At 74.7% G+C, this 57,671-nt stretch carries 42 protein-coding genes and 1 pseudogene (2 of these 43 running past the window's edge); 28 read left to right on the forward strand and 15 right to left on the reverse strand.

Going from position 1 to position 57,671, the window contains the following annotated elements; translation table 11 throughout:
* Window positions 1–21: the end of a methyl-accepting chemotaxis protein gene (locus tag HWY08_RS14200; RefSeq protein ID WP_176066281.1), read on the forward strand. The gene continues 2,067 nt to the left of window position 1, outside the view; the window shows 21 of its 2,088 coding nt (coding positions 2,068–2,088); the start codon falls outside the window, past its left edge; it ends in the stop codon at window positions 19–21.
* A 14-nt stretch (window positions 22–35) separates the two neighbouring features.
* Here the strand turns inward: HWY08_RS14200 and HWY08_RS14205 are convergent, their stop codons facing one another.
* Together HWY08_RS14205 and HWY08_RS14210 are read right to left on the reverse strand one after the other, a co-directional pair.
* Complete coding sequence (locus HWY08_RS14205) at window positions 36–1,307, reverse strand: sensor histidine kinase (protein WP_176066283.1); 1,272 nt, start codon at window positions 1,305–1,307, stop codon at window positions 36–38.
* Between the two features lie 137 nt (window positions 1,308–1,444).
* Window positions 1,445–2,632 carry a pyridoxal phosphate-dependent aminotransferase gene (locus tag HWY08_RS14210; RefSeq protein ID WP_176066285.1) on the reverse strand — a complete coding sequence of 396 codons (1,188 nt, stop codon included), beginning with the start codon at window positions 2,630–2,632 and terminating at the stop codon, window positions 1,445–1,447.
* Window positions 2,633–2,804: 172 nt separating this feature from the next.
* On the opposite strand from HWY08_RS14210, the gene HWY08_RS14215 reads away from it, so the two are divergent.
* The 7 genes from HWY08_RS14215 to HWY08_RS14245 all read left to right on the forward strand — a co-directional run bounded on the left by HWY08_RS14215 (window position 2,805) and on the right by HWY08_RS14245 (window position 12,012).
* Window positions 2,805–3,785 carry a YeiH family protein gene (locus HWY08_RS14215; RefSeq protein ID WP_176066287.1) on the forward strand — a complete coding sequence of 327 codons (981 nt, stop codon included), beginning with the start codon at window positions 2,805–2,807 and terminating at the stop codon, window positions 3,783–3,785.
* A 291-nt stretch (window positions 3,786–4,076) separates the two neighbouring features.
* A complete protein-coding gene (locus HWY08_RS14220) occupies window positions 4,077–5,417 on the forward strand; it encodes a YeiH family protein (protein WP_176066289.1) in 1,341 nt (446 codons plus the stop codon).
* A 9-nt stretch (window positions 5,418–5,426) separates the two neighbouring features.
* Complete coding sequence (locus HWY08_RS14225) at window positions 5,427–5,666, forward strand: hypothetical protein (protein ID WP_176066291.1); 240 nt, start codon at window positions 5,427–5,429, stop codon at window positions 5,664–5,666.
* Window positions 5,663–7,003 carry a uroporphyrinogen-III C-methyltransferase gene (gene cobA, locus HWY08_RS14230; RefSeq protein WP_176066293.1) on the forward strand — a complete coding sequence of 447 codons (1,341 nt, stop codon included), beginning with the start codon at window positions 5,663–5,665 and terminating at the stop codon, window positions 7,001–7,003. Before HWY08_RS14225 ends, cobA begins: the two co-directional genes overlap by 4 nt.
* Window positions 7,004–7,014: 11 nt before the next feature.
* Window positions 7,015–8,994, forward strand: a complete 1,980-nt coding sequence (locus HWY08_RS14235; RefSeq protein WP_235969639.1) for a nitrite/sulfite reductase — start codon at window positions 7,015–7,017, stop codon at window positions 8,992–8,994.
* A gap of 166 nt (window positions 8,995–9,160) precedes the next feature.
* A complete protein-coding gene (locus HWY08_RS14240) occupies window positions 9,161–10,624 on the forward strand; it encodes a sensor histidine kinase (protein WP_176066298.1) in 1,464 nt (487 codons plus the stop codon).
* On the forward strand, window positions 10,621–12,012 hold the full coding sequence (locus HWY08_RS14245; RefSeq protein WP_176066300.1) for a sigma-54-dependent transcriptional regulator: 1,392 nt from the start codon (window positions 10,621–10,623) through the stop codon (window positions 12,010–12,012). The genes HWY08_RS14240 and HWY08_RS14245 overlap by 4 nt, the downstream gene beginning before the upstream one ends.
* On the opposite strand, the gene HWY08_RS14250 is transcribed toward HWY08_RS14245, so the two are convergent.
* Window positions 11,997–12,449, reverse strand: coding sequence for a copper-binding protein (locus HWY08_RS14250; protein WP_176066302.1), 453 nt, complete (start codon window positions 12,447–12,449; stop codon window positions 11,997–11,999). The two genes, HWY08_RS14245 and HWY08_RS14250, sit on opposite strands and share 16 nt — an antisense overlap.
* Window positions 12,450–12,739: 290 nt before the next feature.
* Between HWY08_RS14250 and HWY08_RS14255 the strand changes: the two genes are divergently transcribed.
* Window positions 12,740–14,509, forward strand: coding sequence for a hypothetical protein (locus HWY08_RS14255; protein WP_176066304.1), 1,770 nt, complete (start codon window positions 12,740–12,742; stop codon window positions 14,507–14,509).
* 93 nt (window positions 14,510–14,602) lie between these two features.
* On the opposite strand, the gene HWY08_RS14260 is transcribed toward HWY08_RS14255, so the two are convergent.
* Window positions 14,603–15,649: an NAD(P)-dependent alcohol dehydrogenase gene (locus HWY08_RS14260; protein ID WP_176066306.1), complete on the reverse strand. Its 1,047-nt coding sequence runs from the start codon at window positions 15,647–15,649 to the stop codon at window positions 14,603–14,605.
* Between the two features lie 120 nt (window positions 15,650–15,769).
* Here HWY08_RS14260 and HWY08_RS14265 point away from each other — a divergent pair, with 120 nt between their 5' ends.
* Entirely contained in the window at window positions 15,770–16,789 is a 1,020-nt protein-coding gene (locus HWY08_RS14265; RefSeq protein ID WP_176066308.1) for a synaptic vesicle VAT-1 family membrane protein, read from the forward strand.
* Window positions 16,790–16,807: 18 nt separating this feature from the next.
* Here the strand turns inward: HWY08_RS14265 and HWY08_RS14270 are convergent, their stop codons facing one another.
* Window positions 16,808–17,140: a carboxymuconolactone decarboxylase family protein gene (locus HWY08_RS14270; protein ID WP_176066310.1), complete on the reverse strand. Its 333-nt coding sequence runs from the start codon at window positions 17,138–17,140 to the stop codon at window positions 16,808–16,810.
* Between the two features lie 77 nt (window positions 17,141–17,217).
* On the opposite strand from HWY08_RS14270, the gene HWY08_RS14275 reads away from it, so the two are divergent.
* The 4 genes from HWY08_RS14275 to HWY08_RS14290 all read left to right on the forward strand — a co-directional run bounded on the left by HWY08_RS14275 (window position 17,218) and on the right by HWY08_RS14290 (window position 22,797).
* Complete coding sequence (locus HWY08_RS14275; protein WP_176066312.1) at window positions 17,218–18,207, forward strand: aldo/keto reductase; 990 nt, start codon at window positions 17,218–17,220, stop codon at window positions 18,205–18,207.
* Window positions 18,208–18,248: 41 nt separating this feature from the next.
* Window positions 18,249–19,469, forward strand: coding sequence for an HlyD family secretion protein (locus HWY08_RS14280; protein WP_176066314.1), 1,221 nt, complete (start codon window positions 18,249–18,251; stop codon window positions 19,467–19,469).
* Between the two features lie 24 nt (window positions 19,470–19,493).
* Window positions 19,494–21,083, forward strand: coding sequence for a DHA2 family efflux MFS transporter permease subunit (locus HWY08_RS14285; RefSeq protein WP_176066316.1), 1,590 nt, complete (start codon window positions 19,494–19,496; stop codon window positions 21,081–21,083).
* Window positions 21,084–21,168: 85 nt separating this feature from the next.
* A complete protein-coding gene (locus HWY08_RS14290; protein ID WP_176066318.1) occupies window positions 21,169–22,797 on the forward strand; it encodes a peptide chain release factor 3 in 1,629 nt (542 codons plus the stop codon).
* A gap of 48 nt (window positions 22,798–22,845) precedes the next feature.
* Here the strand turns inward: HWY08_RS14290 and gloA are convergent, their stop codons facing one another.
* Window positions 22,846–23,235 carry a lactoylglutathione lyase gene (gene gloA / locus HWY08_RS14295; protein ID WP_176066320.1) on the reverse strand — a complete coding sequence of 130 codons (390 nt, stop codon included), beginning with the start codon at window positions 23,233–23,235 and terminating at the stop codon, window positions 22,846–22,848.
* An 84-nt stretch (window positions 23,236–23,319) separates the two neighbouring features.
* Here gloA and HWY08_RS14300 point away from each other — a divergent pair, with 84 nt between their 5' ends.
* The gene (locus HWY08_RS14300; RefSeq protein WP_235969640.1) at window positions 23,320–23,913 is read left to right on the forward strand and encodes a phosphorylase family protein; all 594 of its coding nucleotides are present in this window, start codon (window positions 23,320–23,322) and stop codon (window positions 23,911–23,913) included.
* Window positions 23,910–24,887, forward strand: a complete 978-nt coding sequence (locus HWY08_RS14305; protein WP_209005157.1) for a DMT family transporter — start codon at window positions 23,910–23,912, stop codon at window positions 24,885–24,887. The genes HWY08_RS14300 and HWY08_RS14305 overlap by 4 nt, the downstream gene beginning before the upstream one ends.
* Here HWY08_RS14305 and HWY08_RS14310 read toward each other — a convergent pair.
* Window positions 24,826–25,278 carry a cupredoxin domain-containing protein gene (locus HWY08_RS14310; RefSeq protein ID WP_176066324.1) on the reverse strand — a complete coding sequence of 151 codons (453 nt, stop codon included), beginning with the start codon at window positions 25,276–25,278 and terminating at the stop codon, window positions 24,826–24,828. The two genes, HWY08_RS14305 and HWY08_RS14310, sit on opposite strands and share 62 nt — an antisense overlap.
* A gap of 29 nt (window positions 25,279–25,307) precedes the next feature.
* A complete protein-coding gene (locus tag HWY08_RS14315) occupies window positions 25,308–26,477 on the reverse strand; it encodes a BamA/TamA family outer membrane protein (RefSeq protein ID WP_176066326.1) in 1,170 nt (389 codons plus the stop codon).
* Window positions 26,478–26,619: 142 nt separating this feature from the next.
* Here HWY08_RS14315 and HWY08_RS14320 point away from each other — a divergent pair, with 142 nt between their 5' ends.
* The 3 genes from HWY08_RS14320 (at window position 26,620) to HWY08_RS14330 (ending at window position 33,528) form a co-directional block, all read left to right on the forward strand.
* Window positions 26,620–27,111 (forward strand): hemerythrin domain-containing protein, encoded by a 492-nt coding sequence (locus tag HWY08_RS14320; RefSeq protein WP_176066327.1) that lies wholly within the window; start codon window positions 26,620–26,622, stop codon window positions 27,109–27,111.
* 35 nt (window positions 27,112–27,146) lie between these two features.
* The gene (locus HWY08_RS14325; RefSeq protein ID WP_176066328.1) at window positions 27,147–31,661 is read left to right on the forward strand and encodes an Lhr family helicase; all 4,515 of its coding nucleotides are present in this window, start codon (window positions 27,147–27,149) and stop codon (window positions 31,659–31,661) included.
* An 88-nt stretch (window positions 31,662–31,749) separates the two neighbouring features.
* Window positions 31,750–33,528: an acyl-CoA dehydrogenase family protein gene (locus HWY08_RS14330; protein WP_176066330.1), complete on the forward strand. Its 1,779-nt coding sequence runs from the start codon at window positions 31,750–31,752 to the stop codon at window positions 33,526–33,528.
* Window positions 33,529–33,895: 367 nt separating this feature from the next.
* Here the strand turns inward: HWY08_RS14330 and ipdC are convergent, their stop codons facing one another.
* On the reverse strand, window positions 33,896–35,518 hold the full coding sequence (gene ipdC, locus HWY08_RS14335; protein ID WP_176066332.1) for an indolepyruvate/phenylpyruvate decarboxylase: 1,623 nt from the start codon (window positions 35,516–35,518) through the stop codon (window positions 33,896–33,898).
* A gap of 135 nt (window positions 35,519–35,653) precedes the next feature.
* On the opposite strand from ipdC, the gene HWY08_RS14340 reads away from it, so the two are divergent.
* Genes HWY08_RS14340 through HWY08_RS14350 form a run of 3 tightly spaced genes read left to right on the forward strand, consistent with a single transcriptional unit; the run spans window position 35,654 to window position 40,469 of the window.
* Entirely contained in the window at window positions 35,654–36,289 is a 636-nt protein-coding gene (locus HWY08_RS14340) for a TetR/AcrR family transcriptional regulator (RefSeq protein WP_176066334.1), read from the forward strand.
* Window positions 36,286–37,362, forward strand: a complete 1,077-nt coding sequence (locus tag HWY08_RS14345; RefSeq protein ID WP_176066336.1) for an efflux RND transporter periplasmic adaptor subunit — start codon at window positions 36,286–36,288, stop codon at window positions 37,360–37,362. The genes HWY08_RS14340 and HWY08_RS14345 overlap by 4 nt, the downstream gene beginning before the upstream one ends.
* Window positions 37,363–37,382: 20 nt before the next feature.
* Entirely contained in the window at window positions 37,383–40,469 is a 3,087-nt protein-coding gene (locus HWY08_RS14350) for an efflux RND transporter permease subunit (RefSeq protein WP_176066338.1), read from the forward strand.
* Window positions 40,470–40,478: 9 nt separating this feature from the next.
* Here the strand turns inward: HWY08_RS14350 and mptB are convergent, their stop codons facing one another.
* The 4 genes from mptB to HWY08_RS14370 all read right to left on the reverse strand — a co-directional run bounded on the left by mptB (window position 40,479) and on the right by HWY08_RS14370 (window position 47,187).
* A complete protein-coding gene (mptB, locus tag HWY08_RS22100) occupies window positions 40,479–41,891 on the reverse strand; it encodes a polyprenol phosphomannose-dependent alpha 1,6 mannosyltransferase MptB (protein ID WP_176066340.1) in 1,413 nt (470 codons plus the stop codon).
* A 5-nt stretch (window positions 41,892–41,896) separates the two neighbouring features.
* A complete protein-coding gene (locus tag HWY08_RS14360; protein WP_176066342.1) occupies window positions 41,897–43,645 on the reverse strand; it encodes a glycosyltransferase family 39 protein in 1,749 nt (582 codons plus the stop codon).
* Window positions 43,646–43,957: 312 nt separating this feature from the next.
* Window positions 43,958–44,698 (reverse strand): DUF3047 domain-containing protein, encoded by a 741-nt coding sequence (locus HWY08_RS14365; protein WP_176066344.1) that lies wholly within the window; start codon window positions 44,696–44,698, stop codon window positions 43,958–43,960.
* On the reverse strand, window positions 44,695–47,187 hold the full coding sequence (locus tag HWY08_RS14370; RefSeq protein WP_176066346.1) for an efflux RND transporter permease subunit: 2,493 nt from the start codon (window positions 47,185–47,187) through the stop codon (window positions 44,695–44,697). Before HWY08_RS14370 ends, HWY08_RS14365 begins: the two co-directional genes overlap by 4 nt.
* 133 nt (window positions 47,188–47,320) lie before the next feature.
* Between HWY08_RS14370 and serC the strand changes: the two genes are divergently transcribed.
* Both serC and HWY08_RS14380 read left to right on the forward strand, forming a co-directional pair.
* A complete protein-coding gene (gene serC, locus HWY08_RS14375) occupies window positions 47,321–48,448 on the forward strand; it encodes a 3-phosphoserine/phosphohydroxythreonine transaminase (RefSeq protein WP_176066348.1) in 1,128 nt (375 codons plus the stop codon).
* 98 nt (window positions 48,449–48,546) lie between these two features.
* Entirely contained in the window at window positions 48,547–49,014 is a 468-nt protein-coding gene (locus HWY08_RS14380; RefSeq protein WP_176066350.1) for a universal stress protein, read from the forward strand.
* Here HWY08_RS14380 and HWY08_RS14385 read toward each other — a convergent pair.
* Together HWY08_RS14385 and HWY08_RS14390 are read right to left on the reverse strand one after the other, a co-directional pair.
* Window positions 49,001–49,852, reverse strand: coding sequence for a PfkB family carbohydrate kinase (locus HWY08_RS14385; protein ID WP_176066352.1), 852 nt, complete (start codon window positions 49,850–49,852; stop codon window positions 49,001–49,003). The two genes, HWY08_RS14380 and HWY08_RS14385, sit on opposite strands and share 14 nt — an antisense overlap.
* A 21-nt stretch (window positions 49,853–49,873) precedes the next feature.
* Window positions 49,874–51,082: an ABC transporter substrate-binding protein gene (locus tag HWY08_RS14390; RefSeq protein ID WP_209005158.1), complete on the reverse strand. Its 1,209-nt coding sequence runs from the start codon at window positions 51,080–51,082 to the stop codon at window positions 49,874–49,876.
* 429 nt (window positions 51,083–51,511) lie between these two features.
* Between HWY08_RS14390 and HWY08_RS22245 the strand changes: the two genes are divergently transcribed.
* From HWY08_RS22245 to HWY08_RS14410, 4 genes and pseudogenes are all read left to right on the forward strand, one after another.
* A complete protein-coding gene (locus HWY08_RS22245; protein WP_176066356.1) occupies window positions 51,512–52,084 on the forward strand; it encodes a molybdopterin-dependent oxidoreductase in 573 nt (190 codons plus the stop codon).
* Between the two features lie 12 nt (window positions 52,085–52,096).
* A pseudogene (gene fdnG / locus HWY08_RS14400) lies at window positions 52,097–54,550 on the forward strand (formate dehydrogenase-N subunit alpha); the annotation flags it as partial.
* Window positions 54,551–54,570: 20 nt separating this feature from the next.
* Entirely contained in the window at window positions 54,571–56,730 is a 2,160-nt protein-coding gene (locus HWY08_RS14405; RefSeq protein WP_176066360.1) for a 4Fe-4S dicluster domain-containing protein, read from the forward strand.
* A 114-nt stretch (window positions 56,731–56,844) separates the two neighbouring features.
* Window positions 56,845–57,671, forward strand: the 5' portion of a protein-coding gene (locus HWY08_RS14410) for a formate dehydrogenase accessory protein FdhE (protein ID WP_176066362.1). 19 nt of this gene lie beyond the right edge of the window; the window shows 827 of its 846 coding nt (coding positions 1–827); the start codon lies at window positions 56,845–56,847; its stop codon lies beyond the right edge, outside the window.

Below are 57,671 nucleotides of genomic sequence, written 5' to 3' on the forward strand. Positions count from 1 at the left end.
CGCGCGGGGGCGAGCGCGTAGGCCCGGCCCTCGCGTCAGGGGGGCGGGGAGCGCGGGAGCTCCACCGTGAAGGTGGTCCCGCCCTCGCCGGTCGCCACCTCGATCGTGCCCCCGTGGGCCTCGACGAGCGACCGCACGATGAACAGCCCCAGCCCCACGCCGCCGCTCGCGTCGCGGCGGTCGGAGGCGCCGCGCCGGAACGGCTCGAAGATCACGGGGAGCACCTCGGGCGGGATGGGCGGGCCCTCGTTGTGCACCTCGGCTCGGACGGCGTCCGGCTGCCCGGAGAGGCGCACCTGGACCGGCGCGCCCGGGGTGCCGTGGTGGCAGGCGTTGCCGACCAGGTTGGAGAGGATCTGCTCGAGGCGCTCCGGGTCCCAGCGCCCGGCCAGGTCGCCCGCCTCGGACAGGTGGATGACGCTGCCGCGCCAGGCGGTGCGGACCTCCTGCACCACCGCCCGCCCGACCTCCCCCAGGTCCGCCTGCTGCGGCGCGACCGCGAAGCCTCCGGCCACCCGCAGCCGCGTGAAGTCGAGCAGGTCGCGCACCAACCCCGACATGCGGGCCGCGCTCGACACGATGCGCTGCGCGGCGCGGAGGCGCGCGGTCGGCAGGTCGGGGGCGCGCGCGAGGAGCGCCGCCGAGCCGGCGATGGCGTTGAGCGGGGTGCGCAGGTCGTGGCCGACGATGCCCATGAGCTGCTGCTGCAGCTCGAGGGCGCGGCGCTGCTCCTCCTCGCGGCGCCCCCGGTCCGCGAGGTGCCCGCGCACGGCCACGGCGGCGGCCGCGACGAGGAGCAGCAGGCCGGCGTCGATCGCGACCGTCAACCAGCCGGCGAGCGAGAGCCCGTGCTGGGCCCGGCGGTCGGCCTCCCCGAGGTCGCGCCGCTGCAGCGCCGCCAGCTCCTCGACCCCCGCCGCGGCGAGCCCGAAGGGCGCGCTGCAGCCGGGGCCGTCGAGCGCCCGCGGCAGCTCGCGCAGCGCCGCGAACCAGATCTCCGACCGGCCCGTGCCCCCCGCCGCGTCCGCGACGAGCCGCTCCCACGCGGCCGCGATCTCGGCGCGCGGGGCCTCCGGTGGGGCCGCCTGCGGCTCGGGCGCGAGGGGGAGGCCGGCGCAGATCGCCTCCGCCTTGCGGAGCGCGGCCGAGAGGTGCTCGGCGGCGGCGAGCGCGCGGAAGCCGTCGGTGACCGCCGCGGCCTCGGTGCGGCGCGTCTCGATCACGCGCGAGGACACGGCGGCGCCGCCCAGGGTGCCCGCCGCCAGCAAGCCGAAGAGCACCGAGACCCGTGTCGGAACCAGCCTCAAAGCGCGCTCTCCTGGCTGCGCTGGCCGCTGGGGCGGAGGGTACTCGCAGCGAGCGCCTCCTCTGCGGCCAACCGAGCGTCCCCAGGATGTACCCGGAACATGGTACGACGCAACGTGCGAGGAGGGCGGAGGCTTTCCTACCTGTCCGAGCGCGACACTCCGCTGCGCCCGAGCACCCGCGCGAGCCGGCCGAGGGCGTCGGTCAGCTCGGCGGGCGGCACCGCGGTGAAGCAGAGCCGCACCCAGGTGCCATAGTCGCGCCCGGCGGCGGGGCCGGGGGTGAGCAGCACGCCCGCGTCGAGGCAGCGCTCGAGGAAGCCGGGGAGCCCTTCGCCGGGCAGGAAGTAGGGCGCCGCGTCGAGGAAGAGGAACGTGCCCGCCTCGGGGGCGGGCAGCCCGAGCGCGGCGGCCGCCTCGGCACCGGCCCGGGCGTAGAGGCGCCGCGTCTCCGCCAGCCAGGCGTCGCCCTCCTCGAGGGCGCGGGCGGCCCCGAGCTGCATGGGACGCGGGGCGCAGTACGCGTTGAAGACCTGGACGCCGCGGATGGCGCGCATCGCGTCCGGCGGCCCGTGGACGAAGCCGACCCGCCCGCCGGCGAAGGCGTAGCTCTTCGACAGCGTGTGGCTCGCCACGGTGCGGTCGGCGAGGTCCGCGCGGAGCCACAGCGGCCGGTGCGGCTGGCCGTAGACGAGCTCCTCGTAGGCGTCGTCCGCGAGGACCCACAGGTCGTGGCGCCGCGCCACGCGCGCCACCGCGTCGACGACCGGCTCCGGCAGGATGCGGCCGGTCGGGTTGTGCGGGGTGTTGACGTAGACGGCGGCCGTGCGCGGGGTGACCGCCGCCTCGAGCGCCGCCTCCGGGTCGAAGCCCGGCTCGCCGAGGCGCGTGAAGAACGGCACCTCCACCGGCGCGCAGCCGCGGGTGGTGGCGAGGCCGCGGATGAGCGGCCAGAACGGCGAGGGCAGGAGGAGCTCGTCGCCCGGATCGAGCAGCGCCGCCAGCACGAGCGCGAGGCCGGTGGTCGCGCCCGGCACGACCTGCAGGCAGGCGGGGTCGAGGTCGTGCCCGTAGCGGCCCGCCAGCCGGCGCCGGATGGCGGCGAGGAGCGCGGGCTCCCCCTGCACCGGCGCGTAGTTGTGCAGGCGCGGGTGCTCGGCCGTGCGCTGCGCCTCCGCCCGCGCGCCCTCGGGTGGGTCGAGGTAGGTGTCGCCGACGTGGAGCGGGTGGATCGTGCCGCCGCGGCGCCGCGCGCGCTCCGCGAGCGCGCTGTAGACGTCCGCGGAGAGGCCGGCGGTGGCGGCGGAGAGCGAGGGGTGGCGCGGCATGGCGGAGCGCCGGATCGTAGCACGCCGGGCGGCGCCGCTCACGGCTCGCCGGCCGGCGCGAGGCGCTGCAGCTCGACCGCGCAGGCGCCCCTCGCCTGCGGTATGAGTGGCGAACCGCCCCGGGCCGCCCGCGGCTCTCACCCGCGCGGCCTCGCCGCCGCCCCTCACGCGCATGCGCCTCGGCCAACGCCAGATCCCGCTCGCCGCCCTGCTCGTGGTCGCCGGAGGCGTCGCCGTCTGCGTCCCCGGCGTCCCCGCGGCGGCGGCGCTGGCCGGCGGGATCGCCATCGCCCTCACCGTCGGGAACCCGCTCGCCGCCAGGACGCGCCCGCTCGCGAAGGAGCTCCTCCCCGCCTCGGTGGTCGCGCTCGGCGGCGGGATGGACCTGGCCGCGGTGGCGCGCGTCGGCGCCCACGGGATCGGGTACACGGTGGTGTCGATCGGCGCCTGCGCTGCGCTGGGGTGGGGGCTCTCGCGGGCGCTGGCCGTCGAGCGCCGCACCGGGCTGCTCGTCACGGTCGGCACCGCCATCTGCGGCGGGAGCGCCATCGCCGCGGCGGCGCCGGTGCTCGGGGCGGACGACCGCGAGCTCTCGGTCTCGCTGGCGACGGTGTTCGTGCTGAACGCGGTGGCGCTGGTCGTGTTTCCGCCGCTCGGCCACGCCGCGCACCTGTCGCAGCCGGCCTTCGGGCTGTGGTCGGCGCTCGCCATCCACGACACGAGCTCGGTGGTGGGGGCGGGGATGCAGTACGGCCCGGTGGCGCTCGCCGTGGCCACCACCGTCAAGCTCGCCCGCGCGCTGTGGATCGTGCCGGTCACGCTGCTGCTCGGGGTGCTCGAGCGGCGGCGCGCGACGGCGGCCGGCCCGGCGGGCACCGCGGGCGCGCGCAGCCGCCCGCCCTGGTTCATCCTCGGCTTCGTCCTCGCCGCCGCGCTCGCGACCTACGCCCCCGGGCTGCGCCCGGCCGGGAAGCTCCTCGCGGCGGTGGGCGGCCGCGCGCTCGTCCTGACGCTGTTCCTGATCGGCCTGGGCCTCTCCCGCGCCAGCCTGCGCGCGGTGGGGGCGCGGCCGCTGCTGCTCGGGGCCGCGCTGTGGCTCGCCATGGGGACCGGGACGCTCGCCGCGGTCTACCTCGGCTGGGCGGCGCTGTAGCTCGCCCCATCCGGCATCACGGACAGACGTCCGTTGTCCGCTTGACAGGACGCGCGTCCGCGATACAAGATGCAGCGCATGCTGGCCGCCACGGCGCGACGCGCCCAAGCCCGAACCGCTCACGCGCCCGCCGCCGGGTGCGCCTGTCCCGAGCCGGCGCCTCCCGCGCGAATGCGCGGCTGACGCCGGCGCTCCACCCCTCCCGCCCCTCCCACCGCTTCGCCTCACGCGCCGGCCCGACCAGGGCTGCGGAGCCGTGCGCGCTCGAACCTCGGCCCCCGCGAGCAGACCATGTCGAACCTCCCGCAGAACGCGCTCCCCTGGCACCGGCGCGAGGACACCTGGGCCATCTTCATCGCGCTCGGGCTCGTGCTGGCGGTGAGCGGCGCCTTCTTCCTCGGCGCCTCGCGCGCGGTCGGCGCGGCCGCGCTCGCCATCCCGACCTGGTCAGGCAGCCTCGGCGCCGTGACCGCCGCCCTGCGCGCCCAGCCGGCCGGGCCGCTCGCCCTGCTCCTCGTCTTCCTCGTCGCCTTCTCGGCCGCCTCGGCGGTCATCGGCTGGGACGTCGTCAAGTACGCCGCCGGCTTCGCGCTGCTCTTCGCGGTCTCGCTGGTGGTGGCGGTCCTGGGCTCGAACCAGACGCTCAAGGACTGGCAGCTCGAGACGCCGCTCCTGGCGCTCCTGGTCGGCATGGCGCTCGGGAACGCGGTGGCGCTCCCGGCGTGGTTCCAGTCGGCGCTCCGCACCGAGTTCTACGTCAAGGTCGGCATCGTCCTCATGGGCGCGACGCTCCCCTTCACCATCATCCTGCAGGCGGGCCCCCTCGCCGTCGCGCAGGCGACCGTGGTCGCGGTGACGACCTTCACCGCCATCTACCTCGCCGCCACCCGCCTGTTCGGCCTCGATCCGCGCTTCGGCGCCACCCTCGGCGCGGGCGGCTCGATCTGCGGCGTCTCCGCGGCCATCGCCATCGGCGGCGCCTGCCGCGCCGAGAAGAGCCACGTGTCGGTCGCGATCTCGATGGTGATCCTGTGGGCGGTGGCCATGATCTTCGCGCTGCCGGTCGCGGCGCGGCACCTCGGGCTCGCGGCGGGCCCGGCCGGCGCCTGGATCGGCACCTCCGAGTTCGCCGACGCGGCCGGCTTCGCCGCCGCCGCCGCCCTGGGCGACGAGCGCGCGGTGAAGACCTTCACGCTCATGAAGGTGGTGGGGCGCGACATGTTCGTCGGCCTCTGGGCGCTGGTGGTGGCGTTCCTGTCGGTCACGGTCTGGGAGCGGAAGCGCGCCGCGGACGCGGAGCGCGTGGGGCTGGGCGAGGTGTGGCGGCGCTTCCCCAAGTTCATCCTGGGCTTCTTCGTGGCGTCGCTCGTCGTGACGGTGATCCTGGCCTCGCTCGACGGGCGGATCGGGACCCGCTTCTCCAAGGAGGCCGTGGGCCCGCTCAAGACGCTGCGCGGCTGGGCGTTCACCTGGACCTTCCTCTCCATCGGCTTCACCACCCGCTTCCGCGAGCTGACGCGCTTCGGCTGGAAGCCGTTCGCCGCCTTCGCGCTGGGCGTCGCCGTCAACGTCCCGCTCGGCTACTGGCTCTCCACGCGGGTCTTCGCGAGCTACTGGCTCGCGGTGAAGTAGGGGCGCGCCATGGTCGATCTCCTGACGCTGGTCACCCCCGAGCGCGGCCTCGCCCGCTGCCGGGCCCGCGAGCTCGGCGCGGCGCTCGCCGGGCTCGGCTTCGAGCGCCGGCCGGCGCCCGCCGGCGAGGCCTTCGCCTCGACCGAGGTGGAGGCGGGGGCGGTGAAGCGGCACCTGCTCGCGGCCGGGTTCCGCGACCGGGAGTTCCGGGTGGTCCTCGAGTACGTGCGGCAGTGGGGGGTCCTGTGAGCGCGCCGCTCCTGCCGCTCTTCGTGAAGCTCGCGGGGCGCCCGGTGGTGGTGGTGGGCGGCGGCGCGATGGCCGCGCTGCGCGTGCGGCAGCTCGCCGAGGTGGGCGCGCGCGTGACGGTGGTGGCGCCCGAGGTGCGCGAGGAGGTGGCCCGCGCCGCCGGCGCGGTGGTCCGCCGCGGCTTCCTCCCCGAGGACCTCGACGGCGCGTGGCTCGCGGTCGCGGCCGCCACCCCGGAGGTGAACCGGGCGGTGGCGGCGGCCGCCGAGGCGCGGCGGCTGCTCGTCAACGCGGTGGACGACCCGGAGCACGCCAGCGCCTACACGGCGGGGGTGGTGCGGCGGGGCGAGGCGACCGTCGCCATCTCGACCGGCGGCCGCGCACCGGCGCTGGCGGGGCTCCTGCGCGAGGCGATCGACGCCGTGCTCCCCCGCGAGCTGGGGCGCTGGGTCGAGCTCGGCGAGGCGGAGCGCGGCGCCTGGAAGCGCGGGAAGGTCCCGCTCGCCACCCGCCGGCCCATGCTGCTCCGCAAGCTGAACGCCCTCTACGACGGCGCCGAGCCGGCGCCCGCCCGCGCGCCGGGGGGCTTCGTCTCGCTGGTGGGGGCGGGGCCCGGCGATCCCGGGCTCCTCACCCGGCGCGCGGCGGAGCGCCTGGCGGCGGCGGACCTCGTGCTCTACGACGCGCTCGTCGACGCGGAGCTGCTCCGGCTGGCGCCGCGCGCCCACTGCTTCCACGTCGGGAAGCGGGCCGGCCGCCCCAGCGTCTCGCAGCGGGCCATCGAGCGGCTCCTGATCCGCGGCGCGCGGCGCGGGCAGCGGGTGGTGCGGCTCAAGTGCGGCGACCCGTTCGTCTTCGGCCGCGGCGGCGAGGAGGCGCTGGCGCTCGCCCAGGCCGGCGTGCCGTTCGAGGTGGTGCCGGGCCTCTCCTCGGCCCTCGCCGCCCCGGCGCTGGCCGGCATCCCGGTCACCCACCGCGGCGTCGCCGCCGGGTTCGCGGTCGTCTCCGGGCACGCCGAGGCGACCTACGGGCCGCTCGTCGACGCCCTCCCGCCGACCGGCGTGACGCTGGTCGTGCTCATGGGCGTGGCCGCCCGCGCCGCGCTGGCCGACCGGCTGCGCGCGCGCGGGTGGAGCGCGAGCACGCCCGCCGCGCTCCTCCTCGGCGCCTCCAGCGCCGAGGGCTTCACCTGGACCGGGCCGCTCTCCGCGCTGGGCGAGGCGCCCATCCCGCCGGAGCGCGCCCACCTCCCCGGGACGCTGGTGGTGGGCGCGGTCGCCGCGCTCGCCTCGGCGGCCCACGCCGATCACCCCGCCGCCAGCGCGCGGCTCGCCTGATGGAGCAGCCCGTGTCCGAGACCACGACCACGACCCGCAAGCCGACCGCGACCGCGCCGGCGAACACGACCTCGACCGCGACCTCGACGGCGGCCACGACGGCGACCACGACGGCGACCACGGCCTCGACGGCGGCCGCGACCGCGACCGCGACCGCGACCACGACCACGACCTCGTCCACGGCGGGGCGGGAGCGGGCGGGGTTCGCCGAGGCGGCGGACGTCGACGCCTTCCTCGCCGAGCTCAGGCGCTTCGAGCGCGGCGAGATCGACGCCGAGCAGTGGCGCGCCTACCGGACGCTGCGCGGCGTCTACGGGCAGCGGCAGGAGGGGCACATGGTGCGGGTGAAGGTGCCGCAGGGCGTGCTCTCGGCCGAGCAGCTGCGCGCCATCGCCGCCGTCGCCCGGCCCTACGCGCGGGGCTTCGGCCACATCACCACCCGCCAGGACGTGCAGCTGCACTTCGTGGCGCAGGAGCACCTCGTGGCGGTGCTGGCGCGGCTCGGCGAGGCGGGGCTCACCACGCACGGCGCCTGCGGGAACGCGGTGAGGAACGTGGTCGCTTGCCCGCACGCCGGCGTGTCGCAGGACGAGCTGTTCGACGTGACGCCCTACGCCGAGGCGGTGACGCGCCACTTCCTGCGCCACCCCCTCGGCTCCTCGCTCCCGCGCAAGTTCAAGATCGCGTTCGAGGGGTGCGCCGAGGACCACGCGCGTACGGCCATCCAGGACATCGGATTCCGGGCGCGGCTGCGCAGCGAGGGCGCCCGGGCGGTCCGCGGCTTCGCGGTGACGGTGGCGGGGGGCACCTCCTCGGCCTGCACCTCGGGCAGCCCCCTCGTCGAGTTCCTGCCGGCGGCCGACGTGCTGGCGCTGGCGGAGGCCATCGTCCGCGTGTTCCACGCGCGCGGCGACCGCGAGCACCGCCAGCGGAACCGGCTCAAGTTCCTGGTCCGGCAGCTCGGGTTCGAGACGTTCCGGACGCTGCTCACCGAGGAGCTGGCCCGCGTGCGGGCCGAGGGCGCTCCCGCGCTGCCCTTCGACCCGGAGGCGGCTCCCGTGGAGCTCCCGCCCGCGCGCGCCCGCCCGGCGGCGCCCAGCCCCCCGGCCCTCGCGGCGCGGGTGGCGGCCGATCCCCCGCGCGGCCCCGGACTCCTCCCCGACACGGCCGCCGAGCTCGCGCCGCCCGCCGCCGCGCGCGAGCTGTTCCGCCGCACGAACGCGCAGCCCCAGCGGCAGCGGGGGTACTCGACCGTCACGCTCTCGCCGGCGCGCGGCGACCTCACCGCCGCGCAGCTCGAGGCGGTGGCCGACCTCGCGCTCGCCTACGGGGACGGCGCGGTGCGGCTCGCCAGCGGCGGCCACGTGCTCCTGCGCTGGGTGCCGGACGCCGAGATCGAGGCGCTGTACGAGGGCGCCGCCGCGGCCGGGCTCGGCCGCGCCGGGGCCGGCAGCGCCGGGGACGTGATCGCCTGCCCCGGCGCCGAGTCGTGCCGCCTGGCCGTGGCCGACACCCGCCTGCTGGCGCGCGACGTGGACGCGCACGTCCGCGGTGGGCTGGGGGCGCGCGCCCTCACGGAGCGGCTCCCGCTGCACGTCTCCGGGTGTCCCAACGGGTGCAGCCAGCACCACCTCGCCGCCATCGGTCTGCAGGGCAGCCTGCGCAAGCTGGCCGGGCGCGCGGTGCCGCAGTACTTCGTGCTGCTCGGCGGCGGGGTGGACGAGCGCGGTGCGCGCTTCGGCAAGCTCGCCGCCAAGATCCCGCGCCGGCGGGTGCCGGAGGCGGTGGAGCGCCTCACCGCCCTGTGGCTCGCCGCGCGCCGCCCGGGAGAGGAGGCCGGCGCCTTCTTCGCCCGGGAGCACGAGCGGGCCCGCGCCGCGCTGAGGGAGCTCGAGGAGCTGCGGGTGGAGGACGTCCGGGAGGAGGACTTCGCGCCCCTGGAGGACGGAGGGCCCGCCGAACCGTCCGGGCCGGCGACGACTGCGGCCTGAGGGACGCGGCGAAGGCCTGAGCGCCGGCGCGTGAGCAGAGGCCCCGCGGGGGCGCGCCGGTTACACTGTGACCGCCATGGTCACGAGCCACCGCCGTCCGCCGCAGCGCTTTCGGGCCGGGATCGCGCGCCTGCGCGGTGGCCCGGACATTGCTGAGGTGGGGTAGGTGGCGTCGACTCCCTTCAGCGGCTGGTCCGGCACCGCGCGGAAGCTCCTGCTCGGCTTCGGGGCGCTGGTCGTGACCTTCGGGCTCGCCTCGTGGCTGGCGCTCGCGGGCCTCGCGCGGATCCAGGCCGCCACCGCCCGGATGCTGGGCGAGGAGGAGAGCGTCCGGCTGGCCCTCGAGCTCGCCAGCGCGGTGCGGGATCAGTACGCGCACCAGGCGCACACCATCATCATCGGGGACGAGAGCCACCTCGGCTTCTACGAGCAGGCCGAGCAGCGCGTGCTGCGCCTCACCGAGCAGCTCCGGAAGCGGGCCGGCTCGGGAGGCGAGCGCGCCGCCGTGGAGGACATCGAGGCGGCCAGCGCCGAGCTGGACGTGATCTTCCGCCGGAGCATCGTGCCGGCCGTGGTGAAGGGGGACGTGCGCTTCGTGCGGGCCGAGCACGCCCGCGCCCAGCTCGTCGTGACGCGCATCCAGGACCGGGCCGAGGAGCTGGTGGCCGCCTTCGAGGCGCGCATCGCCGCCGCGCGCGCGGAGGTGGACGCGGTCGAGCGCCGCACCTACCGCTGGATCGTCGCGCTGCTCGTGGGGGCGCCGCTGCTCGCGGCGGCGGTGAGCCTCGCCATCGGACGCTCCATCGCGCGCCCGCTGGCGGCGCTGCAGGCGGGCACGGCGCGGCTGGCGGCGGGCGACCTCGAGGCGCACCTCGCGCTGGATCGCCGGGACGAGTTCGGCGCGCTGGCGCGCCAGTTCAACGCCATGACCGCCGCGCTCAAGGAGCACCAGGCGCGGCTCGTCCAGAGCGAGAAGCTGGCCGGGGTGGGGCGGCTCGCCGCCGGCGTGGCGCACGAGATCAACAACCCGCTCGGCGTCATCCTCGGCTACACGCGGCTCATGAAGAAGCGGGCCGACGGCGCGCTGCGCGAGGACCTCGGCGTCATCGAGGAGGAGACGCTCCGCGCGAAGGAGATCGTGGAGGGGCTGCTCGACCTGTCGCGGCCGGTGCAGGTCGGGCGCGAGGCGGTCGACCTCCGCGCCGCCGCCGAGGAGGTGGTGGCGCGCCTGCGCGAGGCGGCGGTGCTCGACGGCGTCGAGGTGATGGTCGCCGGGGACGCGATCGTGGAGGGGCACCCCTCGAAGCTCCGCCAGGTGCTCACGAACCTGGTCCGCAACGCCGCCGAGGCGGCCGGGCCGGGCGGCGCGGTCGCGGTGTCGCTCGGGGAGGAGGCCGGCGAGGCGCGGGTGGCGGTGCGGGACAGCGGGCCCGGGCTCGGGCCGGCGGCGCAGGCGCGGCTCTTCGAGCCGTTCTTCACCACCAAGGAGCGCGGGACGGGCCTCGGCCTCGCCATCTCGCGCGCCATCGCGCGCGCGCACGGCGGCGAGATCGAGGCGGCCGACGCGCCGGGCGGCGGGGCGATCTTCCAGCTCCGCCTGCCGCGCCGCCCGGAAGGAGTCATCGCGTGAGCAGGGTCAAGGTGCTGGTGGTGGACGACAAGGAGAACATGCTCAAGCTGTTCGGCAAGATCCTCGCCGAAGGCTACGAGCTCACCACCGCCCAGGACGGCGCCCGCGCGCTGTCGCTCGTCGCCGGCGAGGCGTTCGACGTGGTCGTGACGGACCTCCGCATGCCGGGCGCCGGTGGGTTCGAGGTGCTGCAGGCGGTGAAGGCGCGCCACCCCTCGACCGAGGTGGTGATGATGACCGGCTACGCGACCGTCGCCGACGCGGTCCAGGCGATGAAGCAGGGCGCCTACGACTACCTCGAGAAGCCGTTCGACCCCGACGCGGCGGCGCTGGTGGTGCAGCGCGCCGCGGAGCGGAAGCGGCTGCGCGACGAGGCGGCGAGCCTCCGGCGCGAGCTCGAGGGCACCTACAGCTTCCACAACCTCATCGGCAAGAGCCCGCGCATGCTGGAGGCCTACCGGCTCCTCGAGCAGGCGGCGGGGCTCGACATCACGGTGCTGCTCCTCGGCGAGACCGGGACGGGCAAGGAGCTCGCCGCCCGCGCCGTCCACTACCACTCGGCGCGGAAGGAGCGGCGGTTCGTGCCGGTGAACTGCGGGGCGCTGCCGCCGGACCTGGTCGAGAGCGAGCTGTTCGGGCACGCCCGCGGCGCCTTCACCGGCGCCGCCGGCGCGAAGCCCGGGCTGTTCGAGGAGGCGCAGGGCGGGACGATCTTCCTCGACGAGGTGGGCGAGCTGCCGCTGCCGACCCAGGTGAAGCTCAACCGCGCGCTGCAGGAGAAGGAGATCCGGCGCGTGGGCGACACGGCGGCGGTGAAGGTCGACGTCCGCGTCATCGCCGCCACCCACCGCGACCTCAAGGCCGAGGCGGCGGCCGGGCGCTTCCGCGAGGACCTCTACTACCGCCTCAACGTCTTCCCGATCCGGCTCCCGCCGCTGCGCGAGCGCGTGGAGGACGTGCCGCTCCTCGCGGCGCACTTCCTGGAGAAGCACGCCCGCGCCTTTCGGCGGGACGTGGCGGAGTTCGCGCCGGACGCGCTGCGCGCGCTCACGGCCTACGCCTGGCCCGGCAACGTGCGCGAGCTCGAGAACGCGGTCGAGCGGGCGGTGGCGGTGGCGAAGGGGAGGGTGGTCGGCGCCGAGGACCTGCCTCCCGATCTGGCGGCGGCGCCCGCCGCCGGGGCCGGCGAGGCGCTGCCGGACCTGCCGCTGCGCGACGTGGTCGAGCTGGCGCGCGACCGCGTCACCCGGGACTACCTGGTCGCGCTGCTGCGGGAGCTGAAGGGCAACGTCACCAAGGCGGCCGCGCGCGCCGGCATGGAGCGCGAGAGCCTGCACCGGCTGCTGAAGAAGCACGGGCTCAGGAGCGACGACTACCGGGAGGGGTGAGCGGCCTCGTCCACCCCGCCGGGAGGCGCATCGAGCCGCAGCGCGGTCGACGCCGGGAGCTTGTCGAGCCGCTCGATCTGCACGAGCGGACGCGAGAAGTCGACGGCCAGCACGGCCTCCACCTTGTCGCCGGGCGCGAGCCCCGCGGTCGAGGCCGCGGGGCCCAGATCGAGCGCCATCACCATCGAGGGCATGCCGACCACCGCGCCGGTCGCGTCGGCGAACCCGGGGATGGCCTCGTGGCGCAGCGTGAGCTGCGCCGGCTTCGCCTGCGGGCGGGGCAGGGCGACCACCTCGCCGCGCACCGTGTAGCGGCGGGCCGCGGCCCCCGCGGCCGGCGCCGACCCGCCGCGACAGGCGGCCGCGAGCGCCAGCGCCGCGAGCGCCGCGGCGAGCAGGGCCGCGCGGGCGCGGAGCGGCTGGCGGGGGAGGGGCATCGTCGCGCGGGCTCCGGAGCGCGGAGGTGGTCCGCGGAGAGAGGCATCCTCCTCGGGCGCGGCGCGCGCCGCAAGCGCGCGGAAGGGGGCGGCGAGCCGCCGCGGCGCGCGCGGGCGCCCTGGCCCCTCGGCACGGCTCCAGAGCGGGGTCCCGGCCGGCCGCTGCCCGCGGGGAGCGGGCCCGCGCCGGGTCCGCCGGACCCAACCGCGCCTCAGACTTTTTGGATCTCGGCTGCCCAAGTTTTGTACAGTGCCGCCGCGCGCCCGCGCGCCGACCTCCAGGGGCCCCCATGACCGACCTCGCCAAGCGCAACCTCGTCGCGCAATGGGCGTTCGACACCCGACCCGTCCTGCTCCGCTTCCACCTCTGGCTGGAGGACGTCGAGATCGAGCGCGCCCAGCCCGAGCCGGTGTCCTCGCGCTCCTTCACGCCGCGCGGCATCCACCGCTGCCTCGCCATGACCTCCGCCGTGACGGCGCTCGGGACGCGCCTCTTCGGCGGCTTCGGCGAGGGCGCAGGCAAGGACAAGGCCGCCTACAACCAGGTGAAGAAGTCGGCCGACGCCATCAGCGCCTACGTCATGAGCGAGGGGCTGTGGCACCTCACCCGGACGCTCCCCGAGAACCACGCCATCATGGTCTCGCTCGGCGAGGGGCTCATGCCGAAGGCGGGCGAGACCCCGGAGATGGGCGCGAACCCGCTCCTCGGCTTCGGCCGCGTGTACGCCCGGCCCGAGGTGGCGCGCCTCGTCGATCGCCGCGTCCGGCGCCTCCTCAACGAGCCCGGCCACACCTTCGAGAAGTTCTACGGCTGGCTCCAGGAGCGCGGCATCACGCTCTGGGGCGCGGCGGTGGACACGCTCGAGAACACCTCGCGCTTCGCCGAGGGCAAGCCCACCGGCCCGATGGCCGTGTTCCACCTCTTCGACTCGCCGCTCACCGTCGCGAAGCCCTACGAGTCGTACATGGGCTGCCTCACCGTCCCGCGCCGCGTCACGCAGGCGGCCGAGGAGGCGGCGGTGCTGCTCGATTACCGCACCGAGCGCCGCAAGGTGCTCGAGTGCGTCGAGAAGGCCTACCCGGGCGTGCGGCGCGAGCACGTGCACGTCTGGACGCTGCGCGGCAAGAGCCGCGTCGCGCGCCTCGGCAAGCTCTGGGAGGAGTGGAAGGGGCTCGGCGTGCACCTCGTCGAGGACGGCTGGAAGGCGCCCTCGGGGATCGAGGTCTTCACCGACTCCGGCACCTACGCGCCGACCTTCCTGGTGGGGAGCTGGAAGGACGCGGCGGGCGCCACGCACGTCTTCCTCTGCGACGGCTACGCCGCGACCGCCGAGGCGATGCAGGCCGCCAGCCTCTCCGAGGTGCTCGACGTCGACGCCTCGATGGCGCTCTTCTCGCCCACCTTCGACCAGCCGTGCGACGTCGAGGCGCGCCTGATGCACCTCGACCCGGCGGCGCCCGACTTCGCGCGGCGGGTGCAGGAGCTGCTCGGCGGGCGCGAGGTCGAGGCGGGGCGGGTGCAGGGCTACGCCGAGGCCATCGCCGACGCCCGCGCCTCGCACATGCCGGTGGGCCGCCGCGTGCTGCGCGCCGACGACTTCCTGCCGGAGAAGGCCTGGCGCACGCTCGCCTGCACCGGGTACATGTGCGACGACCCGTACAGCGGCGCGCCCGGCGTGACGAAGGTGTCCGACGGCGTCTACAAGGTCGCGACCCAGCTCGCCACGCAGCAGGTGAAGAGCCGGATCACGTTCACCTTCCGGCTCATGGAGTCGCTCGAGCAGGCGCGCCACGTGTTCAGCCCGCTCCTCGTCCGCTTCCTCTCCGGCGTGGACCACACCCGCCGCGCGGTGAAGATCTCCGACTCGGGCCGGATCCGGAACGAGCTGCAGACCATGCTCTCCCAGGCGCTGGAGCACGAGGGCGAGAAGGTGCGCGTCCACTTCGACCGCATCGACGAGAAGGTGATGCCGCGCGAGAAGCAGCTCGCCATCCGCCGCGTGCTCGAGTGGTACAAGGAGAACCACCCGGTGTGGTTCGGGTGGCTCGAGCTGGAGTGAGCGCGGCGGCGGGGGACGAGCCCCCGCCCTACGGTGAGCGACGGCCGCAGCGGGCGGGGGACGGGCCCCGCCCCGCGGGCCCGGCCGACGCGGCTACGCCAGGGTCTTGGCGTCGATCGAGAAGCGGTAGCGGACGTCGCCCTTCATCATCCGCTCGTACGCCTCGTTGATCTGCTGGATCGGGATCACCTCGACGTCCGCGACCAGGCGGTGCTGGGCGCAGAAGTCGAGCATCTCCTGCGTCTCGGCGATGCCGCCGATGAGCGAGCCGGAGATGCTCTTGCGGCCGCCGATGAGCGAGAAGGCGTGCACCGGCGCGGGCTGCGGCGGGACGCCGAGCAGCACCATCGTCCCGTCCACCTTCACCATCCCCAGGTAGGCGTTGTAGTCGTGCGGCGCCGAGATGGTGTCGATGATGAGGTCGAAGCGGTTGCCGAGCTTCTTGAAGGTGGCCTGGTCGGAGGTGAGCCCGAACTCGTGGGCGCCGAGCCGCCGCGCGTCCGCCTCCTTCCGCTTCGAGGTGGAGAGCATCGTCACCTCCGCCCCCATCGCCGCGGCGAGCTTCACCGCCATGTGGCCCAGGCCGCCGAGTCCCACCACGCCCACCCGGCTGCCCGGCTTGGTCTTCCAGTGGCGGAGCGGCGAGTAGGTGGTGATGCCGGCGCAGAGGAGCGGCGCCACGCCGGAGAGGTCCTGGCCCGGCTGGATCTTGAGCGCGAACCGCTCGTCGACCACCACCCGCTGTGAGTAGCCGCCGTAGGTGGGCGTCTTCCGGTCCATCTCGGTGCCGTTGTACGTCATGGCGGCGCCCCGCTCGCAGAACTGCTCGAGGTCGCGGCGGCACGGCTCGCAGGTGCGGCAGGAGTCCACCATGCAGCCGACCCCGGCCAGGTCGCCCTCCTTGAACTTCTCGACGCGCGCGCCGACTTTCGTCACCTTCCCGGCGATCTCGTGGCCCGGCACCATGGGGAAGATCGACCCGCCCCACTCGTCGCGCGCCTGGTGGATGTCCGAGTGGCAGACGCCGCAGTAGGCGATCTCGATGACGATGTCGTGCTCGCGCGGCTCGCGCCGCTCGATCTCGAACGGGCCGAGGGGCGAGCGGGGGGAGGTGGTGGCGTAGGCCTTGGTCTTCGACATGGGTGTGCGGCTCCTGGTCTGGCGTTGGCGCCTGGGTTTAGGCGCGCCGACGCCGCTCCGCAACGCGGTAGACTGCCGCCGCCGCGGCGGGCGGAACCGGCGCGGTGCGAGGAGATCATCATGAGGGCGATCTGGATCACGCGGGTGGGCGGCCCCGAGGTGCTGGAGGTCCGGGACGGCCCCGACCCCGCGCCGCGCGCGGGCGAGGTGCGGGTGCGCGTCCGCGCGGCCGGCCTCAACTTCGCGGACATCATGGCGCGGCTCGGGCTCTACCCGGACGCCCCCAAGCTCCCGGCGGTGGTGGGCTACGAGGCGGCCGGCGTGGTGGACGCGCTCGGCCCGGGCGTGACCGCGCCGGCGGTGGGGACGCGGGTGCTCGCCATGACCCGCTTCGGCGGCCAGGCGGAGCTGGTCTGCGTGCCGGCCGCGCAGGCGGTGCCCATGCCCGAGGGGATGAGCTTCGAGGAGGGCGCGGCGCTGCCCGTGAACTACCTCACCGCCTATCACGCGCTGTTCCGGGTGGCGGCCCTGAGGCCCCGCGAGAAGGTGCTCGTCCACATGGCGGCGGGGGGCGTGGGCCTCGCCGCGCTGCAGCTCTGCCGGACGGTGGAGGGGGTCGAGACCTTCGGCACCGCCTCGGCCGGGAAGCACGCGGCGCTCCGGCAGCAGGGGTGCGATCACCCCATCGACTACCGCAGCCAGGACTACGAGGCCGAGGTGCGCCGTCTCACCGGCGGGCGCGGGGTGGACATCGTGCTCGACCCGCTCGGCGGCAAGGACTGGAAGAAGGGCTACCGCCTGCTGCGCCCCGCCGGGCGGCTCGTCGCCTACGGGTTCGCGAACCTCGCGAGCGGCGAGAAGCGCGACTACCTGCGCCTCGCCCAGGAGATGGTGCAGCTCCCCGTCTACACGCCCATCGGGCTCATGAACGACAACCGCGCGGTGGCCGGCGTCAACATGGGCCACCTGTGGGGCGAGCTCGAGCTCCTGGCCGAGGAGATGACCGCGCTGGTCGGGTTGTACCAGCGCGGGGCCATCCGGCCGCACGTGGACGCGACCTTCCCCTTCGCCCGCGCGGCCGAGGCGCACCGCCACATCCAGTCGCGCCGGAACGTCGGCAAGGTCGTGCTGGTGCCGTGACCCGGCGGCCCCGGGGCGCTAGACGTCGGTGCCCTCGCCGCCGTCGAGCGCGTCGTGGACCCAGCTCATGGCCGCCAGCGCGCGGGGCCACCCGAGGGTGGTGATGGCGAGGAGCGCCACGTGCTCGGCGTCCTCGCGCGAGCACTCGGCGCCGAGCGCCTGGCGCAGCGCCGAGTGGACCGCCCCCTCGGTGTTGACGCCGATGGCGATGCCCAGCTTCACCAGCCGCCGCTCGCGCTCGCTGAGCGGGCCGCCGTCGTGGACGCGCTTGCCGAGCTCCTCGAACGCCTTCGCGACGTCGGGGTGCTTCTTCTGGAAGCGGAGGAAGTGGGCGGGGAGCTTGGGGGCCATGGCGGACCTCGTGAGGGGGGTCCCCGGAGCGTAACGCCGGCGGGCCGGCGGCGCGCGCGCGCGTTATACGCCGCGGCATGGAGACGACGCGGCTGGGGAGGACGGGGCTCGAGGTGAGCCGGCTCTGCCTGGGGACGATGAACTTCGGCCCGGAGACGAGCGAGGCGGACGCGTTCCGGATCATGGACCGCGCCCTCGAGGCGGGCGTCCAGTTCTTCGACACCGCGAACGTGTACGGCCAGAAGATGACCGAGTGGGGCAAGCTCCCGAAGAGCGGCCTCACCGAGCAGATCGTGGGGCGCTGGCTCGCCCAGGGCGGGCGGCGCGAGCGGATCGTGCTCGCCACCAAGGTCTACGGGGCCATGTACGAGGGGCCGAACGGCCGCGGGCTGTCGGCGCTGCACGTCCGGCGCGCCTGCGAGGACAGCCTGCGGCGGCTCCGCACCGACCACCTCGACCTGTATCAGATGCACCACGTGGACCGCGCCGTGCCCTGGGAGGAGATCTGGCAGGCGATGGAGCTGCTCGTGCAGCAGGGGAAGGTGCTCTACGTGGGGTCGAGCAACTTCGCCGGCTGGAACATCGCCCAGGCGTGCGAGTCGGCGGCCCGGCGCGGGTTCCTCGGGCTCGTCTCCGAGCAGAGCCTCTACAACCTGTCGGCCCGCACCGTGGAGCTGGAGGTGCTCCCCGCCTGCCGCGCCTACGGGCTCGGGGTCCTGCCCTGGAGCCCCCTCGGCGGCGGGCTGCTCGGCGGCGCGCTCCAGCAGGCGACCGAGGGGCGGCGGTCGAGCGAGCGCATCGCGCAGCGCATCGCGGCGAACCGCGCGCGCCTCGAGCCGTGGGAGCAGCTCTGCCGCGAGCTCGGTCACGCCCCGGCCGACGTGGCGCTGGCGTGGCTCCTCCACCGGCCCGGGGTGACGGCGCCCATCGTCGGGCCGCGCACGATGCAGCAGCTCGAGGACGCGCTCCGCGCGGCCCGCCTGAAGCTCGACGCCGCCGTGCTGGAGCGGCTCGATCGCATCTGGCCCGGCCCCGGCGGCGAGGCGCCGGAGGCGTACGCGTGGTGAGCGTGCGCTGAGGCGCCGGCGAGCCACGCGACGGAGCCGCGATGTCGAACGACGCCCGGCCGAGCCCCGCCGACCCGCCGCCGCCGCCGCCCCCGCGCGCCGCGCCGGCCCCGGGCGAGCGGCCGGCCGCGGACCCCGCCCGGACCCGGCGGCGCCGGGTGCGCGTCGCGATCGCGGTCGCCGTCCTCGCCCTGGCGGCGCTCGGGTGGTGGCTCCACGCGCGGCGGTACGAGGACACCGACGACGCCCAGATCGACGGCAACATCAGCGCCGTGAGCCCGCGGGTGTCGGGCACCGTGCTGGCGGTGCACGTGGTCGACAACCAGGCCGTGAGGGCGGGCGACGTCCTCGTCGAGCTCGACACGACCGACCTCGAAGTCGCCCTGGCGCAGGCGCGGGCGGCGGTGGTCCAGGCCGAGGCGCAGGTCGCGGCGGAGACCCCGAGCGTCGACATCACCCAGGCGACGAACCTGGCGCAGGTCCAGGGGGCCGACGCCGACGTGGAGAACGCGCGCGCGGACGCCGAGGCGTCGCAGCGCGAGCTCGAGCAGGCGCAGGCGAACGACCGCCTGGCGCAGCTGCAGCTCGAGCGCGCGAAGCGGCTCGTCGCCGGCGCGAGCATGGCGCCGGCCGAGTACGACCAGCGCCTGGCGCAGGCGGAGGTGGCGCGGGCGGCGGTGGCGGCGGCGCGGCAGCGGGTGGAGGGGCGGCGGACCCGCCTCGCCGCCGCGCTCTCGCGGCAGCGCGAGGCGCACCAGAACGCGCCGCGGCAGCTGGTGACGCGGGAGGCGCAGGTGGCGGTGCGCCGCGCGAACCTCGACCTGGCGCGGGCCCAGCTCAAGCAGGCGCAGCTCAACCTCTCCTACGCCCGGGTGACCGCGCCCGCCGACGGCATCGTCGGCAAGAAGTCGGTCAACGTGGGCGACCGGGTGCAGCCCGGGCAGCAGCTGCTCGCGCTCACCCAGACCGGCGAGCTGTGGGTGACCGCCAACTTCCGCGAGACGCAGATCGAGCTCATGCGCGTCGGGCAGCGGGCGGAGGTCCACGTGGACGCGATCTCCCGCGACTACGGCGGCGTGGTCGAGAGCTTCGCCGGCGCGACCGGCTCGCGCTACAGCCTGCTGCCTCCGGAGAACGCGAGCGGCAACTACGTGAAGGTGGTGCAGCGGATCCCGGTCCGGATCCGGCTCGACCCGGGGCAGCCCGGGATGGAGCGGCTCCGGCCCGGCATGTCGGTGGGGCCGTCGGTGAAGGTGCGGTGAGCGGGGCGAGGGCGCGGGCGGACCATGGCGGCGGGCGGCGGCGCGGAGCAAGGGCACGGCTTCACCGGCGGGCACAACCCGTGGGTGGTCGCGCTCACCGTCACCCTGGCGACGTTCATGGAGGTGCTCGACACCGCCATCGCGAACGTCTCCTTGCCCCACATCGCGGGCAGCCTCTCGGTCAGCCAGGACGAGAGCACCTGGGTCCTCACCTCCTACCTGGTCTCGAACGCGATCGTGCTGCCGGTGAGCGGCTGGTTCGCCACCCGCTTCGGCCGCAAGCGCTTCTACATGAGCTGCGTGGCGCTCTTCACGACCAGCTCCTTCCTGTGCGGGGTCGCGCCGAGCCTGGGGGCGCTCATCTTCTTCCGCGTGCTGCAGGGCGTCGGCGGCGGCGGGCTCGGCCCGAGCGAGCAGGCCATCCTGGCCGACACCTTCCCGCCCCGGCAGCGCGGGATGGCGTTCGCGGTCTACGGCATGGCGGTCGTACTCGCGCCCGCCATCGGGCCCACCCTGGGCGGCTACATCACCGACCACTTCAGCTGGCGCTGGGTCTTCTTCATCAACGTGCCGGTGGGCCTCTTCTCGCTGTGGGCCTCGAACCAGGTGGTGGTGGACCCGCCGCGGCTGGCGGCGCTGCGCCAGCGGGCCGGCCCCATCGACTACGTCGGCCTCGGGCTCATCGCGGTGGGGCTCGGCTCGCTCGAGTACGTCCTCGACAAGGGCCAGGAGGACGACTGGTTCGCCTCGCACGCCATCGTCGGGTTCTCCCTGGCGGCCGCGGTGTGCCTGGTCGCGTTCGTCTGGTGGGAGTGGCGCCAGGAGCACCCGGTGGTCGACGTCCGGCTCTTCGCGCAGCGCAGCTTCGCGGCCTCCAACGTCATGATGCTGGTGCTCGGCATGACCCTCTACGGCAGCACCGTGCTCCTGCCCCAGTACCTGCAGGTCTGGATGGGCTACTCGGCCCAGCAGGCGGGGGAGGTGCTGTCGCCGGGCGGGGTGGCGGTCATCCTGCTCCTGCCGCTCGTCGGGCGGCTCGTCTCGCGCTACGACCCGCGGCTCCTCATCGCCTTCGGGTTCACGGTGCTGTCCCTCGCCACCTTCCACATGGCGCACACCCTCTACCCCGGCATCGACTTCCGCACCGCGCTCCAGCTGCGCGTCTACCAGTCGTGCGGGCTCGCCTTCCTCTTCGTGCCCATCAACACCCTCGTCTACGCCGGCGTCCACCCGTCGAAGAACAACGCGGTGTCCGGCATCGTGAACCTGTCCCGGAACATGGGCGGCGACATCGGGATCGCGCTCGTCACCACCCTCATCGCGCGGCGCTCGCAGGTGCACCAGGCGAACCTGGTGGCGCACCTCGACCCCGGCCGCGGCGAGGTGCGCGCGCGCCTGGAGGCGATGGCGCAGGCCCTCACCCGCGCCGGCAGCTCCAGCGCCGACGCGGCGCGCCAGGCGTACGGCGCCCTCTCCCGGCTGCTCGCGCAGCAGGCGCAGACGCTGGCGTACCTGGACGTCCTGTGGCTGCTCGGCTGGTTCGCGCTGGCCATGATCCCGCTCGTCTTCCTGGCGCGCCGCCCGGCCCCCGGCGCGGCGCCCGCGGGCCACTGAGCCTCCGCGCGAGCGGGGGAATGCACGGCAGGCGGCGGTGGGTTATCCTGCGCGGCCTCGCGCGGACTCCGCGCGCGCTCCCACCATGACCCCACAGCACGAGATCCGCCGCCGCCGGACGTTCGCCATCATCTCCCACCCGGACGCGGGCAAGACCACCCTCACCGAGAAGCTCCTCCTCTACGGCGGCGTCATCCAGCTGGCCGGGGCGGTGAAGGCGAAGCGCGGCCGCGCCAGCGCCGTCTCGGACTGGATGGAGATGGAGCGCGAGCGCGGCATCTCCATCACCACCAGCGTGCTCGCGTTCCCCTACCGCGGGCTGCAGATGAACCTGCTCGACACGCCCGGCCACGCCGACTTCAGCGAGGACACCTACCGCACGCTGCACGCGGTGGACGGCGCGGTGATGCTGCTCGATTGCGCCAAGGGCGTCGAGGCGCAGACGAAGAAGCTCTTCCGCGTCTGCCGGCAGCGCGCCATCCCCATCTTCACCTTCGTGAACAAGATGGACCGCGGCGGGCGCGACCCGTTCGACCTCATCGGCGAGGTGGAGAGCGTCCTCGGCATCGGGGTCTTCCCGGTGGCCTGGCCGGTCTTCCGGGGCGGCACCTTCCGCGGCGTCTACCACCGGCTCAAGCGGCGCGTGTACCTGTTCGACGCCGCCCACGCCGGCTCCTCCGCGACCTCGGGCGCCGAGCGGCCGCCGGTGGAGGTGACCGGCATCGACGACCCGCTGGTGCGCGAGGAGCTCGACGAGGCCGGCTTCGACCGGCTCCGGCACGACGCCGAGCTGCTCGAGGCCGCCGGCGACGGCTTCGACGAGGAGCGCTACCTGGCGGGCGAGCTGTCGCCCATGTTCTTCGGGAGCGCCATCAACAACTTCGGGCTGGAGGCGTTCCTCGAGACGTTCTGCGAGCTCATGCCGCCGCCGCGCGCCCGCCCGTCCGACCAGGGCCCCGTCGATCCCGCCGGCGCCGAGTTCAGCGGCTTCGTGTTCAAGATCCAGGCGAACATGGACCGGGCGCACCGCGACCGGGTCGCCTTCGTCCGCATCTGCTCGGGCCAGGTGACGCGCGGGATGAAGGTGCACCACGTCCGCAGCGGCCGCGACCTGCGGCTCATGAGCCCGACGCAGTTCCTGGCCGGTGAGCGCAGCGTGGTGGAGGGCGGCTTCGCGGGCGACGTGGTGGGCATCCCGGACCCGGGCCTGTTCGAGATCGGGGACACGCTCACCGGCGGCTCCCGGTTCGCCTTCGAGCCCATCCCGAGCTTCGCGCCCGAGCACTTCTCCCGGCTCGTCATGCTCGACCCGCTGCGGCGCAAGCAGTTCGCGCGCGGCGTGGAGCAGCTGGCGCAGGAGGGCACGGTGCAGCTCTACCGCCCGCCGGCGGGGCGCGCGGGCGACCTGGTGCTCGGGGCGCTGGGGCAGCTCCAGTTCGAGGTGGTGCGCTACCGCCTGGAGAGCGAGTACGGCGTCGAGGTGCGGCTCGAGCCCACCGCCTACCAGCTCGCGCGCTGGGTGACGCGCGCCGACGGCGCGCCGCTCGAGCTCGACGACCTCTACGGAGCGGTGGAGGGCATGGTGGTGCTCGACATCCGCGACCGGGTGGTGGTGCTCTTCGACCGCGAGTGGGCGCTCCGGACCGCCGAGCGGCTCCACCCCGAGCTCGTCTTCGGCGAGACCGCGACCGGGGTGGTGGTGCGGGCGGCCTGAGCGGCCGCGGGGTCCGTGGGGCGGGGGCTCGTCCCCCGACGCCTCCCGCTACAGGCTGCCCCGCTGAATGAGCTCGATCTTGTAGCCGTCCGGGTCCTCGACGAACGCGATGACGGTCCGGCCGTGCTTCATCGGGCCGGCCGCCCGGACCACCTTGCCGCCGCGCCGCTCGATCTCCGCGCAGGCCGCGTAGGCGTCCGGCACCTCGAGCGCGACGTGGCCGAAGCCCGTGCCGAGGTCGTAGCGCGGGGTGTCCCAGTTGTGCGTGAGCTCGAGCGCCGCCTGCTCCGACTCGGGGCCGAAGCCGACGAAGGCGAGGGTGAACTTGCCCTCGGGGTAGTCCTGCCGGCGCAGGAGCTTCATGCCCAGCACCTGGGTGTAGAAGGCGAGCGACCGCTCGAGGTCGCCGACGCGGATCATGGTGTGGAGGATGCGCATGGGGGTTGCATCCTAACGCCGGCGGACGCGGCGCGCGCGGCCGCCGCTGCGAGGCCGGCCCCGGTCTGGCGTAGGATGCCGGGCGTGCCCGCGAACGTCCCCGACCTCCTCCTGGCCGCCTTCCCGCCCGAGCTGTGCGGGCTCGACGCCGCGCCGCCGCCGGGCTGGCGCGCCGCCTGCGTCGGGGTAGGGGCGGTGACCGCCGCGGCCGCGACGGCGCGCCTCCTCGCCGCCAGCGCGCCGCGCCGGGTGCTGTTCGTCGGCACCTGCGGCGCCTACGACGGCCGGCTCGCGCCGGGCGACCTCCTCGCCGGCGCGGAGGCGATCGCCACCTCGCTCGACGAGGTCGAGGGGCGCGCCTACCGGCCCGCGGCGGAGCCGGTGCGCTGGGCCGCCGGCTGGGCGCTGCCGGCGCGCTTCGCCCCGCACGCGGTGGCCGTCCCGCCCGCCATCACCCGCACCGCCGCCGGCGCGGCCGCGCTGGCGCGCCTCGCCGCGGCCGAGCACCTCGAGCTCAGCGGCGTCTTCGCGGCCTGCGCCGCCGCCGGCGTCCCGGCCGCGGCCGCGCTCGGGGTCGCGAACCGGGTCGGCCCGGAGGCGCACGCGGAGTGGTGCGCCCGCCACGAGGGCGTCAGCCGGGCGCTGGTGCAGGCGCTGCGCGACGAGCGCGTGCTGTGAGCGGTGGGGCGCGCCGGCTCGGGCCGCTCCTCGTCCGCGGCGTCCTGGCGGGCCTCTTCTTCAGCGCGACCTTCGTGCTGAACCGCGCCATGAGCCAGGCCGGCGGGCACTGGGTGTGGAGCGCCGCGCTGCGCTACCTGCACATGCTCCTCCTGCTGGCGGTCGCGCTGGCCGCGACCGGGCAGGGCGCCGTGCTGCGCGGCGCGCTGCGCCTGTTCCGGGCCCACCTCGGCTTCTGGGTGGTCGCCGGCGGGGTGGGGTGCGGGCTCTTCTACGCGCCTCTCTGCCTGGCGGCGGCCTACGCGCCGGGGTGGGTGGTCGCCACCACCTGGCAGTCGACGGTCCTCGCCACGCCGCTCGTGCTGTTCGCCTTCGGCCGCCCCGTCCCGCTGCGCGGCCTCGCCTTCACCGCGCTCGTCTTCCTGGGCATCGCGCTCGTCACGCTGGAGCAGGCGGGCGGCGCCGGGGTCCGCGAGGTGGCGCTGGGCGCCGCCCCGGTGCTCCTCGCCGCCTTCGCCTACCCGGTCGGCAACCAGCTGGTGTGGGAGGCGCGGCGCGGCGGGCGGCGGTGGGTGCCGCACCTCGACGACCCGCTCCTCGACCACGACCTGGCGCGCGTCCTCCTGCTCGTGCTGGGCTCCCTGCCGTTCTGGCTCGTGCTGGGCGCCGCCGTCCGCCCGCCGCCGCCCAGCGCGGCGCAGGTGGGACGCACGGCGCTGGTGGCGCTCCTCTCCGGCGTGGTGGCGACGAGCCTGTTCCTCTCGGCGCGCCACCGCGCGCGCACCGCCTACGAGCTGGCGGCCGTGGACGCGACGCAGGCGACCGAGGTGATCTTCTCGGTCGCGGGCGAGGTGGCGCTCCTCGGCGGGGCGCCGCCCGGCCCGCTCGGCGCCGGGGGCGTCGCGCTCGCCCTCAGCGGGCTGGGGCTGTACCTGGGGGCGCAGACGCGGCCGCCGCCGGCGGCGCGATCGTGATCGTGCCCTGATCCATCATGGCGTTGCGGACCAGCCAGCAGAAGTAGGGGACGACCGTCCCCACCGCCGCGGTGGCCGGGAGCTGGAACGGCTGCTCGCTCCGCGCCGGAAGGTACAGGTCGAGGGCGACGCCGCCCACCGGGGCCTCCACGTACTGCCCCGGGGCGGCGGCGCTCATGAGCCAGTGGTCGTAGTCGTCGTCGTTCCGGAAGAGCACCGTCGCGCCGGGCGGCGCGGCCAGGTCGGCCGGGAGGAACTGGTAGTTCCGGACGGTGACGACGTACGGGGTCGCGACAGGGTTGAGATCGGCGGTCGCGCCCGCCCCGCAGGCCGCGATCGCGGCGGCGAGCGCGGCCGGGATCGAGCGCGGGAGGTGGAGGCGGGCGAGCACGGGGGGACTCTACCGCGCGCGGCCTCGATTCAGAACTGCTCGCCGAAGGACACGTAGAGCGTCTCGTCGCCGCCGCCGAGCGCCCGCCCCATCTCGACGCGCACCAGGATGGCGTGGTCCCAGGTCAGCCGGAGCCCCGCCGCGAGGCCCGCCGCGTCCACCGCGGCCCAGCCCGGCTGCCGCGCCCACCCCGCGTCGATCCCGCCGTCGACCCCGTACTCCTGCAGCTTGCCGAGGAGGTGGGTCGAGAAGAGGTCGAGCCTGAGCTCGGCGCTGCCGAGCGCCTTCTCGTCGCCGGAGAGCCGGAAGCGCGCGATCCCCCGCACGCTGCCGCCGCCGCCGAGCCCCTCGCCGTAGGCGAGGCCCTCGTACAGCGACCGCTCGAAGAACGGGACCGCCCGCGCCGCGTCGGCCCGCGACGGCACGCCGGCGAGCTTGTGGTCGTAGAGCGCCCGCAGCGCCAGCGTCGCCCGCGAGAGGAGCGGGAGGTACGCCCGGGCGCTCGCGTCGTACCCGTGAAAGGAGAAGTCCGAGACGCCGCCCAGCTGCGGCGCGGCGAACGCGGCGGCCGTGACGAAGAGGCCGCGGTGCGGCGAGAGCTCGTGGTCGCGGGTGTCGTAGAGCAGCCCGGCCTCGAAGAGCGCCACCCGCCCGCCCCGGGCCCCGGGCGGCGCGGACCGGGCGAGGAGGGCGCTCGGCTCGGGGACGCCCACGTCGAGGAAGCGCGCGCGGAGGTGCCAGCCGAAGCCGCCGAGGAACGGGCCCCGCAGCGTGGCCGCCGCGAGGAAGCGCCGGTCGTGGTACCGGTACGGCGCCGGCGGCGTGCCCGAGCCGGTCGGCACCTCGAGGCCGCCCAGCTGCGCCCCCTCGCCCCAGTACGGCATCAGCGCGTCGTCGCCGCCGTGGAGGGTCAGCCTCCACCGCAGCGGCAGGCCGAGCAGCCGCTGGTGGACCCAGGCGACGTCGGCCTGGCGCGGCCCGCGCGTCGCGTACGAGGCGGCGAGGGTGAGCGAGTCCTGCTCCCCCGGGTGCTCCGGGTCGGGCGCGTACATGAAGAGCGCCGCGCCCACCGTCAGCCCGACGTCGCTCGCGTACGAGGCGACGGGGACCCCGGCGAAGTGCCAGCGATCGACCTCGACCGGCGCCTCGAAGGCCGGCTCGCCGGCGGAGAGGACGAGCAGGAGCAGGGCCGCGGTCACCCCTCAACCATGAGGGCGAGGGGCGCGCCCGGCGAGGCGTCCCGGTGGGAGGGCCGGGCGCGCGGCGGCCGGACCACGGCCGGGCGGGCGAGCCGGGGGCCCGGGCGTGGCTAACGTCTCCTGGAACCCAAGGAGATCTGCCATGGACGCCCTCAAGCTCCTCACCCAGCAGCACGCCGAGGCCGCCGACCTGTTCGAGCGGTTCGAGAAGGCGGGGAAGAACGCACGCAAGACGAAGGAGCAGCTCTGCCAGAAGCTCGGCGACGCGCTCACCATCCACAACACCATCGAGGAGAAGATCTTCTACCCGGCGACCAAGGACGCCCGGACGGAGGAGCTGTTGCGCGAGGCGGTGGAGGAGCACCTCGCGGTGAAGCGGCTCCTCGCCGACATCCTGCAGACGGACCTCGGCGACGCTCAGTTCGACGCGAAGATGAAGGTCGCCCAGGAGCAGTTCCAGCACCACCGCCAGGAGGAGGAGAAGGAGCTCTTCCCCGTGGTGCGGAAGATGATGGAGCGCGACGAGCTCGAGCAGCTGGGCGAGGAGATGGAGCAGCTCGGGAACGAGCTCAAGCAGCAGGCGGCGCCGCGCGATCAGGTCCTGGGGGAGACCGACCACCCGGCGCACATTTGACGCTCCCGGCCGCGGGCCGGCGTTAAGACGAGGGGGTGACGGCGCGCGCCCGCGCTCCCCTGGAGCTCTTCCACCCGAGCACCCGCGCCTGGTTCGAGGGCGCGTTCGAGGCCCCGACCCCGGCGCAGGCGCTGGCCTGGCCGGCGCTCGCGCGCGGGGAGAGCACGCTCCTCCTCGCGCCGACCGGCAGCGGCAAGACGCTCGCCGCGTTCCTCGCCTGCATCGACCGGCTGGTGTTCTCGCCGGAGCCGCCGAAGCGCGAGCGGCTGCGGGTGCTCTACGTCTCGCCGCTCAAGGCGCTGGCGGTGGACGTCGAGAAGAACCTGCGCGCGCCGCTCGCCGGGGTGACGGCGGCGGCCGCCGCAGCCGGCGAGGCGCACCGCGTCCCCTCGGTGATGGTGCGCACCGGCGACACGCCGGCGCGCGACCGCGCGCGCTTCGCCCGCGCCCCCGACGACGTCCTCATCACCACCCCCGAGTCGCTCTTCCTGCTGCTCACCTCGCAGGCGCGCGAGGTGCTCCGGCACGTCGAGACGGTCATCGTGGACGAGATCCACGCGCTGGTGCCGACCAAGCGCGGCGCGCACCTGGCGCTCTCGCTGGAGCGGTTGGAGGCGCTCGCCGGCCGCCCGCTGCAGCGCGTCGGCCTCTCGGCCACCCAGCGGCCGCTCGACGAGGTGGCGCGCTTCCTGGGGGGCGCCGGGCGGCCGGTGGCCATCGTCGACGCCGGGGCGCGGAAGGCGCTCGAGCTCACCGTCGAGGTGCCGGTGGAGGACATGGCGCGGCTCGGCCAGCCCATCGAGCCCGCGGGCGGCCCCGGCGCGCAGGGGCCGGTGCGCGCCTCCCTCTGGACGGCCATCCACCCCCGGCTGCTCGAGCTGGTGCGCGCCCACCGCACCACGCTCCTCTTCGTGAACAGCCGCCGCGTGGCCGAGCGGCTGGCGGCCGCGCTCAACGAGCTCGCCGGCGAGACGCTGGTCCAGGCGCACCACGGGTCGATCGCCCGCGCCCAGCGGCTCGCCATCGAGGACAACCTCAAGGCGGGCCGGGTGCGGGGGCTCGTCGCCACGAGCTCGCTCGAGCTCGGGATCGACATGGGCTCCATCGACCTGGTGATCCAGATCGAGGCGCCGCCGTCGGTGGCGAGCGGCCTGCAGCGCATCGGCCGCGCCGGCCACCGCCTGGGCGAGGCGAGCCGGGGGGTGCTCTTCCCCAAGTTCCGCTCCGACCTCCTCGCCTGCGCCGCGCTCACCGAGGCCATGCACGAGGGGGCGGTCGAGGCGACCCGCTACCCCCGCAACCCGCTCGACGTGCTGGCGCAGCAGGTGGTGGCGATGGTGTCCCTGGAGGACCTCGAGGTCGAGGCGCTCCACGCGCTGGTGCGCCGGGCGGCGCCCTTCGCCGAGCTGTCGCGCCCGGTCTTCGAGGGGGTGCTCGACATGCTGGCCGGGCGCTACCCGTCGGACGAGCTCGCCGACCTGCGCCCGCGCATCACCTGGGACCGGCTGGCCGGCCGCCTGCGCGCCCGCGAGGGCGCCCGCGCCGTGGCCATCGCCAACGCCGGGACCATCCCCGACCGCGGCCTCTACGGCGTCTTCCTGGCGGGCGGGAAGGGCCCGGCGCGGGTGGGCGAGCTCGACGAGGAGATGGTGTTCGAGTCGCGGGTGGGCGAGACCTTCCTGCTCGGCGCGTCGAGCTGGCGCATCGAGGAGATCACGCACGACCGGGTCCTCGTCTCCCCGGCGCCGGGCGAGCCGGGCAAGATGCCGTTCTGGCACGGCGACGCCGCCAGCCGGCCCATCGAGCTGGGCCGCCGCGTCGGGGCGCTCGTGCGCGAGCTGCGGGCGCTGCCGCCCGCCGCCGCCGAGGCCCGCCTGCGCAGCCGCTCGGACCTCGACGCCCGCGCCGCCCGGAACCTGCTCCGGTTCCTCGAGGACCAGGCGGCGGCCACCGGCGCCGTCCCCGACGACCGCACCCTGGTGGTGGAGCGGTGCCGGGACGAGCTGGGCGACTGGCGGGTCTGCCTGCTCACCCCCTTCGGCGGGCCGGTGCTGGCCCCCTGGGCGCTCCTCGCGGCGGCGCGGGCTCAGGAGCGCCTGGGCGCGTCGGTGGAGACGCTCTGGACCAATGACGGGCTCGCCGTGAGGATGCCGGAGAGCGACGCGCCGCCCGACGTCGCGCTCCTCTTCCCGGAGCCGGAGGAGGTGGAGGAGCTCGTGACCGGGCAGCTCGGCGCCTCGGCGCTCTTCGCGGCCAAGTTCCGCGAGGCGTCGGCGCGCGCGCTGCTCCTGCCCCGCCGCCGCCCCGGCCAGCGCGCCCCGCTCTGGCAGCAGCGCAAGCGCGCCGCCGACCTGCTGGCGGTGGCCGCGCGCTTCCCCTCCTTCCCCATGCTGCTCGAGGCCTACCGCGAGTGCCTGCGCGAGGTGTTCGACCTGCCGGCGCTCACCGAGCTCCTGCGCCAGGTGCGGTCGCGCGAGGTACGGGTGGTCACCGCCGACACCACCGCCCCGTCGCCCTTCGCCGCCTCGCTGCTCTTCGGGTACGTGGCGAGCTTCATCTACGACGGCGACGCGCCGCTGGCGGAGCGGCGCGCGCAGGCGCTCACCATCGACCAGGGCCAGCTCCGCGACCTCCTCGGCGAGGGTGAGCTGCGGCAGCTCCTCGACGCGGACGCCCTGGCCGAGCTCGAGGCGCAGCTCCAGCACCTCGCGCCCGCCGGGCGCGCGCGGAGCGCCGACGGCCTGGCGGACCTGCTCCTGCGGCTCGGCGAGCTCTCGCGCGAGGAGGTGGCGCGGCGCACCGCCACGGCCGAGGTGGCGGCGGCGCTCGACCAGCTCGTGGCCGAGGGGCGCGCGGTGCCGCTCCGGGTCGCGGGCGAGGAGCGGTTCGCGGCGGTCGAGGACGCCGCCCGCTACCGCGACGCGCTCGGCGCCTCGCTCCCGCCCGGCCTGCCGGAGGTGTTCCTGCGGCCGTCGCCCGAGCCGCTCGAGGGGCTCGCCCTGCGCTACGCGCGGCGGCACGCGCCCTTCACCACCGGCGAGCTGGCGGCGCGCTTCGGCCTCGGGCGCGGGCCGGCGGAGGCGGTGCTGGAGCGGCTCGCCGGGCGGGGCCGCCTGCTCGAGGGCGCGTTCCGCCCCGGCGGCCGGGAGCGGGAGTGGTGCGACCCGGAGGTGCTGCGGGCGGCGCGGCGGCGCTCGCTGGCGCGGCTGCGCGAGGAGGTCGAGCCGGTCGAGCCGGCCGCGCTGGCGCGGGCGGTGACGGCGTGGCAGGGCGTGACGCGGCCGCGGCGGGGCCTCGACGCGGTCCTCGACGCGGTGGAGAAGCTGCAGGGGTGTCCGCTCGCGGCGTCGCTCCTCGAGACCGAGATCCTGCCGGCCCGCGTCGAGGGCTACCTGCGCGGCGACCTCGACCGGCTGGCGGCCGGCGGCGAGGTTCTGTGGGTGGGGCTCGAGCCGCTCGGCGAGCGCGACGGCCGGGTGGCGCTCTACCTCACCGACGCCTTCCCGCGGCTCCTGCCGCCCCCGCGGCCGGGCGCGGCCTCGCCGCCGCTCCCGGAGCGCGAGGCGCGCCTCGTCGAGGCGCTCGGCCGGCGCGGCGCCTCGTTCTTCGGCGAGCTGCACGCCGCGGTCGGCGGCGGCTTCGAGCAGCCGACGCTGGACGCGCTCTGGGCGCTCGTCTGGCGCGGGCTGGTGACGAACGACACCTTCCAGGCGCTCCGCGCCCACGTCGAGCCGGCGCCGCCGCGGAGCGAGCGGCGCCGGCGCCAGCCCGTCCACGGCACCCCCTACCGCTCGCGGCTGGCCGTCCCGCCCTCGGCGGGCGGCCGCTGGGCGCTCGTCGCCGCGCGGCGGGCGCAGGCGGCGGAGGCCCCGCCCACGCCCACCGCGTGGAGCGCGGCGGTCGCGCGGCAGCTCCTCTCGCGCTACGGCCTCGTCACCCGCGGCGCCGCCGCCGCCGAGGGGCTGCCGGGCGGGTTCGGCGCCGTGTACGAGGTGCTCCGCCACCTCGAGGAGACGGGGCGGATCCGGCGCGGCTACTTCGTCGCGGGGGTGGGCGGGCTCCAGTTCGCCGAGCCGGGCCTGCTCGAGCTCCTCCGCGCGGTGCGCGAGCCGCCCGACCCGCCGGAGGTGGCGACGCTCGCCGCGACCGATCCCGCCAACCCCTACGGCGCGCTCGTCGACTGGCCCCCGGCCGGCGAGGGAGCGGCGGGGAAGCGGCCGGCGCGCGCGGTCGGCGCCCGGGTGGTGCTCGTCGACGGCGCGCTCGGCGCGTGGGTGGCGCGCGGCGGCCGCCAGGTCCTCGCCTTCCTGCCCGACCTCGAGCCCGACCGCTCGCGGGTGGGGGAGGCGGTGGCGCGGAGCGTGGCGAGCCTGCTGCGCGGCGCGCAGGCGCGCCACGAGCCGGCGCTCGTGGCCGAGATCGACGGCGCGCCGGCGCAGGACCACGCGCTGGCGGGCTACCTGGCCGCGGCGGGGTTCGCGCCCTCTTCGGCGGGGCTCCAGCTCGGGCGTCCGTCCGGGATCCCGGGCCTGCCCGCCGGCGTCCCCTGAGCCCCCGGCCGCGGCGGCCGTCCCGGAAGGGACGGCGTCTCGCCGCACTGCGTCGTATACGTTCATTCACACATCCGGGAGGTCCGCCATGGTGGACAAGAAGACCGCCAGCTTCGTCCAGGCGCTCTGCATGGGGCGCATCGAGGAGGAGATCGTCCTCCCGTACCCGCAGATGAAGCCCGCCGAGAAGGAGACCCTGCGGCAGGTGCTCTCGGCCGTGAACCAGCTCCTCACGCCCCGCGAGCGCGACTTCCGCGCCTGGGACGTGAAGGGCGAGATGCCGCGCGAGTTCGTCCAGGAGCTGAAGGAGTTCGGGCTGTTCGGCCTCGTCATCCCGGAGGAGCACGGCGGGCTCGGCTTCGGCGCGGCGGCCTACTCGCGGGCGCTGCAGGAGATCTCGCGCCACGACGCCTCGGTGGCGCTCACGGTCGGCGCGCACAGCTCCATCGGCATGCGCGGGCTGCTGCTCTTCGGCACCGACGCGCAGAAGAAGAAGTACATGCCGAAGCTCGCCACCGGCGAGATGATCGCCGCCTTCTGCCTCACCGAGCCCGGCGCCGGCTCCGACGCCGCGGCGGTGCGGACCACCGCGGTGCGCCAGGGCGATCACTGGATCCTGAACGGCGACAAGCTCTGGATCACGAACGGCGGCATCGCCGACTTCTTCACCGTCTTCGCCAAGACCCCCGAGGTGCAGAAGAACGGCAAGGCGCAGATGACGGCCTTCATCGTCACCCGCGACATGCCGGGCGTCTCGGCCGGTCCCCACGAGGACAAGATGGGGATCCGCGCCTCCTCCACCACCACCGTGCACTTCGAGGACGTGAAGGTCCCCGCCGAGAACGTGCTGGGCGAGCTGGGCATGGGGTTCAAGACCGCCATGCGCATCCTCAACTCGGGGCGGACCGGGCTCGGCGGCGGGTGCGTGGGCGGGATGAAGAAGCTCATCGGCCTCGCCGCGAAGCAGGCCCGGGAGCGCAAGCAGTTCGGCCAGCCCATCTCCGACTTCGGCCTGGTGAAGCAGAAGATGGGCGAGATGGTGGTCGACTGCTACGCCAGCGAGGCGGTGGTGGGGCTCGTGGCCGGCCTCATCGACCAGAGCTACCAGGAGTACGCGGTGGAGGCGGCCATCTCCAAGGTCTTCGCCACCGAGGCGCTCTGGCGCACGGCCGACGAGGCGCTCCAGATCGCCGGCGGCAACGGCTACATGCGCGAGTTCCCCTACGAGCGCGTCGTCCGCGACTCGCGCATCAACCGCATCTTCGAGGGCACGAACGACATCCTGCGCCTCTTCATCGCGCTCACCGCCATGGCCGACGTGGCGACCGAGCTGAAGGAGCTGGCGGCGGGCCTGAAGGGCGTGCTCGCCGATCCCATCAAGGGGTTCGGGGTCATGTCCGACTACGCGCTCAAGGTCGCCACGCTGCGCGCGCCGGGCGCGCTCACCGACCGCCTCCCCGACCGGCTGGCTGAGAAGCTCACCTGGACGAAGCTCCACCCCGCGCTCAAGCCCACCGCCGAGCAGTTCGAGGAGGCGACGCGCGACCTCGCCTGGGTGGCCGACCGCGTGCTGCGCCGCCACGGCCGCAAGATCATCGAGAAGCAGTTCGCGCTCCGGCGCATCGGCGACATCGTCATCGACCTGTTCGTGCTCGCCTCGGTCATGTCGCGCGTCGACGCGGCGGTGGTGAGCGAGGGCGAGGAGAAGAGCGCCCGCGAGCTCGAGATCCTCCGGGTCTTCGCGCGCCGCGCCCGCGGCCGCATCCGCGGCAACCTCCGCCGGGTCGACGTCAACGACGACGAGCTCGTGAAGTCGCTCGCCGACGACGCCTTCGAGCGAGAGGGGTACCACTGGGATCTCGCCTGAGCGCGATGGCGCCCGCGGGCGGCGCTGCGGAGGCGGCCTTCGCCGCACCTCGCTCCGGTCGCCCTGGGCGTGGCGGACAGCCCCACGAGCTCCCGGGTACGCCAACCGCTCGAAGTGGGCGGCGGGGTGGCCCTCCGGAGGAGCGCAGGCCGACCTGCGTGAGAATCCCGCCCGATGCACTGCCGCCAGCAATGCCGGTGCCGCGCCGACGCGAGGGGCTCGCGTACCTCGTCGGCGCGGCACGTTGCATTGCCCGGCGCGGAGCGTTTCTGCCCCGGCCGCCGTACCAGCCCGCCAGGTCGTCCGGAGCGACGACGGAGGGCCACCCCGCCGCCCCGCTCGGCCCCGGCCTGCGAACGGAGGGGGCTCAGCCGCCGGCGCCGAGCCGCCGCACCCCGGCCACGAAGCGGGAGAGCGCCTGCGAGAGCACGCCCCGAGGGATGACGCAGTCGATGAGCTGGAACCGGCCGCGGGTCACGCGCGCCCGCTCGAGCGCGGCCGCCAGCTCGGCCCGGGTCGATACCCGGACCCCGTCGCCGCCCAGCGCCGGCGCCACCTCGGCGAAGCGCCAGTCGTCGAGGTCGTTGAACGAGGACTCCGGCTGGAAGGTGCGGAGCATCTCCCAGCTCCGGTTGTTGAGCACGAGGACGATGGGATCCCAGCCGTTGCGGCGGCAGTTGCCCAGCTCCCAGCCGGTCATCTGGAAGGCGCCGTCGCCCACCAGCACCACCGGCCGCCGCCCCGTCGCCGCCTGCACCCCGAACGCCGCCGGCACCCCGAAGCCCATGGTGGCGTAGTAGCCCGGCGCCACCAGCGCGGTCTGGTCCACGTCCATGGCGGTGAAGAAGCAGTCGCCCATGTCGGCCGCGATGGGGAGCTTCCCGTGCGCCGCCATGAGGTCGTTCAGGGCGGTCGCGACGTCGGTCGGGGTGAGCGGGGCGCCGTCGGCGACGAGGCCGCGCGGGTGGACCGGGCGCTCCGGCTCGAAGTGGCGCGCGCTCGGCGGCGTGCGGGCGAGGAGCGCGTCCACGAGCGCCGGCAGCGGGACGTCCGGGTAGACGTGGTACCCGAGGGTCACCTCGCCCTCCCAGGCGTGGAGGGTGCGGCGCAGGTCGATGCGCCGCTCGGAGGCGGCGAAGTTCGTGTCGCACACGATCTCGCCCAGGAGGAACAGCGCGTCCGAGGTCTCGACCCGCTCGGTCAGGCGGGGATCCCCCGCCACGCCCATGTACGTGCCCAGCAGCGGCGCGTCGGCGTGGGCGAGCAGCCCGCGCCCCATGAGGCTGGTGACGGTCGGGATGGCGAGGCGCCGCGCCAGCTCGGCCACCTTCTCCTCCAGCCCGAAGCGCCGGACCTCGATGCCGGCCATGAGCACCGGGGCGCGCGCGCCCGCGAGGCGCGCCAGCACCTCCTCCGCGCAGGCCTCCAGCGCCGCCTCGTCGAGCGCCGGCGCCGACGCGGGCGGCACCGGGCCGCACGGCTCCGCCACCATGTCGCGCGGCAGCTCGACGTAGACCGGGCGGCTCTGCCGCTGGCAGGCGTCGAGCGCCCGCGCCAGGTCGGCCGGCGCGCGCGCCGCGTCGTCGAGGCGGACCTGCGCGCAGGTGATCTCGCGGTAGATCTGGAATTGCGAGTCGAGCGTCTTCGCCTGGTGGTGGAGCAGGAGCCCCGAGCCCGCCTCGCGCTTCCCGGGCCCTCCCGAGAGGACCACCACCGGCGAGCGCTCGGCGTAGGCCGCCGCCACCGCGTTCACCATGTTGAGCGCGCCCGCGCCGTAGGTGACCGCCGCCACCCCCAGGCCCTGCCCGGCCCGCGCCGCGCCGTCGGCGGCGAAGCCCACCGCCGGCTCGTGCGAGAGCGTGTGCAGCGGCAGGAGCGCGGAGCGCTCCAGGATGCGGAAGAAGGGCAGGGCGAAGTCGCCGGGGATGCCGAAGATCTGGCGCGCCCCCCGCTCGCGCAGGGCGGTGAGGAGCGCCTCGGTCAGGTTCATCCCGCGGTTGTAGCGCGGACCCGGTGGGGGGAGGTAGCAGGCGGGCAGCCCGCCGCCGCCGGCGCGCGGTCACGCCTCCGGGCGCGACCGCGAATGCTCTTGCTCGCCTCGCGAATGGTTGGTAACTAAGTGCGAATGAGCGTTCGCGCTTCGGTCGGTCGGCGGCAGCGGGTGCGCGAGCGCGCCCGCCAGGACATCCTGCTGGCCGCGGCCGAGGTCTTCGCGCGGCGCGGGTTCACGAGCGCCACGCTCGCCGAGCTGGCCGAGGCCGCCGGCTACGCGGCCCCCTCCCTGTACCGGTACTTCAGCAGCAAGGAGGAGATCTTCCGCTCCCTGGTCGACCTCGCCGAGAGCGAGATCCGCGCCACCTTCGAGGAGCCGGTCGACCGGTCGGCCCCGCTCGCGGCGCGGATCGAGAAGCTGCTGCGGCTGCAGTTCCAGGTCGCCGAGCAGCGCCGCTCGCTCTTCGAGCTCCTCCTCTCGCCCCCGCCCGACCTGCCGCCGGACCGCGACGGGCGGACGATGCACGACCCCAGCCACGGCCTCGGCCGGTACGAGGAGCTCCTGCTCGAGTGGCTGCGCCGCCACGCCGGCCGCGCCGAGCTGCGCGTGCCCCTCGAGGCCGCCGCGCGCGGCCTGGCCGGCGTCGCCTTCGCCTTCCACCATCGCCCGCTCCACGCCGACGCCGACGGCGCGGCGCGGGTGCGCACCGTCGTCGATCTCGCCCTGCACGGGATCGCGGCCCTCTCAGGTCGAGGAGCACCTCCATGAACCGTCGCACGAGCACCGCCGCCGCCCTGCTGCTCCTCGCCGCCTGCTCGGGCCGCGCCGAGAAGGCCGCCCTGCCCGACGCCGCCGCGGCCACCGCGCGCGGGGTGCGGGTCGGCAAGGCGGCCACCCGGCTCGACACCGGGCTCGCCCGCGCCACCGGGACGCTGCGCGCCCGGGAGGAGGCCACGCTGGCCGCGCGCGCCACCGGGCAGATCAAGCGCCTGCGGGTCGAGGTCGGCCAGCGGGTGAGGGCGGGCCAGCCGCTGGTGGAGATGGACCCCGTGAACGCGCTCATCGCGCGGGACAGCGCCCGCGCCGCGGAGCGGCTGGCGGCCGCGAACCTGTCGGCCGCCGAGAAGGAGCTGGCGCGCAGCCGCGTGCTGCACGAGCAGGGCGCGCTCCCCGACGCCGGGTGGGACCGGGCGCAGACCGCGCACGACCTCGCCGCGGCGCAGCTCGACCAGGCGCAGGCCGCGCTGCGCGGCGCCGAGCAGGCGGTCTCGGACGCGACCCTGGTGGCGCCGTTCGCCGGGGTGGTCACCGCCAGGTTCCACAACGCGGGCGACACCGTCACGATGATGCCGGTCTCGCCCATCCTGACCCTCACCGACCTCGACCACCTGGAGGTGCGGCTGGCGCTGCCGGAGGCCATCGAGGGGTTCGTGAAGCCCGGCCAGCGGGTGCGCGGGGTCACCGCGCCGGGCGGGCTCGCCTTCGAGGCGCGCGTCCGGGTCAAGGGCGCGGTGGTGGACCCCGGCACCCGCACGCTGGAGGTCCTGGCCGACGTGGCGCCCGGCGCCGGCCTCCGGCCGGGCACGCTCGTCAACGTGGACTTCGGCGGCTTCGCCGACGGCGGCGGCCTCTTCCTGCCGGCGAGCGCGGTGCGGAGCGAGGGCGGCCGGGCGGCGGTGCTGGTGGTGGCGAGCGGCAAGGCCGAGCTCCGCCCGGTCGACGCCGCCCCGGTGAACCCCGGCACCTGGGCGGTGCGCGGCGGCCTCGACCCGGCGGCCGAGGTGATCCTCGACCCCGGCTCGCTGGCCGCGGGCGATCCCGTCGTCGCAGTGGCGCGGTAGGGCAGGGGAGCGAGCCGACCATGAGCCCCATCAAGACCTTCATCTCGCGCCCGGTGTTCACCGGGATGCTCACCCTGGTGGTCCTCGTCTTCGGGGTGGTCGCCTACCCGCGCATCGGCGTCGACCAGCTCCCCGAGGTCGAGTTCCCGGTGGTCACCGTCACCACCGTCCTCCCCGGCGCCGACCCGGAGGCGATCGAGCGCACCGTCACGAAGCCGCTGGAGGAGGCGCTCAACACCCTCTCCGGCCTCGACACCCTGCGCTCGGTGAACGTCGAGAACGTCTCGCAGATCGTGGTCCGCTTCGACCTGGAGCGGAACGTCGACGTGGCCGCCCAGGACGTGCGCGACCGCGTCCAGGCCACGCTCTCGAAGCTGCCCAAGGAGATCGACACGCCGGTGGTGGAGAAGTTCGACATCGGCGCCGCGCCGGTGGCGACGCTGGCGCTCTCGGCGCCGCTGCCGGTCGAGCGGCTCACCCAGCTCACCGACGACGTGGTGAAGCCGGCGCTGCAGCAGGTGCCCGGCGTGGGGGCGGTGGAGGTGGTGGGCGGGCGCAAGCGCGAGATCACCGTCGTCCCCGACCCCCGCCTGCTGCGCGGCTACGGGCTCTCCCCGAGCGACGTGGTGCAGGCGCTCCGCGCGCAGAGCATCGACGTGCCGGGCGGGCGCACCCTCGAGCCGGGCGTGGAGCGCTCGGTGAAGCTCGCCGCCGAGGCGCGCTCGGTGGAGGCGCTGCGCGCGCTCGTCATCGCCAGCCCGGGCGGCACGCCGCTCCGGCTCGGGCAGGTGGCGCAGGTGCTCGACGGGCCGGCCGAGGCGCGCAGCGTGGCGCGGCTCGGCGACCGGAGCGCCCTGGGGCTCGTCGTCCGCAAGCAGTCGGGCTCGAACACGGTGGAGGTGACGGAGCGGCTCGAGGAGAGCCTCTCCCGGCTCCAGGGGCAGCTCCCGCCCGGCAGCGAGGTGAAGGTCGTCGTGGACGGCGCCAAGTTCATCCGCTCCTCCATCGACGCGGTGAAGGAGGACATGATCCTGGGCGGCGTCCTGGCGGTGGTGGTGGTGCTCCTCTTCCTGCGCAACTGGCGCTCGACGCTGGTGGCGGCGGTGGCGCTCCCGACCTCCATCATCGGCACCTTCGCCGTCATGCACGCGCTCCACTTCACCTTCAACGTCATCACCATGCTGGCGCTGACGCTCTCGATCGGCCTGCTCATCGACGACGCCATCGTCGTCATCGAGAACATCGTCCGGCACCTCGAGGAGGGGCAGTCGCCCTGGGAGGCGGCGCGCCGGGGGACCGGCGAGATCGCGCTGGCGGTGCTGGCGGTGACCCTGGCGGTGGTGGCGGTGTTCGTCCCGGTGGCCTTCATGGAAGGCATCATGGGGCGCTTCTTCTACCAGTTCGGCGTCACGGTCGCGGTGGCGGTGCTCATCTCCTACGCGGTCTCGATGACGCTCACGCCCATGCTCTCGGCGCGCCTGCTCCGCGAGCACGCGCACCCCGGCCGCGCCTCGCGCGCCATCGAGGGCGTGCTCCGCGCCATCGAGGCCTTCTACCGCCGCGCCCTCGGCGCCATGCTCTCGCACCGCGCGCTCACGCTCGCGGTCGCGAGCGCGGTGCTGGTGCTGACCGTCCTCCTGGCGGGCCGCCTCAAGTTCACCTTCATGCCGAGCCAGGACATGAGCCAGGTGAAGGTGACGCTGGAGCTGCCGAGCGGCGGCACGCTCGACGAGACGCGCCGCCAGCTCGACGACCTGTCGCGCCAGATCCGCGCCGTGCCTGGGGTCACCGAGACCTTCGCGGTGGCCGGCGCCGGCGCGCAGGAGGAGGTCCACAAGGGCGAGATCACCGTCAACCTGGTCCCGGTGGCGCGGCGCGCCTACGGGCAGGAGGCGTTCAAGCAGCACCTGCGGCGCACGCTGCGGGTGAGCCCGGCGGCGAAGCTCTCGGTGCAGGACTTCGCGCTGGTGGCCGGGGGCGGCAGCCGCCCGCAGCAGGTGCAGCTCAACCTGCGCAGCACCGACTTCGACGCGCTGCTCACCGCGGTCGAGAAGACGCGGCAGGCGATGCTCTCGAACCCCGGGTTCGTGGACGTCGACACCACCTGGCGCTCCGGCAAGCCGCAGCTCGAGGTGGTGGTGGACCGCGAGCGAGCGGCGGCGCTGGGCGTGCCGGCCGCGCTCGTCGGCCAGAACGTGCGCGCGCTCATGGGCGGCGACAAGGTGGCCGACTTCCACGAGGGCGGCGACAGCTACGACGTGAAGGTGAAGCTGCCGGCGGACGTGCTGGCCGACCCCGCCGCGCTGGGGGCGGTGCCGGTGCGCGCGCCCGGTGGGCAGCTCGTCGAGCTGCGCAGCCTGGCGTCGATCGTGCCGGCGGTGGGCCCGTCGCAGATCGAGCACCAGGCGCAGATGCGCCAGGTGACGCTGCTCGCCGACCTGCGCGGCTACTCCCTCGGCGAGGGCATGAGCTACCTCACCGCCTTCGCGCAGAAGGAGCTGCCGAAGGGGGTGCAGTTCGACTTCGAGGGGCAGGGGCGCGAGCTGGGCCGGGCGGGCAAGGCCTTCCTCCAGGCCCTGCTGCTCGGGATCGTGCTCATCTACATCATCCTGGCGGCCCAGTTCGAGAGCCTGGTCCACCCCTTCACCATCATGATGTCGCTCCCCTTCGCGGTCATCGGCGGCATCGCGGGCCTGCTGCTCGCGAACCAGTACCTGTCGATGATGGCCATGATCGGCTTCATCATGCTCATGGGGCTCGTGACCAAGAACGGCATCCTCCTCGTCGAGTTCACGAACCAGCTCCGCGCGGCCGGCCGCAGCACGCGCGAGGCGCTCCTCGAGGCGGGCCCCATCCGCCTCCGCCCCATCCTCATGACCTCGGTCGCCATGATCGCCGGCATGATCCCGGTGGCGCTGGCACAGGGCGATGGGGCGGAGACGCGCGTCCCGATGGCGGTGGCCATCATCGGCGGCCTCGTCACCTCCACCGCCCTGACGCTGGGGGTGGTGCCGGTCGTCTACGCCAGCCTGGACGCGCTGCGCGCACGCCTGGCCCGGCGCGGCGGGCGCGCGGCGCCGGCGGCGCCGGCCGACCTGGCCGCCTGACCGGCTGCGCTAGGCCGCGGACGCGCGGTAGGCGACGGAGGGCTCGGCCTCGGCGCCGCGGCGGCGCCACCAGCGCGCGGCCAGCACCAGCACCCAGGTGTTCACCACCGCCGCCTGCAGCTCCGGGACGTCGGCGCACCAGGCCACCAGGGTGAGCGCGGAGTAGAAGGCGACGAGCCGCCGCAGGCGCGGGTCGGCCTCCACCAGCGCGAGCGGCAGGACCCAGGTCAGGTACCAGGGCAGCACGAAGGGCGAGGCGACCAGCAGGTAGGCGAGGAGCCACACCAGCGACTCGTGCAGCACCGAGGCGAGGTCGCGGACGCGCCGGACCGCCCGCACCGCCAGCACGACGAGCAGGAGCTGCCCCAGGGTCCAGCCGATCCGGTAGGCCGAGGCGCGCAGGGGCGCGCTCGCGAGCCCGGCGAAGAACGCCGCGATCTCGGTGAAGGACCGCGTCATGCGCCCCGGGTTGGCGCGCACCGCCGCCAGCGGGCCGAGGAGGGTCTCCGGGCCCTTCCAGAACGGCAGGAAGAGCAGCACGCCCATGCCCACGAAGACGAGCGCGCCCAGCGCCGCCTTCCGCCGGTCGGTCCTGGCGAGGTGCCACAGGTAGAGCCCCACCACCGGCGCGATCGCGAACTTGGCCCAGAAGGCGAGCCCGAGGAACGCCACCGCCAGGAGCCGCCGGCCGCCCAGCGCGGCCCACACGAAGGCGGTGAGCCCGAGCAGCATCACGCCGTCGTTGTGCGCCTGGCCGGCGATCTCGTAGGCGAGCAGCGGGTTCCAGGCGAAGAGCGCGAGCGCCGGGGCGGCGCGGCCGGGCGCGAGGTGGCGCCGGCACACGAGGTAGGCGACCCCGACCGTCGCGAGCGTCACGGCCAGCATGGCGAGCTTGAAGATCGCCATCGCCGCCGGCACGGTGTCGGCCCGGCCGGCGAGCGTGTTGAGCCAGGTGAGCACCGGGCCGTAGACGGACGGCGCGTCGATCCAGTTCACGCTGACCAGCGCGCGGAAGGGGTCCCCGGCCGGCAGCACGCCCGGGCCGGAGGCGTACGGGTCGAGGCCGAGCCGCGCCATCCGGCCGTAGGCGAGGTTCGAGAAGAGGTCGTTGGAGGTGTACGGGAGCGTCAGCGCCGCCGTGGTGTGCAGCACCACCGCGCCGGCGAGCACGGTCCGCAGCTTCGCGCGCTCGTCCTCGACGGCGCGGAGGTAGGCGCGCGCCCCGGGCACGCTCACCGCGAGCCAGGCCAGGCCGAGCAGGCCGTAGCTCCACGGGGTGCCGGTCCGGTCCACCAGGAGCGTCCGCAGCCAGCCCACCCGGACCCAGGTGATGACGACCAGGGCCGCCAGGCTGAGGGCGAGCAGGGCGAGGAGCCTGCGCGTCGCGGGCGGGCCCGCCCCTTCGCCGCGGAGGAGCTGCACGGCGCCTACTGCCCGACGCGGGCGCCCCCCGCGATCGCCGCGGTGGGCGGCACCGGAGAGAAGAGCGACTCGCCGGCCTCGAGGCGGTAGACCCGCGCCACCTCGGCGCCGCGGACGCGCTCGACGTGCCACGGCGTCCGCTCGGCGAGGCGATCCAGCGCCTGGCTGTTGTGCCAGTACCGGCGGCCCGGCTCGACCACGACGTAGCACGGCTGGCCGGTCCGGCAGCCGTGGCTCTCGGTGATGGTGGAGGTCGCGAGGTCGGGCCGTCCGTCGCGATCGGCGTACAGGCGCGCGGGCCACTCGGTCTCGGAGCAGACCTCGGCGTTCGGCTCGGCGCGCCGGGCGATGGCGGCGACGGCCTCGCGGAACCCGACGTCGAAGAGGTCGCAGTGCGGGAAGAACCACGTCACGCGCGCGTCGCCGCCGCCGAGCGCGTTCACGTACATGCGGTAGTGCGGCGCGTGGGTGACGGCGGCGTGCGCCTCGGCGGCGGTGACGAGGAGCGCGGTGCCGACGAAGGCCAGGCGCTGCAGCGAGAAGCGCACCCCGCCGCCGACGTGGGAGCGGAGGCGGGTCGCCGCGGCGCGGGCCAGGACCGCGGTGGCGTGCCCCGCGAGCAGGAAGAACGCGGGCGCGACCGAGGTGAAGTACCGGCCGTACTTGGCGCCGGTGATGAGGAAGCTCAGGTACCACACCGCCATCCAGACGAGGACGATGCGGTGGGACGGCGTCCGCTTCCAGAGGGCGATGCCGAGGCCGATCGCGGCCAGGATCACCGTGGGGAGCGCCAGCTTCACCGCCGCGAACACGAGGTAGAACCAGGGCGGCGTGGCCCCGAGGTAGCGGAGGCCGATGTTCGAGTAGAGCTGCCCCATGAAGAGGATGCTCTCGCTCGTGGCGCGATCGCCGATGTGGGCGCCGTGCGTCCAGCGCCACAGGTACTCCCAGGTCCGCGGCGCGAGGAGCGGGAAGTCGAGCGCGAGGAACGTCGCCGCGGCCACGCCCACGAGCGCCGCCCACCGCGCCGGCGAGATCTGCCAGCGCGCGCCCCGCCGCGTCCACGCCCAGGCGAGCAGCGGGATGGGGAAGAAGAAGAAGTAGTACTTGGCCGCGAACATGACGCCGACCATCGCGGCGGCGACGAGCTCCCACCGGCGCGCGTCGCGGGCGCGCCCCTCGGCCGCCGCGTTGAGCGCCGCGACGAACGCGCGGAGCACGAGCAGCAGCGCCAGCCCGACGAGCACGTCCTCCCGCGCCACGCGCTGGTACCCGATGAAGGTGGTGGAGCAGGCGGCGAGCGCCGCCGCGAGCAGCCCCGCGTACCGCCCGAAGAGCGTGCGGCCGAGGTCGGCGATGGCCCAGAGCGTGAGCCCGCCGAGGAGCGCGTTGGGCAGCCGCGTCACGAGCTCCGGGTCGAGGCGCTTCGGCAGGAGCGCGATCGCGATCGCGACCAGGCCCTTCGAGAGGATGGGGTGCTCGAGCTCGTCGGCGAGGAAGTCGAAGCGGAGGTAGTTGTGGGCGATGAGCCAGGTGTGGACCTCGTCGTCGGCGAAGCCCTCGGCCGCGAGGCCGCGCAGCCGGAACCAGAGCCCCACCGTCACGATGAGACCGAGCGTCACGAGGCCCGCCCAGCCCCACGGCTGGACGCCCTGCGAGCCGGCGAGCCCGTGCAACGCCGGGCCGGACGCGTACCGGTCGCGCGGCGCGGGCGCGAGGCCGATCTTCTGAGCAGCGACGGACGTCGTTCTCAAAGCCTCTCCTCCCACGCCCCCGCGCGGGTACCGCGACAGCGGCTGTTATTACCACGAGCCCGCCGCGCCGCGCCAAGTTGGCGACTGTCCCAGCAGATTTTCTGAGCACTGGGGCATCCATGTCAGACCAATCGCGGGTCAATTCTGACGTCGATGCCCTGGTTGCGGTGCCCAGCGCACCCCCGCCCACCGCGCGGGGAGCCGCGATCGAGGGGATCTGCGGCCGGGGCGCCCGCGGAGCGGCGGGCGGCGCCGCGCCCCGGGACCTTCACCCTTCGTGCAGGCGAGGCGCCGGCGCGAGCGGTGGCGCGGTCAGCGCAGCGTGACCACGAAGCCGCCGAAGTCGGCGGCGCTCGGGCTCTGCGTCTGGTCGCCGTCGCTCATGACCCCGATGCCCATGAACTCGGGGGCCTCGGCCCCGCTGCGCCCCGCGTCGAAGTGGCGCCGGAACTCGGCCAGGGGGTCGACCTCGACCGTGCGCCACACCCCCACCGGCCCGCCGGTCTCCGCGACGATGGTGTCCTGCGCGTTCACCAGGTTCCGGCGCTGGTCGCAGGTCGCCCGCCAGGGGCCGACCGTGCTCCAGACGTACTTGAGCGCGTACCAGCGGAAGCCGCGCTTGAACGTGAGGTACACCACGGCGGCGGAGTCGTTCTTGCCGGAGACGCACTCGTTGCCGCCGACGGGCAGGATCGCCGCGCGCCAGCGCCAGCGCACCCGGGCGGCCGAGCGGCGCAGCCGGTCGGGCATGGTCCACGCCAGCACGGTCGTCTCCATGGGCGGCACGTACGAGCCGTGGAGGTACTCGCCGTCCGCGTCCGCCACCACCGTGTAGTAGTTGATCGGCCCGGAGTCGTTCTTCACCACCTGGAAGTCGCGCACGTCGACCCGGAGCGCCTTCGGGTCCTCGGGCGCGCCGCTCCCGTGAGGCGCGACGGCGCCGTCCGCGGGCGGCGGGGCCTCGGGCGCCGGGCCAGCCGCGAGCCCGGGCGACGCCGCCAGCGCGAGCGCCGCGGCCAGCGCCCGGCCGCCTCCGCGCACGGGGGCCCTCACGCGTGCTCCCGCCGCCGGACGATCGCGATCGCCGGCAGGAGCACCAGGGCCGCGACGATGGTGGTGAGCTCGCCGATCATCGCGTACCAGCCGAAGGAGCGGATCGCCTTGTTGAGCGAGAAGATCATCGAGCCGTAGCCGACCACGGTGGTCCAGGAGCACAGCGCGACGGCCGGCCCGACCTCGGCCAGCGCGGCGAGCACGTCCCCGCGGCGCTCGGCGCGCTCGGCCACGTTCACGCCGTAGTCGACCGCGATGCCGAAGGTGATGGGGAAGACGATGAAGTTGAACACGTTGATCCTCAGCCCGATGAGGGTCCCGACCCCCGCCATGAGGACCGCGCCCGCGAAGAGCGAGGTCAGCACCTGGCTGGAGAGCCGCCAGCGCCGGTAGAACAGCGCGACGAGCAGGCAGACTCCCGCGAACGAGAGGAGGGTGGTCACCGGCCCCTCCCGCTGCACGTTCGAGAGGAGGTCGGCGAAGATGAGGTTCTCTCCGACCGCGTCCCAGGTCCGCCCACCCACGGGCACCCCGCGCACCAGCGACGCGAAGGCGAACATGTTCTGGGCGAGCTCGAGCTTGGCGTCGCCCGAGGCGCGCACGAAGGCGATGCGCCCGACGGTGCCGTCCCGCTCGCGGAAGCGGTCGACGAGGCTGGCGGGCGCCTCGGCCACGGTCATGGGCCGCTGGCGGGCCAGGTCGGCGCGGAGGGCGCGCGCCCGGGCCGCCTCGGCGGGCGGGAGCGCCTCCAGCGTCGCCTGGCTCAGGCCGGCGCGGAGCTCGGCCAGCAGCGCCAGCTTCTCCGGCTGGTGCTCCGGGACCACGCTGGCGAGCGTCTCGCAGCCGTCGACGATGCCCTGCTGTCGGCGCTCCGCCGTGCGCTCCCGCACGACGCGGCAGTAGGCGTCGGCGTCCGCCTCCGAGGGCAGGAGCGCGATCGCGCCGGCGTTGGAGCGCCCGGTGGCGGCGTTGGCGCGGGCCGCGTCGCGCGCCGCCTCGGGGTCCCCGCGCACGTCGTTCGACAGGTTCGCGAGGTTCGTCTCCTCGACGGTGCCGAGCCGCGAGACGAAGTACCCGCCCGCGGCCAGCGTCGCGACCCCGAAGAGGACCGTCACCAGGAGCGGCCGGGCGAACGCCCGCTCCAGCCAGGAGGGCACGGCGCGCCCGGGGGGGCCGCCGGCCGCGCCGGGGGCGGCGCGCCAGGGCCGGACCCGCTCGAGGAGCTGCATGAGCGCCGGGACGAGCGCGAAGGTGAGCACCCAGCACAGCGTCATGCCGATGCCGCCGATGAACCCGAAGTGCCTGAAGCCGCGGTTCGCGGCCAGGATGAGGGTGCCGAAGGAGACGCTGGTGGCGATGGCGGCGAGCAGGGTGGCCTTGGCGGCGTCGCGCGCCGCCTCCAGGCAGGCCGGCTCGAGGCCGATCCCGCGCCGCCGCAGCTGGTTCAGCCGCGCCAGGTAGATGAGGCCGTAGTTGATGCCGTTCCCCACCACGATGGAGCCGAGGAACGCGGTCTGCGTGTTGAGGTAGCCGATGACGAGGCGGGTGATCCCGAAGGTGATCGCGATCGCGACCAGGATGGCCACCGCCAGCACCGCCACCGAGCGCAGGTCGCGGAAGAAGAGCACGAGCGAGGTCAGGACGAGCGCGAACACGAACAGGAACGTCGAGCCGACGTCGTGGATGATGGACTCGTACTCCACGAGCAGCGCCGGGAAGGTGCCGCCGAAGCCAACCCGCAGGTGCTGGCCGGCCGGCTCCTTCAGGCGCGCGTCGGCGGTGGCGCGCATGCGGTCGAGCAGGGCGCGCGTCTCCGCCACCCCGAGGCTCGTGCCGGTGGGGCGGACCACGATCGTCACGGAGCGCCCGTCCGGGTGGACGAGGTAGCCGTCGCGGTAGCGGGCGAAGCGCTTCGCCACCTGCTCCCGGGGCGTCGGCTTGGAGGGGTCGAGGACGTCGGCGAGCGGGCCGGCGCGGAGCGCGCGGACCGGCTCCGGGGGCGCGTCGTCGAGCCCGAGGTCGAGGAGGCGCGCCTTCGCCCGGGCCTTCTCCTGGCGGAGCGCGTCGCGCGCCCGCTGCAGGTCCTCGAGCGGCACGAACATGGGCCAGTGGTCGCCGAACCAGGACTCGACCGGCTTCATGCTCCACTCGACCGAGCGGATCACGCCCGGGCCGTAGGCGAGGTAGTCGTCGGCCAGGAGCTTGCCCATCGCCTCCGCGCGCGCGAGGTCCTGCGGGCCCGCCACCGCCTCCACCATGACGAGCACGGTGCCGTCCCCGCCGACCCGCCGGACGAGGTCGTGGAGGAGGCGCACGCTCGGGACGTCGGAGGGGAGGAGCTCCGCGAAGCTCGAGCGGACCTCGAGCCGCGAGGCCAGCAGCCCGCTCCCCACGGCGAGGGCGAGCGCGGTGCCGAGGTACAGCCACGGGTGCCGCAGCGAGGACGCGGTGAGCCGGTCGAGGAGGGGAGGGCGCGGCGGCTGGGTCATGGGCGTCGGGGAGGCTCCGGGCTGCCGGACTTCGTACCACGGGCGCGCGCGCCCGTAGAGGGGCGGCGCGCGAGGGTCGAGATCGGCGCCGGGGACTGCGTTAAGCTCCCGGCTCCCACCGAACGAGGTCCCCATGAACCGCGTCAAGAACTTCAACGCCGGCCCCGCCGCCCTCCCGCTGCCCGCGCTCGAGCGCGCCCGCGACGAGCTCGTCGACTTCGCCAGCAGCGGCATGTCGGTCATGGAGCACAGCCACCGCGGCAAGGAGTACGAGAAGGTCCACGACGAGGCCATCGCGCTCCTCCGCGAGCTGCTCGGCGTACCCGACAGCCACGAGGTGCTCTTCGTGCAGGGCGGCGCCTCGCAGCTCTTCGCGCAGATCCCGATGAACCTGGTGGAGAAGGGCCGCACCGCAGAGTACGTGGTGAGCGGCGCCTGGGGCGAGAAGGCCTTCTCCGAGGCGAAGGTCGCGACCGCCATGCTGGGCGGCGCCGCCCGCGTCTCGTGCTCCACCGGGGTGGGCGAGGGCAAGGAGAAGAGCTACACGCGCGTCCCGCGCCCGGCGGAGGTGAAGGTCGACCCCGAGTCGGCCTACGTGCACGTCACCTCGAACGAGACCATCCACGGCGTGCAGTACGAGGTCGACCCGGGCCGGCCGTTCCCCGCGCCCGGCGCCGTCCCGCTGATCGCCGACATGTCGAGCGACTTCCTGTGGCGGAGGTTCGACCCGGCGCGCTTCGGGCTCGTCTACGCCGGCGCCCAGAAGAACATCGGGCCGTCGGGCGTGGTGGTGGTGATCGTCTCGAAGGAGCTCGTCGCTCGCGGTCGCAAGGACATCCCCAAGATCTTCCAGCTCCGCACGCCGGCCGAGAACCGGTCGCTCTACAACACGCCGCCCACCTTCGGCATCTACATGATCCGCAACGTCCTCGCCTGGCTGAAGGGCCAGGGCGGACTCGGCGCCATGGAGCAGCGCAACCGGCTGAAGGCGCAGAAGCTCTACGCCGCCATCGACCAGCACGCGTCCTTCTACCGCTCGCCGGTCGAGCGGGAGAGCCGCTCGGTGATGAACGTCGTCTTCCGGCTCCCCTCCGAGCAGGACGAGGAGCGGTTCGTGGCCGAGGCGAAGAAGCGCGGGATGGTCGGGCTCAAGGGGCACCGCTCGGTGGGCGGCATCCGCGTCTCGACCTACAACGCGGTGGAGCCGGCCTGGGTGGACGAGCTCATCGCCTTCATGGGCGAGTTCGCGCGCGGCGCCTGAGATCCCCCTGTCGAGGGGGGGTGCGCGACGCCATACCGCAGCCCGAGGGCTCCCCTTGAACGAGGGACAGTGGTCTGATCCCTGCGCAGGAGGGAGCCATGGGCGCGTTCCGGCACATCCTCTTCGCGACGGATCTCGACGGCTCCTCGGCGGGCGCGCTCCAGGTGGCGCTCGACATGGCGAGCAGCATGAACGCCGCGCTGTCGGTCGTGCACGTCTGCGAGCTCGGGGGCTACGCCGCCGCCGCCATGTGCGAGGCGGGAGGCGACCTCGCCTCGCCGCTGGTGGAGGAGGCGCAGCGCGCGCTGGAGCGGCTCGTGGCGCGGGCCGACCGCGACGGCGTCCACCCGCGCGCGCTGGTGAAGCTCGGCGCGCCCTGGCAGGAGATCGTGGCCGCCGCGGAGGAGGAGCGCGCCGACCTCATCGTGATGGGCACGCACGGCCGGCGGGGCCTCGCCCACGCGCTCCTCGGCAGCGTGGCCGAGAAGGTGGTCCAGACCTCGCCGGTGCCGGTGCTCACCGTGAGGCAGGCGGACCCGGCGGCGGCCGCGCTCAAGCTGGTGTGAGCACCAGCGGGAGCTGGGCCGCGCCGGGGTCGAGGCCGGCCAGCACCGCCGCCCCGTAGGGCCCGGCGCGGGCGCAGGCCTCGACCACCGGGAGCCCGCAGGCCAGGAAGAACGTGAGCGCGCCGGCGAAGCTGTCGCCCGCGCCGTAGGCGGCGCCGGTGACGCGCGCCGGGGGCGGCGCCGGGAAGCGCTCCACCGTCCCGTCCGCGCGCTCGACGCGCCCGCCCGCCGGGCCCTCGGTCAGGACGAGCGCGCCCGGGGGGACCGGGTAGTCGGCGAGCCGGCTCGCCTCGCGCGGGTCGACCGCGCTCCCCACCACCACGTCGGCGCGTACGCCCGAGGCCGCCAGCGCCTCCCGCCGGCGCGCGCTGACGACGAGGCGCCGGGCCGCGCGGCAGCGCCGCAGCGCCGCGGGGTCCTGGGCGGTGAAGTAGACCGCGTCGCAGGCGGCGAGCAGCTCCCAGGGCAGGGGGTCCTCGGCCCGCGGGTGGAGCGGCTCGCCCACGACGACGATGGTGCGCTCGCCGTCCGGGGTCACGAGGACGACGTCGCGGGTGTGCGGGCCGGCGCGGCGCGCCGCGTGGACCGTGGCCGCGGCGCCGCGCAGCGCCGCCGCGACCTCGCCCGCCGCCTCGTCCGAGCCGAGCGCCGTGAAGAGGTGCACCTCGGCCGGCGCCTTCGCCAGCTGCAGGAGCGCCACCCCGCCCCCGCCGCCGGCGAAGGTCCGGGGCGCGGCGAGGTGCGCGATGCCGCCGGGAGGCGGCAGCGCCGGGACGCGCCCCAGGGTCACGTGCTCGACGTGTCCGACCACCGCCAGCCGCAGGACCCCGCGCGTCACGAGGTCCTCATGCCCGGCGCGCTACTCCAGGTCCAGCGTCTTGTAGGTCCCGCTGCCGTCGAGGACGGTCCCCCATACCTTGTGGGAGGCCTGGTGCTCGGAGGGGCCGAACGAGAGCGGCACGCCGATGCCGAGGTCGAGCCCGCGGATGCTCTCCAGCGCGTCGACCAGGGTGTCGGTGGTGAGGTTCTTCCCGGCGCGCTTCAGGCCCTCCACCAGCAGCGTGCCCGCCAGGTAGCCCTCCAGCGAGACGAAGTCGGGGCGCTCTCCCGGCGCGTGGCGCGCGAGCAGGTCCTTGTAGCGGAGGATGGCGGTGGCGGCGGAGGTCGGCAGCGGCACGACCTGGGTCACGATCACGCCCTCCGCGAAGCGGGGGCCGAGCGGCATCAGCTCCTCGGCCAGCTCGTTCGAGCCGACGAAGGAGACGTTGGTGAAGACGAGCGGAGCGCCGGACTCCTTCACCTTCTCGATGAAGCGCGCCGCCGCCTTGTAGGTCGCGACCATCACCACCGCCTTGAGCCGCGGGGCGTGCTGGCGGATGGTCCGCACCGCGTCCGTCACGTCCTGGGTGTTCCGCTTGTAGCCGACGCGGAGCACCTGGCCGGGGTCGTAGCGGTAGCGGCGCATGGTCTTCGCCACGCCGTAGAAGCCGGCGTCGCCGAAGGCGTCCTCCTGCGCGAAGACCGCGATCTGCCCGGGCCGGAAGCGCCGCACCTCCACCAGGTAGCGGACCACCGCCGAGGTCTCCTCGGCGTAGCTCGCCCGGTAGTTGAAGACGAACCGGTCCGGCGGCTCGTTCCGCAGGAGCTTCGCGCCGGTGAACGCGCCGAAGAAGAGGGCCCCCCGCTCCAGCACGTAGGGGAGCGCGGCGGCGGTGGTGGGGGTGCCGACGTTGCCGGCGATCCCGAACACGCGCCGCTGGTCGAGGAGCTCCTTCGTCCCCGCCAGCGCGCGGGCCGGCTCGTAGCCGTCGTCGTGCGCCAGCAGGCGCAGCCGGCGGCCGTGCACGCCGCCGGCGTCGTTGGCGGCGGCGAAGGCCAGCTCGAGCCCCACCTTCATCTCGCGGCCGAGCTCCCGGGCCGGGCCGGAGAACGGCGCGCTCATCCCGAACACGACCTCACTGTCGGTGACGCCGTTCGCCTGCGCGCGCGCCGGCGCCGGGGCGAGCTGCGCCACGGCGAGGAGCGCGGCGGCCAGCGGGGCCGCGAGCTTGAGAGGGCGCTGCCACATGGTCTTCCTCCTGCGTCGTGCGGAGGCGCGAGCTCGCGCTCGATCCGCCGCCGAGAGCGTACCGCGACATCGTGACGCACGGAATGGAGGCGAGCCAGTTTCGAACGCGTGACGGTGGGTGGATGTGCGCGGGTCAGGTAGGGCAGGGTGGGGCGAAGTGGATTCCGGGTGCATCACTCACTGTGAACAAGAGGGCTCAGCCGCACGGCCGGACTCAGGTTTTGCCGGCCGCCGTCCGGCGGCTGGCCCGGTTCCCGCAAGCCTGGCCCCTGCGAGGGATGGGAGGGCTCCCGTCCTCGCAAAAGTTGCGTTTACCGGACGGGGGGTACGGGTTCGATCGAAACCCCTGCGCCCGGTCAAATGTCTGACGGCGGGCGGGCTCGCGCCGCCGCGCACACGAGGCCGCCCCCGCGGCCGGAAGGAGTGGAGATGAGTCTCAGCCGAAGGAGCTGGTTGAAGCTGGCGGCCGGAGGGAGCGCCGGCCTCGCGCTCGGCGAGCTGGTGAGCATGCCGGAGGCGCACGCCGCCGCCCGCAAGCTCAAGCTGGCGAACGTCAAGGAGTACACGACCGCCTGCAACTTCTGCTCGGTCGGGTGCGGCATGGTGGGCCGGGTCCGGGACGGCGAGCTCGTGAACCTCGAGGGCGACCCCGACCACGTGATCAACCAGGGCTCGCTCTGCGCCAAGGGCAGCGCGATGATCGCGACCCACGTGTCCGAGCGGCGCGTGAAGAAGCCGATGTACCGCGCGCCCGGCTCCGACAAGTGGCAGGAGATCTCCTGGGACGAGGCCATCGCCAAGGTGGCCGCCAAGGTGAAGCAGGTCCGCGACGCGACCTGGGTCGCCACCGAGAAGGACGGCGACGTCGAGTACCCGGTCCGCCGCACCGACGCCATCGGCTTCCTGGGCGGCGCGCAGAACACGAACGAGGAGTGCTACCTCTTCAACAAGATGGGGCGGCTCTTCGGCACGTCCTACGTGGAACACCAAGCACGACTTTGACACAGCCCCACCGTCCCCAGTTTGGGGGCGTCCTTCGGCCGTGGCGCGATGACGAACCACTGGGCGGACCTGCAGCACGCCAAGGTCCTCCTGATCGAGGGCTCGAACACCGCCGAGAACCACGTCATCGCGATGAAGTGGATCCGCAAGGCGCAGGCGAACGGCGCCAAGATCATCCACGTCGATCCGCGCTTCAACCGCACCTCGTCGATCGCGGACGTCTACGCGCGCATCCGGCCCGGCGCGGACATCGCCTTCCTCTCGGCGATGATCAACTACATCCTCGAGCACAAGCTGTACGACGAGGACTACGTCAAGCTGCACACGAACGCGCTCCTCACGGTCGATGACGCCTTCGGGTTCGACGACGGCGTCTTCACCGGCTACCACGAGGACCAGCACAAGTACGACATGGCGTCGTGGGGCTACGCCCTCGACAAGAAGTCGAAGAAGCCGCAGAAGGCGGCGAGCCTCGACGACCCGCGCACCGTGTTCGCCAAGCTGAAGAAGCACTTCAGCCGGTACACGCTGCAGGTGGGCTCGGACATCTCGGGCGTCCCGGTCGAGCAGATCAAGCAGATCGCGGAGACCTTCGCGAACAACAAGCCGGGCACCATCCTCTACGCGCTCGGGATGACCCAGCACACCGTCGGCATCCAGAACATCCGGTGCTACGGCATCCTGCAGATGCTCCTCGGCAACATGGGCAAGGCCGGCGGCGGCGTGAACGCGCTGCGCGGCGAGCCCAACGTCCAGGGCGCCTGCGACATGTCCGTGCTGCACGGCTACATGTTCGGCTACCTCAACTACCCGGTGCACAACGAGCCGACGCTCGAGGCGTGGACGAAGAACAACGGCACCTTCCGCGCCAAGTTCACGGTGAACGGGCTCCGCGCCTGGTTCGGCGACAACGCCACCGCCCAGAACGACTTCGGGTTCGGGTGGCTGCCCAAGAAGAGCGCCAAGAAGGACTACACCTCCTACGGCATCTTCGAGTCCGCGCTGGCCGGGAACATGAAGCTCCTCTGGACCGTCGGGCAGAACCCGATGGTCACCAACGCCAACCTGACGGTGGTGCAGGACGCCCTCGCCAAGCTCGACATGCTGGTCGTGCAGGAGCTGTGGGAGACCGAGACCGCCGCCTTCTGGCAGCGGCCCGGCGTCGACCCGAAGACGATCCAGACCGAGGTGCTGCTGCTGCCCGCGGCGTACTTCATGGAGAAGGAAGGCACCATCAGCGGCTCCGGCCGCCTGGTGCAGTGGCGGTACGCCGGCGTGAAGCCGCCCGGCGACGCCAAGACCGACATCGAGATCTTCGACACGGTCTTCCAGAAGGTCCGCGAGGCGTACCGCGGCTCGACCGATCCCAAGGACGAGCCCATCCTCAAGGCCGCCTGGAGCTACCCGGCCGACGGGCGCGCCGAGGCCGTGCTGAAGGAGATCAACGGCACGAACTTCAAGACCGGCGAGATGATCGGCGGCATCGGCGAGCTGCAGGCCGACGGCTCCACCTCGTCGGGCGTGTGGATCTACGCCGGCGTCTTCAAGGGCGGGAAGAACCTCTCGAAGCGCCGCGATCCGAAGGACCACCCGAGCGGGCTCGGGACGTACCCGGGCTTCGCCTGGACCTGGCCCGGCAACATGAAGATCCTCTACAACCGCGCCTCCTGCGACGCGAGCGGCAAGCCGTGGCCGAACGCGAAGCCGGTCATCTGGTGGGACGCCGCCCAGAAGAAGTGGACCGGCAACGACACGCCCGACGTGCCGGTGCCGACCGACGGCCCCGAGACGCCGAACGGGCAGAAGCCGTTCCGCATGAACGGGGAGGGCGTGGCCCGCCTCATGGCGAACCCGTACAAGGACCCGGGCGCGAAGCCCGAGGACCTGCCTCGCGACGCCTCCTACGTGCCGAAGGACGGCCCGTTCCCGGAGATGTACGAGCCCATCGAGAGCCCGGTGGCGAACGTCCTCCACCCGAAGGTGGCGACGAACCCGTGCGTGAAGTATCCGCGGGTGAAGTCGCACCAGCCCATCGGGACGACGAAGGACTTCCCCTACGTGCTCATGACGTCGAGCATCGCCGAGCACTGGTGCGCCGGGTCCACGACCCGCAACGTGGCCTGGCTCAACGAGCTCGCGCCGGAGCCGGTGGTCGAGGTGCCGGAGAAGCTGGCCCAGAAGCTCGGGCTCAAGTCCGGTGAGAAGGCGAAGGTCTCCTCCGCCCGCGGCGAGGTGGTGGTGAAGGCCGTGGTCACCAAGCGCATGCAGGTGATGAAGATCAACGGCCAGGAGGTCACGGTGGTGTGGATGCCGTACAACTGGGGCTTCAAGGGCCTCAGCACCGGCCCCAGCACCAACTACCTGACGATCGACGCGGTCGACCCGGGCGCAGGGACGCAGGAGACCAAGGCGTGCCTCGTCAACGTGGTGCGCGCCGAGCGGGCGGAGGCCGTCGCGTCGCGCTAGCGACCGCGAGGAATACGACAATGTCCAAAGCCACGCTCATCGACATGACGAAGTGCGTCGGGTGCCGCTCGTGCCAGGTCACCTGCAAGCAGTGGAACGACCTGCCGGCCGAGAAGACGCAGCTGCAGCCCGGGCTCGGGCTGCAGAACCCGCGCAAGCTCTCCGCCAGCACCTTCACCGTGCTCCAGTCGCACGAGGTGGAGGACGCCGCGGCGCCGGGCGGCCTCCGCTACCTCTTCGCGAAGCGGCAGTGCATGCACTGTGACGAGCCGGCCTGCGCCTCGGCCTGCCCGGTCACGGCCATGCACAAGACGGCGGAAGGGCCGGTCGTCTACGACGACGCGAAGTGCATCGGCTGCCGGTACTGCATGTGGGCCTGCCCGTTCGGCGTGCCCACCGCGGAGTGGGACTCGCTCGCGCCCAAGATCCGCAAGTGCACCCACTGCTACGACCGCCTCTCGCAGCCCCCGCCCGCGGAGCGCAACGGGCAGGCGCTCAGCGACGAGGATCGCAAGCGGTTCGCCGCCGCCCACGCCGTCCCGGCCTGCGTGAAGCAGTGCCCGGCCGGCGCGCTGCAGTACGGCGACCGGGAGGAGCTGCTGAAGGAGGCCCGCGCCCGGATGGCCAAGGCGCCGGGCAAGTACGTCGACCACATCTACGGCGAGAAGGAGGCCGGCGGGACGGGCATGCTGTACCTGTCGCCGGTCGCGTTCGACCAGCTCGGGTTCCCGGACGTCGGGACGAAGAGCTACCCGGCGCCGTCGAAGGTGGCGCTGGGCGCGGTGCCGCCGGCCGTCATCGGCGTCGGCCTCGCCCTCGGCGGCGCCTACGCCGTGTCGAAGCGCAAGCTCGAGGTGGAGAAGGCGGAGGGCAAGGCCCACGACCACCACCCCGAGTTCGCCCCGCTGCAGAAGAAGCTGTGGACGCCCGCCAACCTCGCGCTGGCGGCGCTCATGGCGTTCGGCGGCATCTCGTTCCTCGCCCGCTTCGCCCTCGGGCTCGGCGGCGCGACGAACCTCTCCGACACCTACGCCTGGGGCCTCTGGATCGTCTTCGACCTGGTGTGGATCGCGGTCGCCGCCGGCGCGTTCGCCACGGCCGGCCTCATCTACGTCCTCCAGCGGAAGGACCTCTACTCCATCGGCAGGTCGGCCGTGCTCATGGGCCTGCTCTCCTACTCCTTCGTCACGGTCACGCTGCTCGCCGACCTCGGCCTGCCGTGGCACTTCTACCAGCTCGGGCTGCAGGCGCCGGAGCACTCGGCCATGTTCGAGGTGTCCTGGTGCGTCGGCCTCTACGTGACCGTGCTCCTGGCCGAGTTCCTGCCGGTGCCGTTCGAGCGGTGGGGCCTCACCAAGGCGCAGGCGATCTGGAAGAAGTGGGCGCCCTGGTACGTGGTGTTCGCGCTCACCCTGTTCGTCTTCCTGCTCTCCCGGAACGTCGCCTACGCGGCGGTCGCGGCGGCGGCCTTCGGCTTCCTGGCCTGGGCCTTCCGCACCAAGGACGGTGAGAAGCCGCAGCCCATCTTGCTGGCCATCGCGGCGGTCACCTTCTCCACCATGCACCAGAGCTCGCTCGGCTCGCTCTTCCTGCTCATGCCGGACAAGCTCGCTCGGCAGTGGTGGTCGCCGGTGATGCCGGTGTCGTTCTTCCTCTCGTCCATCGCGGCGGGCGTGGCGCTCGTGATCCTGGTCGAGATGTGGATCGCGAAGGCCTGGAAGCGGGAGCTCCGCGTGGCGCAGCTGGCGGCCCTGGGCAAGGTGGCCTTCTGGGCGCTCCTCGTGTTCGAGGCGTTCCGGCTGGGCGACCTGGCCGTCCGCGGCCAGCTCGCGGGCGCCTTCGCGGGCCCGAAGTCGGGCCTCTTCGCGGCCGAGGTCGTGCTGGGCGGCGTCCTGCCGCTGGCGCTCCTCGCGACCGACAAGGCGCGCCGGAGCCCGGGGCTGCTCGCGCTCGGCGCGGCGCTCGCCTGCGGCGGCGTGGTCTTCAACCGCGTCAACGTGGTGATGTTCGCGATGAACCTCAAGGGCATCGCCCCCGTCTTCGAGCCGCAGGCGTACGCGCCGAGCGTCTTCGAGTGGGGCGTCTCGGTGGGCCTCGTCGCGGCCACCATCTTCCTCTTCGGCCTCGGCGCGCGCCTCATGCCGGTGTTGCCGAAGGAGGAGGCCGCGAGCCCCCGCTAGCCCGCGGTCGTGACGGTTCCCGGGCCGCTCCCCGACCTCCCCGCTGCTGGGGACGGGGGGCGGCCCGGATTTTTTCCGGGCGGCGTCGCGCCGCTCGCAGCACGGAAGGACGCCATGGACGAAGCCCTGCAGCGCTGGATCGCGGCGCACCCCTACCTGAAGCCCCTGGCCCGCTTCCAGGCCGCCGTGGACGAGGCGGTGGCGGCGGTCCCCGTGCCGCCGCTCGCGCCGGCGCGCCTCGACGCGTACGCGGAGGATCACGCGGCCGGCGTGCCGCTCCTCCACAGCGCCGCGGCCGCGGTCGACCTCGCGCCCGCGGGCGCGCAGCTCGCCGAGGTGGTGGCGCGGCTGGCCGAGGGGCCGCACCCGGAGAAGCTGCGCGCCGACGCGGAGGCGCTGCGCCAGCTCCTGCGCTCCTCGCCGGACGCGCGCGCGGCGGCGCTCGCGTTCGTGCGCGGCGACGCGGAGCCGGCCGGCGCCGTCGCGCAGGCGGGGCTGCTCCGGTTCCTCGGCTGGTCGGCGCTCCGGGCGACGCTCGCGCCGGTGCTGGGCGCGTACGCCGCGTGGCGCGCCGCCGCCGCCGCGGGCGGCGAGGATCCCTGGCGGCGCGGCGAGTGCCCGACCTGCGGCGCGCCGCCGCCGCTCGCCCAGCTGTCGAGCGACGAGCAGGGCCGGCGGAGGACGCTCACCTGCGGCTGCTGCGCCACGACCTGGGCCTTTCGCCGGACCGGCTGCCCCTTTTGCGGCAACGAGTCGCTCGAGCGCCTGGGCGTCCTCGAGCTGGAGGGCGAGGACCGGCTGCGGCTCGACACCTGCGGCAGCTGCGGCGGATACCTGAAGACTTACGCGGGTGAAGGCGAGGAGCGGGTCTTCCTGGCCGACTGGACCACGCTCCACCTCGACCTGGTGGCGCGGGAGCGGGGATTGAAACGGGCGGGCGC

Origin of the sequence: Anaeromyxobacter diazotrophicus (assembly GCF_013340205.1) — a bacterium.
Classification (GTDB): Bacteria; Myxococcota; Myxococcia; order Myxococcales; family Anaeromyxobacteraceae; genus Anaeromyxobacter_A; species Anaeromyxobacter_A diazotrophicus.

What these genes read in the sequence shown, in the direction of transcription:
- HWY08_RS14270 (WP_176066310.1), bottom strand. Translation starts at nt 17,140, where the DNA reads ATGGCCCCCAAGCTCCCCGCCCACTTCCTCCGCTTCCAGAAGAAGCAC.
- HWY08_RS14265 (WP_176066308.1), top strand. Translation starts at nt 15,770, where the DNA reads ATGAGGGCGATCTGGATCACGCGGGTGGGCGGCCCCGAGGTGCTGGAG.
- HWY08_RS14285 (WP_176066316.1), top strand. Translation starts at nt 19,494, where the DNA reads ATGGCGGCGGGCGGCGGCGCGGAGCAAGGGCACGGCTTCACCGGCGGG.
- serC (WP_176066348.1), top strand. Translation starts at nt 47,321, where the DNA reads ATGAACCGCGTCAAGAACTTCAACGCCGGCCCCGCCGCCCTCCCGCTG.
- HWY08_RS14215 (WP_176066287.1), top strand. Translation starts at nt 2,805, where the DNA reads ATGCGCCTCGGCCAACGCCAGATCCCGCTCGCCGCCCTGCTCGTGGTC.
- ipdC (WP_176066332.1), bottom strand. Translation starts at nt 35,518, where the DNA reads ATGAACCTGACCGAGGCGCTCCTCACCGCCCTGCGCGAGCGGGGGGCG.
- HWY08_RS14380 (WP_176066350.1), top strand. Translation starts at nt 48,547, where the DNA reads ATGGGCGCGTTCCGGCACATCCTCTTCGCGACGGATCTCGACGGCTCC.
- gloA (WP_176066320.1), bottom strand. Translation starts at nt 23,235, where the DNA reads ATGCGCATCCTCCACACCATGATCCGCGTCGGCGACCTCGAGCGGTCG.
- HWY08_RS14210 (WP_176066285.1), bottom strand. Translation starts at nt 2,632, where the DNA reads ATGCCGCGCCACCCCTCGCTCTCCGCCGCCACCGCCGGCCTCTCCGCG.
- HWY08_RS14340 (WP_176066334.1), top strand. Translation starts at nt 35,654, where the DNA reads ATGAGCGTTCGCGCTTCGGTCGGTCGGCGGCAGCGGGTGCGCGAGCGC.
- HWY08_RS14290 (WP_176066318.1), top strand. Translation starts at nt 21,169, where the DNA reads ATGACCCCACAGCACGAGATCCGCCGCCGCCGGACGTTCGCCATCATC.
- HWY08_RS14275 (WP_176066312.1), top strand. Translation starts at nt 17,218, where the DNA reads ATGGAGACGACGCGGCTGGGGAGGACGGGGCTCGAGGTGAGCCGGCTC.
- HWY08_RS14260 (WP_176066306.1), bottom strand. Translation starts at nt 15,649, where the DNA reads ATGTCGAAGACCAAGGCCTACGCCACCACCTCCCCCCGCTCGCCCCTC.
- HWY08_RS14330 (WP_176066330.1), top strand. Translation starts at nt 31,750, where the DNA reads ATGGTGGACAAGAAGACCGCCAGCTTCGTCCAGGCGCTCTGCATGGGG.
- HWY08_RS14350 (WP_176066338.1), top strand. Translation starts at nt 37,383, where the DNA reads ATGAGCCCCATCAAGACCTTCATCTCGCGCCCGGTGTTCACCGGGATG.
- HWY08_RS14390 (WP_209005158.1), bottom strand. Translation starts at nt 51,082, where the DNA reads ATGTGGCAGCGCCCTCTCAAGCTCGCGGCCCCGCTGGCCGCCGCGCTC.
- HWY08_RS14405 (WP_176066360.1), top strand. Translation starts at nt 54,571, where the DNA reads ATGTCCAAAGCCACGCTCATCGACATGACGAAGTGCGTCGGGTGCCGC.
- HWY08_RS14320 (WP_176066327.1), top strand. Translation starts at nt 26,620, where the DNA reads ATGGACGCCCTCAAGCTCCTCACCCAGCAGCACGCCGAGGCCGCCGAC.
- HWY08_RS14225 (WP_176066291.1), top strand. Translation starts at nt 5,427, where the DNA reads ATGGTCGATCTCCTGACGCTGGTCACCCCCGAGCGCGGCCTCGCCCGC.
- HWY08_RS14250 (WP_176066302.1), bottom strand. Translation starts at nt 12,449, where the DNA reads ATGCCCCTCCCCCGCCAGCCGCTCCGCGCCCGCGCGGCCCTGCTCGCC.
- HWY08_RS14370 (WP_176066346.1), bottom strand. Translation starts at nt 47,187, where the DNA reads ATGACCCAGCCGCCGCGCCCTCCCCTCCTCGACCGGCTCACCGCGTCC.
- HWY08_RS14280 (WP_176066314.1), top strand. Translation starts at nt 18,249, where the DNA reads ATGTCGAACGACGCCCGGCCGAGCCCCGCCGACCCGCCGCCGCCGCCG.
- HWY08_RS14255 (WP_176066304.1), top strand. Translation starts at nt 12,740, where the DNA reads ATGACCGACCTCGCCAAGCGCAACCTCGTCGCGCAATGGGCGTTCGAC.
- HWY08_RS14220 (WP_176066289.1), top strand. Translation starts at nt 4,077, where the DNA reads ATGTCGAACCTCCCGCAGAACGCGCTCCCCTGGCACCGGCGCGAGGAC.
- HWY08_RS22245 (WP_176066356.1), top strand. Translation starts at nt 51,512, where the DNA reads ATGAGTCTCAGCCGAAGGAGCTGGTTGAAGCTGGCGGCCGGAGGGAGC.
- HWY08_RS14345 (WP_176066336.1), top strand. Translation starts at nt 36,286, where the DNA reads ATGAACCGTCGCACGAGCACCGCCGCCGCCCTGCTGCTCCTCGCCGCC.